The following is a 43,254-nucleotide window of genomic DNA, read 5'->3' on the forward strand; positions in this document are numbered from 1 at the left end:
AGAGAGTATATGCCATAACAGATAAGGGAAAAGCAGAACTTAGCAATTGGCTGTCCTTGCCTGAATCAGATATTGCCGATGCAATGCGTGTCAGGAGTGCGTTTCTCATGCGCGTATTTTTTGCTGGAGAAACCAGTACCGAACAATCACTGGAATTGCTTCGCGCATATCGGGAAAAATGTCTGGAAAGCAGTAAAGGAATGAACGCTGCCCATGATGCGATCGCTGAATATGAGGCGGTTGTTAGCGATGATGAAAAATCAAAATACTGGAAAATAGCTGCGCTTTACGGGGACGCATTTTTCCATGCAGGACTTACCTGGGCGGATAAAGCAATCGCAATTTTAGAGGAGAGGTGAAATGATGAAGGTCTTGGTTTTGAACGGTTCTCCTAAAAATGAACATAGTAATACAATGTGCCTTACCCGTGCTTTTTTGGATGGGACTGATTGGGCGGACACAGAAATTATAGATGTGGCTGCAGCCAACGTAAAGGGCTGTCTGGGCTGCTTCGCCTGTTGGAATAAGACACCGGGAAAGTGTGTCATAAACGATGGAATGGGTGAAATTCTAGACAAGATGATTGCCGCCGATGTTGTCATTTGGTCTTTTCCGCTGTATTACTTTGGCGTTCCCGGCGGATTGAAAAACCTCATCGACCGACAGCTTCCCCTTAACCTGCCGTTTATGGCGGAGGGGACGGAGAGCGGAGAGCATCCGCCGCGCTATGATTTAACCCATCAAAAACATATTATTATTTCCACTTGTGGCTTTTGGGCGGCAAAAGATAACTATGACGCCGTGATCCCCATGTTTGACCACTTTTGCGGAAAGGGTAACTATGCCGCAATCCTTTGCGGCCAGGGAGAGTTGTTTCGTGTGCCGGAACTGAAAAGCCGTACGGATCCATATTTGGAACTTGTCCGCGGAGCAGGGGCAGAATATGCTGCAGGAGGGATTCGTGCAGGAACACAGGCGGAGCTTGCAAAGCCCCTATATCCCCGGGATGTGTTTGAAAAAATGGCGGATGCTTCCTGGGGTGTTGCCAAAGATAAGGGGTCGGGCAACCTGGCAGACGACAGCCTTAACTTTACAACGCAGATGGCGGCATTATATAGGCCGGACGGTACAGAACGTGTATTGGAATTTTATTATACCGACATCGATAAAACCTATCAAATATTACTGACAAAGCAAGGGTCTGAAATCCTCACTGACGGTTTCAAACCATATACCACAAGGATTGAAACTCCGTACCCGGTCTGGCGTTCCATTTCCCGGGGCGAAATTTCCGGGCAGGATGCGCTGTTTCAGCGGCTTTATAAAGTCCTCGGTGATTTTAGCCTGATGCTCAAATGGGATGAACTGTTCGGCACATACGTTCCCCCAAAGCCTGCAAATGGATCCCCTCAGCATAAAACCAACATGAAGCTGCTTCTTGTACCATGGATTGTAATCTGGACGGCAATCGCCATAAATCCCACTGTCGGCGGAGTGTTGGGGATTATCACGGCAACGTGCGTTCCGTTGTTATGGCGAAAGTTCCGGCCGGTTGTTTATGAGCAGATCAGCGTTCCGATGGTGGCGTGGCTTTCTCTGGCGGTTTTACTAGGCATGGATGTAAGGCTTATTCTTACCGGCAGTTATTTGATATTTGGGCTTATGTGGCTGATCGGCGCATTTCCTAAAATACCGCTGACCGCTTTTTACAGCGCGGCGGGCTACGGAGAAGAAATCGCCTTTGCAAATCCGCTTTTTATCAGTACAAACCGCATATTGACCGCCGCATGGGGGGGACTATATCTTGTCACGCCCATTTGGACATACATTTTGCTGGGTACTGGTTTTTCAGCTTACACAGGTTTAATCAATTCTGTTTTACCTGCGTTGATGGGTATTTTTACGGTATGGTTCCAGAAATGGTATCCGGCACGATACGCAAGAGGATAAGAGCAGGTGCAGCGGCCAAGGAAAAGAAAAGTTCCATCCTTTGATATGGCTGTTCCGGTCATCCTCCAATAAAGATTAATTACAATTCATCGGCAATCCTTTGGCTCTGTGAGAAGCAGCTGGGATTTTTGTAAAAATCTTTATTGGAGGAATGCTAATTCAGGTTTTAGCTTCAAGCTGCTTTATGATAACCGGCAGGTAAATAGGCAGTAACTCCCATTCTAAAGGACGGCTGTTAAAAAAAGTGCTTGACAAACAGGACAGCGGCAGGTATTGTAACATACAGTTAGCTAGTGCTAACTATATGCTTTGGCCCATTGGTTCCCTTCTGCCAATGGAATACATAAAGTGGGGAGCCTGATGTCTGATTTCCTATATAAATCGAATTTATGATATACATGAAGTAAAGCGGAAGGTAATAATTAAGGAATGGGAAGTGTTTCTCAGGGTATGAAATTATGAGCGCGACACAGCAGGAAAAAGAAATATACGGTGAACATGTGCAGGTTGTTTCCCGTTTAAGCGACTGCGTGATTTACCGCATTGCCGATGGAAGCGGAGATATGGTGGTAACCAGTTATCAGGTGTTTCCAGGAATCCAGTTGGTTTACAACGACGTACATATAGGAAGATGTTCCATTGACTATGGAGTTCTTGGAAACGTGATGGAGATCAATCACTGCCGGGAAGGGCGCATAGAGTGCGGGTACCGGGAGGATTTTTTTTATCTCACCCAGGGCGATCTTGCAGTGAGTAAAAAGGGCGCCGCAGGTCACGACTCCTGTTTTCCTTTAAACCATTATCATGGGATAGCAATCGTCATTGACATTGACAGAGCGCCTGCGTGTATGTCCTGTTTTCTGGATGATGTAAATGTACGGCCCTGCGTCCTGATGGAAAAATTCTGCAGTGGGGACAAATGCTTTGTTGCCCGGTCAAAGCCCTGCCTTGAGCACATTTTTTCAGAACTGTATGCCGTACCTGACAGCATAAAAAAGGGTTATTTCAAAGTCAAGATACTGGAACTTCTGCTGTTCTTAAGCGGCATGGATCTAAGTGAAGACCTGATGGAAAAGCGCTGCTTCACAAAGTCACAGGTTGGCCTTGCCAAGAGTGTGTGCCAGTATCTGGCGGAACACATGGACCACCGGGTGACAATTTCTGAGCTGGCAGATATTTTCCACGTTTCCCAGACAGCCCTTAAGAACAGTTTTAAGGGAGTTTACGGCGTTTCCGTTTATTCTTACATCAGGGAACAGAAAATGCAGGCGGCGGCCCTGATCCTGCGCCAGACAGACCGCTCTGTACTGGAGATCGCGGGGATGTATGGCTATGACAACGGCAGCAAATTTGCGGGAGCTTTCCGGAATGTCATGGGCATGACACCCAACGAATACAGAAATACAAAGGAAGAAGAACAAGTCTGGGCTGATAAGTAAAGGCCGGAAGGCAATGGCTCATTGGGACAAAATGCCCGTTTGGAGCCTTCTTCTTTCCTTTTGGAGTGGAGGCGGCCTCGCTTTTTGTGTAAAATAAGAAACAATCATTGACAGCGCCCTGGAGGCGCATTCACTTTAACATAAAGTTAGCTTGAACTAACTGAAGGATTGGAGGTAATCCCATGAGCGTGGTGATCGTTGGAGGAAACGAATGCATGGTTCGGCAATACAAAGAACTATGTCAGGAATATAGCTGCTGTGCAAAAGTCTTTACAGAGATAAAAGGTGGGCTGAAAAATAAAATCGGCAGACCGGATTTGCTGGTGCTTTTTACCAGCACCATGTCACATAAAATGGTGCGTTGTGCTTTGAGTGAAACAAAAGGGCTGGATACCATAATCGCCCGTTCTCACTCCAGCTCAATGTCAGCCCTGAAAAACATCCTGAGAGAACATGCCGTATAGGAGGGACAACATGTCAGAAGAACTGCTGATCCGGCACTGTGCTCCCACATTGGCTGGAATAAAAACCGGAAATATGTTTTCCTGTCCTTACCAGTCAAAGGAAGAGATACATAATGAGGTGAGGCGGCTGAACCGCATCCTTGCACCAAAAGGGGTCCGGGTTTTGCCTCTGCGTTACTTCAAACAGAGGGCTTTGATCTATCTTTATCGTCCAAGCTGCTTAAGAAGGGATCTGGAAGATGGATATGCCTCATCTTTGCTGAAACAATACGGATATTCCTTTGAAAATCCCCAGCGCTGTGTGGTCCAGTTGGTAAACAGGCTGCGCACCTGCTCCGGATTTCCTCATGAAATCGGTTTGTTTCTTGGCTATCCGCCGGAGGATGTTCAGGGGTTCATCGAAAACAGGGCCTGTCACTGCAAATGCATCGGCTGCTGGAAGGTTTACGGCGATGAGGAAAAGGCAAAAAAGACCTTTAGCCGGTATAAAAAATGCACTGAAGCTTATTTTGCCCAGTGGTCAAAAGGAATCGCTGTTGAACGGCTTACCGTGGCCGTTTGATATAGAATGTTTGATTAGGAAAGGTTGGTTATACATCATGAGTAAAATTGCAGTAGTTTATTGGAGCGGAACTGGAAATACCGAGGCAATGGCAGCAGCCGTGGTGGAGGGAGCAAAGGAAAAGGGCGCAGATGCCGTCATGCTCACCCCCTCTGAATTTGATGCTTCCACAATTGATTCCCTGGATGCAATTGCTTTTGGCTGTCCTGCCATGGGAGGGGAAGTTTTGGAGGAAGATGAATTTGAACCTATGTTTTCTGCCTGCCAGTCAAAGCTTGGCGGAAAAAAGATCGCGCTGTTTGGTTCCTATGGCTGGGGTGACGGCGAATGGATGCGTACATGGGAAGAGACTTGCAAAGGCGCTGGTTTGGAACTTGCCTGTGACAGCGTGATCTGTAATGAAGCGCCTGACGATGAGGCTGTAGCAGCCTGCAAAGCCCTTGGTGCGGCACTGGCGGAATAAATAGGAAAGCAGTTTCAGACGGTCCCAGATTGTGGGATAATTCAGAATTGATCTCATAGCACGGAATATTTGTCCTTTCAATATTCCGTGCTATTTTTTCGTGTATGGATTTGCTATAATGGATTTATGTTTACAGGCCGGAATTATGAGGAGGGGATGGTATGGCATTAAGTGTATTTGGAAAAAAGGAAGAAATGCCCTGTGATAAAAATTTAGGAGAAGTTTTAGAAGATAAGAAGCTGGTTTGGGATAATATTATTAAATCTATGGAAGATACTTATCAGGATATGAGTTATGAATGGAAATTTTACAGCAAACAGGCCGGCTGGTCCTTTGTTATAAAAAGCAGGAAGCGTACCGCTATGTATCTGATTCCCCAGGAAGGGTATTTTAAAGCCGGCTTTGTATATGGGGAAAAGGTCCTCAAAGAAGCAGAAAAGGCGGATATTCCCGAAAACCTCATAAATATTATAAAAGAAGCCCAGTGCTACGCAGAGGGACGTTCCTTTATGATAGATGTGAAAAGGGAAGAAGAACAAGGCCTCATTGAAACATTAGTCAAAATTAAATTGAATAATTAGCAGCAGCCTGACTCATTAAAAAAATCTAAATTGCCGGTCCGCACTTGTAACAGCCTTTTAAATGCTTTATAATAATCTGGTATCGGTGCATAATTACAGATAGAAGGAGATTACAGCTTGAACGAGAAGGATTTTCCTGAGGAAAAGATGGAAGATACAGTTGCCGGCGGCTCTGACGCCGGCAAAAAGAAAAAAGAGGAAGATGAGTATGAAAAAATCTGCTATGTCTGCCGCAGGCCGGAGAATGTGACAGGGCCTATGGTTTCTATGCCAGGCGGTATGAATCTGTGCCATGACTGTATGCAGAAGGCATTTGATTCCGTAACTCAGGGCGGATTTGATATAACAAAGATTCAGAATATGCCTTATATGAATTTGAATCTCAGCGATCTTGGCAGTATCAACAAAAAGGACCTTGAAATACCCAATAAGCAGAGGGTAAAGAAAAGAGCTGAAAAGGAGCCGGGGCAGGAGCTGAACCTAAAGGATATCCCGGCGCCTCATGTCATCAGGCGGAAGCTGGACGAATACGTGATCGGCCAGGAGCAGGCAAAAAAGGTGATTTCTGTAGCGGTTTATAATCATTATAAAAGGGTTTATTTAACGGATTCTAAAAAGAAAGATGAAGAAGAGAATGTGCAGATTGAAAAATCCAACATTTTAATGATCGGCCCTACGGGAAGCGGGAAGACTTACCTGGTAAAGACCCTGGCCAGGCTTCTTGATGTTCCCCTTGCCATTGCCGACGCTACCTCCCTTACAGAGGCCGGTTACATTGGCGATGATATAGAGAGCGTGGTTTCCAAGCTGCTGGCAGCGGCTGACAATGACGTGGACAAGGCGGAACGGGGCATTATCTTCATTGACGAGATCGATAAGATCGCAAAAAAGAAGAGCACCAGCAGCAGAGATGTAAGCGGGGAGTCTGTCCAGCAGGAGCTTTTAAAGCTTTTAGAGGGAAGTTCGGTGGAGGTTCCTGTAGGCTCTAACCAGAAGAATGCCCTCACTCCAATGACTTCGGTCAGCACAGAGAATATCCTCTTTATCTGCGGTGGAGCGTTCCCGGATATGGAAGATATTATAAAGGAGCGGCTGAAGGAGAAATCGTCCATTGGCTTTTCCGCAGAATTAAAGGACCGGTATGAGAAGGATCCAAATATCCTGTCTCATGTGGCAAATGAGGATTTACGAAAATTTGGCATGATCCCGGAATTTCTAGGCCGTCTGCCCATTACGGTGACCCTGGAGTCCTTGGATAAGGACCTGCTGGTCCGGGTTTTAAAGGAACCCAAGAATGCCATTTTAAAGCAGTATAAAAAGCTTTTGGAGCTTGATGAGGTGAAGCTTGTATTTGAGGATGAGGCATTGGAATGGATCGCAGAAGAAGCTCTTAAGAAAAAGACCGGAGCAAGGGCGTTAAGAGCCATCATAGAAAATTTCATGCTTGATATTATGTATGAGGTTCCCAAGGACCCCAACATCGGATCCGTAGTTATTACAAGAGCTTACCTGGATAAAAACGGCGGCCCGCTCATTCAGATGAGGTGCTGATGAAACGGAAATTCCTGGGCAAAGGATAAAAAGCACAAAAGTGTGGAGATAATAAGGACGGAAGGAGTGTGGGTCATGGTATTTATCAGTATCATCGTATTATTAGCTTCCCTGGATCTTCTTATAAAAAGTGCCATTGAGGATCAGGAAGAAGCCGGATTTCCCAAGGAACTGGAGGGAAGCGGCGGAAAGATTTTGCTGCATAAGAATCATAATGCCGGTTTTTCCTTCGGCTATTTTAAGGATCACCGGTCCATGGTGCAGATGATCCCCCTTGCAGTGGCGTCCTTTATCAGTGGAATGCTGGTATGCCTTCTTCAGAAAAAGGGGAATGTTTGGGAAAAACTGGCCCTGTCCGTTGCCCTGGGAGGCGCGGTCAGCAATCTGTATGACAGGCTGGTCCGTCATTATGTGGTGGATTATTTCAGCATTCAGTATGGAAGGCTTAAAAAGGTAGTATTTAATCTGGGGGATATATTTATCTTTCTGGGAGCGGGAATTATGCTTATTATAGAAATAATAAAGGCCTTTAAAGAGCGGTGAAAGGGAAAAAAGCGGCTGTCTTCTTGACATTGCCGCTTTTCTATTGTAGAATCAATGACAAAGTTGAAAGAAAAACATCTTTTAACCTTGAGTTTGTGAACCGCGTGTCCTGCTTCACCGGACACCGTGTGCCCCGCTTCATGGGGCGTCAACTGAATATGCAAACATATCCGCTTGATTCATTAGTGTGCAAAATATAAAAAACAGGAGTTGATTTTTTTGGATTCGAGTGACTATATACAGTTGCTTACGTTGGTTTTTTTAGTTGGATTGTCGGCATTTTTCTCATCGGCTGAGACTGCCCTTACTACGGTGAACAAGATCAGAGTCCGGAATTTAGCGGAAGCAGGCAATAAGAATGCGGCTACGCTGATTAAGATTTTAGAGAACCAGGGTAAGATGCTCAGCGCAATTCTGGTCGGTAACAATGTGGTAAACTTAACTGCTTCTTCCATGTCCACCACCCTGGTCATGAGCATTTGGGGCAGTAAGGCCATAGGCATTGGAACCGGTGTCCTTACTCTGGTCATTCTGGTATTCGGCGAAATTTCCCCGAAAACCATTTCTACCTTGTATTCCGAGACAATATCTTTAAAATATGCGAAAATAATCTATGGTTTTATGATCGTCATGACTCCGGTCATTTATATCATTCAGATACTTTCTTCAGGCTTTTTGCGCTTTATTCATGTGAATCCCAACCGGAAGCAGGATGCAATTACAGAGGATGAGCTGCGGACCATCGTGGATGTGAGCCACGAGGAAGGCGTGATTGAGTCGGAAGAAAGAAAAATAATTAATAATGTGTTTGATTTTGGCGATTCTGTGGCACGGGACATTATGATCCCCCGCATTGACATGACCCTGGTGGAGGTAAATGCCGCCTATGATGAGCTGATCGATATTTTCCGGCAGGAAATGTACACCAGGATTCCGGTATATGAGGAAACCAGTGACAATGTGATCGGAATCATCAACATGAAGGATCTGCTTCTGGTTGACAGGACGGATGACTTTCAGGTCAGGAATTTTTTAAGAGAGCCTCTCTATACATACGAGTATAAAAAGACTGCTGAGCTTATGTTGGAGATGCGCCAGACATGCAATAATGTTGTCATCGTTCTGGATGAATACGGGGCAACGGCAGGAATGATAACTCTGGAGGATTTACTGGAAGAAATCGTTGGAGAGATCAGGGATGAGTATGACGAGGATGAAGAAAATGAGCTGGTAGAGGTAGCGCCCTTTGAATATCTGGTAGAAGGCTCTATGAAACTTGATGATTTAAATGACCGGCTGGATCTGGAACTGGAATCTGAGGATTATGATTCTATCGGCGGCCTGATCATCGGACAGCTTGACCGGCTTCCGGAGCAGGGGGAAGAGGTTGTCTATAGCGGAATCCGCCTTGTTGTGGAGGCCCTGGACAAAAACAGGATCGGTACGGTGCGGATGTATTTGCCTCACTAGGTCTTTCCTTAACAGGCGGCTGCCCAGGCTTTTGACGGAAGGGCGGGAAAAGAGGGAGAGGAAAGCGGATGGCTTTTTCTCTCCCTCTTGCTTCTTTCAGGGCCCCACCCGTCAACTGAGCATTCCCCCCGCAGTCCCGCTGACTGCACAGATGGCCATGGTGGTGAGGAGCTGGTTCATGGAGCCGTTTAATCCCTTGTTTAAGAAAAAGGATACGGCTAACAGCACCAGGAAATATAGAAGCCCCAGCAAAAGGCCCCAGAAGAATCTTCGGTTCCGTATGCTCTTTCCCATTAAGACCCCGCCAAAGAGACAGGCGATAATATAAACCGCGTTGACACCAAGGCGTATCTGTCCTTCTTTCAGCCGGAATTTATAGAGTGCTAAGGCCAGGACTACCAGCAGGATTCCGGTCAGTATGTAGGTGATGAGAAGGTTTCTTAGTGTGACCTGAAGCTTTGATTTTTCCATTTGACTACTCCTTATGTCTTGTCTTATGGTTCAGTATATTCTAGGGGTATGGCGGATATTCTTGGATGTCCTAACAATAAAATCCTTACGGCCTGTTCTCCCTGGGGGAATTAATCTTGCACTCACTTAAAACATGTGGTATAATCTCAAAGAATTAGGCAAATACAGGAGGTGTAAGTATATGAAACACGTGAAAACATTAAATTCCAGTACATTAAAAGAGTCCATGAAGAAAGGCGGCTGCGGTGAGTGCCAGACTTCCTGCCAGTCAGCCTGTAAGACATCCTGTACAGTAGGAAATCAGAGCTGTGAGAACAGCAACCGTTAGTTTGTTCAAACTGTATAGAGCAGCCATAAGGCAGATAAGCTGATGCCCCTACGGTCGTTACGACGGTAGGGGTTCCTTCGCTTGTCTGCCCAAAACCGATTATAGGTCAAATTTTTCAATTAAGGAGAATACAAGTGATTCATCAATATATCAACAATGGCTTCCATATTATTATGGATGTCAACAGCGGTTCCGTTCATTCTGTGGATCCGGTCATGTATGAGGCTGTAGGGATCGCCGCAGGTATGGTGCCGGAAATGGAAGAACCTCAGGCCTTTCCAAAAGAGGTGGGAGAAGAAATCAGCCGCTGTCTTTCTGAGAAGTACGGAGAAACAGAAGTAAAGGAAGCTCTGGAGGAGATCCAGTATCTGATCGACAGGGGAGAGTTGTTTACAAAGGATCTGTATCACGATTATGTGGTGGATTTTAAAAAGCGGAGTACAGTGGTAAAGGCTCTCTGCTTACATATTGCCCATGATTGCAACTTAGCCTGTAAATATTGCTTTGCGGAAGAGGGGGAATACCATGGCCGGAGGGCGCTGATGTCCTTTGAAGTGGGAAAAAAGGCCCTGGACTTTCTTATTGCCAATTCCGGCAGCCGGAGGAACTTGGAAGTAGACTTTTTTGGCGGCGAGCCGCTGATGAACTGGGACGTGGTAAAACAGCTTGTTGAATACGGACGGAAAAAAGAGAAAGAATATAATAAGAACTTCCGCTTTACCATGACCACTAACGGCGTTTTGTTAAACGATGAGATCATGGAATTTTGCAACCGGGAGATGAGCAATGTGGTTTTAAGCCTTGACGGGCGTAAAGAGGTCAATGACGTGATGCGTCCTTTCCGCAACGGTAAGGGGAGTTATGACCTGATCGTTCCTAAATTCCAGAAGTTCGCTCAGCTTAGAGGAACCAGGGATTATTACATCAGGGGCACTTTTACCCGCCATAATATAGACTTTGCAAAGGATGTCCTGGAATTTGCCGATCTTGGTTTTACAAGCATGTCCATAGAACCTGTAGTTGCACAGCCAGAAGAGGAATATGCCATCAGGGAGGAAGATCTTCCCCAGATCCTTGAGGAGTATGACAGGCTTGCAGTGAAATATATTAACAGGCAAAAGGAAGGGAAAGGGTTTAATTTCTTCCATTTCAATATTGACTTGAATCAGGGGCCCTGTGTGGCCAAGCGTTTGTCCGGCTGTGGTTCGGGGACGGAGTATCTGGCAGTGACTCCCTGGGGAGATCTTTATCCATGCCATCAGTTTGTGGGTGAGGAAAAATTCCTTCTCGGCAATGTAGATACAGGTGTGACAAATTTACAGATCCGTGATGAATTCAAGCTTTGCAATGTCTATGCCAAGGATAAATGCCGGGATTGCTTTGCAAGGTTTTACTGCAGCGGAGGCTGTGCAGCCAATTCCAGTAACTTCCATGGAAGTATCACGGATGTTTATGAGATCGGATGCGAAATGCAGAAGAAACGGATTGAATGTGCCATTATGATCAAGGCGGCTTTGGCAGAAGATTAAGGAAGAGGAAATACCTTCCAGGTATCCCTCTATGCCCAGAAAGCATGGGCGAGGAAAAGGAAAGGAGAAGAGTGATGAAAAGTAACAAAGGCAAGGGCCTGTTAGGGCTGATTGTTTCACTGGCAATGGTTGGACTGTTCGCTTATTTGGGCTACGCAACCATGAAAGACATTAAGCTTGGTTTGGATCTGGCAGGGGGTGTCAGCATTACTTACCAGGCAAAGGAAGAAAACCCCAGCGCTGAAAACATGAAAGATACCATCTATAAGCTGCAGCAAAGGGTTCAGAATTACAGCACAGAGGCAGAGGTTTACCAGGAAGGAAACAACCGGATTAATGTTGATATTCCCGGCGTATCAGATGCCAATGCAATACTGGAAGAGCTTGGTAAGCCAGGTTCCCTGATTTTTACAGACGAATCCGGTAAAACCATATTAAACGGAAACCAGGTGGCTACGGCCAAACCGGTGATCACCGAAAATAACGGCATCAAGGAATATATGGTGGATCTGACCTTTACAGAGGAAGGAAAGAAGATATTCGCAGATGTTACCACCAATAATGTTGGAAAACGGATTGCCATTATTTACGATGGCAAAATATATTCCAATCCGGTGGTGAGAGAGGCTATTACCCAGGGACAGTGCCAGATCAGCGGTATGACCTCCTATGAGGAAGCAGAAACCCTGGCTTCCACCATCCGCATCGGTTCCCTTTCCCTGGAGCTGGAAGAGCTTCGTTCCAATGTAGTAGGCGCTAAGCTGGGACAGGAGGCCATTACCACCAGTTTAAAAGCAGGTGCCATCGGCTTTGCTATTCTGGCAGTATTCATGATAGTGGTTTACTTGATCCCCGGACTGGCTTCCGTGATCGCATTGTCCATTTATGTGGGAATCATTTTGATCCTGCTGGCTGCATTTGAAGTGACCCTGACCCTTCCGGGCGTAGCGGGAATCGTTCTTTCCGTGGGCATGGCTGTGGATGCGAATGTTATTATTTTCACACGTATCAAAGAAGAAATCGGTTATGGCAAGGCAGTGAAGTCTGCTATCCAGTCTGGATTTCATAAGGCGTTGTCCGCGATTATCGATGGAAACGTGACCACCCTCATCGCTGCAGGTGTCCTGTTCTGGAGAGGTTCCGGCACTGTTAAGGGCTTTGCTTCCACCCTGGCCATCGGTATCATATTGTCCATGGTGACGGCTCTCTTTATTACGAAATTCATATTAAACATGCTGTTCCTCTTAGGATTTGAGGACCCCAAATACTATGGCACTAAGAAAGACGGGAAGGTGATCCATTTCCTTTCCAAAAAGAAGCTGTGGTTTGCAGGCTCTCTTCTTGTGATCTGTGTGGGTCTTGTATGGCTGGGAGTCAATAAATCCCAGACAGGAAGCATCTTAAACTACAGCATGGAGTTTAAGGGAGGTACTTCCACCAACGTGACCTTTAATGAGGACATGACCCTGGAAAAAATATCCTCTGAAGTAGTGCCTGTAGTGGAAGGCATAACAAAGGATACAGATGTTCAGACCCAGAAGGTTACAGGAACCAATGAAGTGATCATTAAGACCAGAACATTAACTGTGGAAGAGCGTGAGACGCTGAACAAGGCCATGGTTGATAATTTCGGCGTGGAGTCGGAAAAGATCACGGCGGAAAGCATTTCCGGAGCCATCAGCCAGGAGATGAAGCGTGATGCCATTGTAGCCGTTTTCATCGCCACGATCTGTATGCTTTTCTATATCTGGTTCCGTTTCAAGGATATCCGGTTTGCAGGAAGCGCTGTGCTTGCCCTGGTTCATGACGTTCTGGTAGTGCTGACCTTTTACGCTCTGTTAAAGTGGTCCGTAGGATCTACCTTTATCGCATGTATGCTGACCATCGTAGGTTATTCCATCAATGCCACGATCGTTATTTTTGACCGTATCCGGGAGAACTTAAAGACCCAGAGCAAGATAGGGCTGGAAGCGATTGTAGATTTAAGCATCACCCAGACTCTTACAAGAAGCATCAATACGTCCCTGACTACCTTTATTATGGTGTTCGTTCTGTATATCCTGGGCGTATCCTCCATCCGTGAGTTTGCATTGCCGCTGATGGTAGGTATTGTATGCGGTACGTATTCTTCCGTGTGCATTACAGGTTCCCTGTGGTATATGATGACCGTTCATAAAAAGGCAAATAAAGGGACTGCAAAAGTAACTGCTGACCGTGGGAAGAAATCTAAGTAAAGGGACACCCTGGGTATCCCTCTATGCCCAGAGAGCGTGGGCAGGAAAAGGAAACATAGATGAATTATAAGATTATTGCAAGGGATGGGCGTGCGAAGCGGTCGGAGGTAACCACCGTCCACGGCACGATCCAGACCCCGGTGTTCATGAATGTGGGCACAGTGGGAGCCATTAAGGGGGCTGTTTCCACGGATGACCTTCGTGAGATCAAAACCCAGGTGGAGCTGTCAAACACCTATCATCTTCATGTCCGCACCGGCGATAAATTAATCAGGGAATTTGGCGGTCTCCACCGGTTTATGAATTGGGACCGCCCCATTCTCACTGACTCCGGCGGCTTTCAGGTGTTTTCCCTTACCGGCTTAAGGAAAATAAAGGAGGAAGGCGTTTACTTCCAGTCCCATATCGACGGACACAGGATATTCATGGGTCCGGAAGAGAGTATGCAGATCCAGTCCAATCTGGCGTCTACCATAGCCATGGCCTTTGACGAATGCCCTCCCCATCCAGCCACCAGGGAATATATGCAAAACAGCGTGGATCGTACCACCAGATGGCTGGAACGGTGCCGGACCGAGATGGCAAGGCTTAATTCCCTGCCGGATGCCTTAAATAAGGAGCAGTTATTATTCGGCATCAATCAGGGCGGGACCTTTGAAGACATCCGGATCGCCCATGCCAAAACCATTTCAGCCATGGACTTAGATGGCTATGCCTTAGGGGGCCTGGCTGTGGGAGAAAGTCATGAAGAGATGTACCGGATCTTAGACGAGACGGTTCCTTACCTTCCGGAGAATAAGCCGACTTATCTCATGGGAGTGGGAACCCCTGCCAACATTTTAGAAGCCGTGGACAGGGGCGTGGACTTTTTTGACTGTGTATATCCGTCAAGAAACGGCCGTCACGGTCATGTGTACACCAATCAGGGAAAAATGAATTTATTCAATACCAAACATGAACTGGATCATAGACCCATTGAAGAAGGCTGCGGGTGTCCGGCCTGCCGTTCCTACAGCAGAGCCTATATCAGACATCTTTTGAAGGCAAAAGAAATGCTTGGCATGAGATTATGTGTCTTGCATAATTTGTACTTTTATAATACAATGATGGAAGAGATCCGAGACGCAATCGAGAACCACCGTTATGGGGAATACAAGGAGCAGAAGCTTGACCGTATGATGGCGGGGCAGACTTCCTGAAAAAGAGGGATAAGCAGGCGGCGGATCGTTATATAAGGAGGAATTGGTTATGTTTTCAGCAACAGGCGGTACCATGGGTATTGGTTTTTGGGTCATTTACATCGCAGTGATCTTTGGTTTCATGTATTTTATCGCAATCAGACCGCAGAAGAGAGAGAAAAAGAAACAGCAGGAGATGTTTGCAAACATTGCAATCGGAGACAGCGTTCTGACCTCGAGCGGTTTTTATGGTGTCATCATTGATATGACCGATGATACGGTGATCGTAGAGTTTGGCAATAATAAGAACTGCAGGATTCCCATGCAGAAGACTGCTATTGTTCAGGTTGAAAAGGCACAGGCTTAAAAGTCAGGGCACCCGGAAAAAAAGTTTACTTTTTCCGGGTGCTTTTTTTGATTTCAATGACCTGAAAAAATATTTCGTTATTTTAAACCGTCACAGAAGTGGCGGCTTTTTTATTCATGTGAAAGTCCTCCAAACTCCCCCATAAGTTAAATGGCCCTTTATTCTTTATGACCTTTGTGAAAATAAATTTCTTTAAATAATCCTTAATATAATAAAAAAGAGGAGATATGTATAATTAATACAAAAAAATAGATGATAAATCCAGGATATTGAGTGATGATTAGCAATAGTACCGAAAAGAAATATTATTACATTAATGTATTGACATGAAATAAAAATTCATATACAATTCAAAATGTAAACATAAAATGTATTCAGCAATGAATGCGAATCATGTATTTGGAGGGCTACATAATGAAAGTGAGCATGTTTATGGAAAAAAGTCTGGCTGCTATTCTGGCAGCAGGTCTGGCGGTCAGTCTGATTGGCTGCGGAAGCCAGCCAACAAAAACCACACAGTCAGAAACAGTACAGTCAACGAAAAGTACACAGGAAACGTCATCAGAAAGCGCAGCAAGCGGGGGAGAGATTACACTGGAATTTCAACAATGGTGGGGCGTGGAATTACCAGACGGTGTCCTTAAGGAGATCTGCGATGGATTTACAGAACAATCAGGGGTCAAAATCCAATTATTAAGCAATCCTTATGCAGATACCAAGACACAGATCGCGGCTGGTGCAGCCGCAGGAACTATGGCAGATGTAGTAGGTCTTGACGGATCATGGGTTTATGATTTTGCAAAACAGGGTTCCATTACAAATATGACCGAGCTGATGTCATCAGACGGTTATGATGATAAACAATTATCGGATCAGATTAAGGTAGAGGGAAATACGTACATGATTCCGGTTGTTAACTTTGCATATCCCATGTATGTCAATAAAGATCTGCTGGCATCAGCAGGTGTTTCAAACGTTCCTAAGACATGGGGGGAATTTACGGAAGCCTGTAAAAAGGTTGCGGCAGCAAATAAAGGAGTTGCCGGATGGGCAATCCCCTTGTCAACAGAATCACCCAGCGGGATTCAGAATAATTTCATGAGCTGGCTATGGGCTTCAGGCGGAACAATGCTGAAAGATGGAAAACCGGCTTTGACAGATAATCCCCTTATGGCAGATACCGTAGATTTTGTAAAAGGATTATTTGATGCAGGTGTGGTTGCACCAGGTGCTTATTCCATGAAAGAAGCAGATATGGTGGAAGAGTTTACAAATGGCCGTGTTGCATTTATGACAGATTCACTTGCGCATTTAACCACAATTAAGAAAGAAGCACCTGACTTGAACTTTGAATTCATGCCTGTTCCCGTAAAAGAAGGCTATACAGGAAAGAGCGGTATGGATGTGGCCAACTGGGGGATTGGTATTGCAGAAAACTGTGAACATAAAGCAGAAGCCATGAAGTTTGTGGAATATTTAATGAGTCCGGAGGTAAATGCAAAACTTGCAGTATATGCAAATGCCTTCCCTGGAAATGTAAATGCCAAACCGGATTATTCCAAAACCGATGAGTTATTTGTAAAAGCATATGAATTATATCAGCAGTGCTATGCAATCAATGAATTTACCGGTCTTCCGACCTCAGAAGAATTAATGAGACAGTTTGATGAGCAATTACAGTTGTACATTGACGGGGATACGGCTTCAACAGCCGATATGTTGTCCACAACACAAGAGATCTGGGCGGAAGCATTCCAATAATGACAAGGCAGGCTGCATGATTAAAAAGTGCAGCCTGATATTAAGAAGGAGGGAATGAGTGAGTTGGCGAAGGAAAGAGAAACAACGACTAAGGAAAGCAGCGGTAAGATGTCACCGGCAATGAAAAAGAAGAGTGAACCTTACCTTTATCTCCTGCCAACAATTGTGCTGATGTTTTTATTGTTGATTATCCCTATTGGTATGGTGGTCCGATATTCATTTTTTGATAATGTAATTATTAAAAAAGATCCTGTATTCGTTGGATTAAAGAATTATGGCATGATATTATCTGACAAAACATTTTTTGTTGCAGTTAAAAATTCGTTGTTTTTTGTGGGTGTCAGTGTGGTTATGCATATGCTTTTAGGAATGCTGTTTGCATTGCTTCTCAATACAGGTTATATAGGAATTAATTTAAAATCATTTTTCAGAGTGATCTATGTATTGCCCTGGATGTTTACGGCATCGGTAATTGCAATATTATGGAAAATGATGATGAATCCCAATGGGATCATTAACTATCTATTGCAAATCACGAATCTGAGGTCTTCCCACATCCAATGGCTGGGCTCCCGGAATTTCGCATTATTCTCAGTGACATTAATCAATATATGGGCAGGTTATCCATTTTATATGGTTAGTATCCTGGCAGGACTTCAGGGAATATCCACAGATCTTTATGAGGCATCGGCAATTGACGGGGCAAATGCAGTACACCAATTTTTCCGCATTACCATTCCCCAATTAAAACCAATTATCATTAGCTTGTTGATGTTGGATTTTGTGTGGACCATACAGCAATTTGCCTTGATTTGGATGACCACAGGCGGGGGGCCCATCAATGCAACAGAAATGATAAGTACTTTTATTTATAAAAGAGGATTCAGTAAATATCAATATTCCCAGGCTTCTGCATCGGCAGTGATCTTACTGGTTGTTTGCTCTGTCGTAGCAATTTTTTATGTGCGGCATCAGAGAGAGAGGGACTGATTATGGTAGGGAAGAAAAAGTGGTACATAAAAATATTGGTTATGATCCTTCTCATAGCCGGAGCGCTGTTTTCAGGATTTCCTATATTGTGGATGCTGTTGAGTTCATTGAAACCAAATGCAGAAATCTTTGCCTGGCCCCCCACGTGGATATCAGAGAATTTTAGTTTGAAAGCATATAGTTCCATCTTTCATAATCCGGAAAAAGTCAGATTTTTTATTAATAGCTATTGCATTGCAATTATTGTAGTGATTTTCACATTGATTATTGGGATACTTGCATCTTACAGCTTCAGCCGTTTCAATTTTCCGGGAAAAAGTGTTATCAATACCCTCATTGTCAGCGTGCAGGCAGTACCTCCCATCACCCTTCTGATCCCATATTTAAGCCTGATTGTCAGCTTGAAACTGTATAATACCTTTGGCGCATTGATCCTTACGTATATGCTGTTTACCTTGCCCTATGCCATCCTAATGATTACCGGATATATGAATACTCTGCCTAAAGATTTAGATGAAGCCGTAATGATTGACGGCGGTTCAAGGTTTATGGCTCTTTGGACGGTATTGGTTCCGGTATCAATCCCTGGCCTGGTTTCGGTGGGAATGTATACGTTCATGCAGGCCTGGAACGAGTATTTGTTTGCATTGGCATTGACGAAAACAAATGAAATGCGGACCGTACCGGTGGGCATCAGCCTGCTCATGGGACAGCATGCCTATGAGTGGAATCAAATGATGTCAATGAGTGTATTAGGTTCATTACCTGTATTGATTCTCTTTTTGTTTTTCCAACGGTATTTTATTGCCGGTATGACAGCGGGAGCTGTAAAAAATTAATAGGTACGATGATCCGAAAACGGAAATCTAATAAAAAAATTGGAGGAAAAAACTATGCTGTTAAATATGAAAGAACTGTTAGCGGTTGCAAATGAAAACAATTTTGCGGTGCCTGCATTTAACATCAGCTCCTATGCGATGTTCAATGGAATTATGGAGGTCTCAGAAGAAGAAAATGCACCGGTTATTATTTCGATCCATCCCGATGAATTGAGCCACATTGGAGTAGATGTTATTCAGGCAATCAGGCAGAGAGCTTATAAATCAAATATACCGGTATGCATTCATCTGGATCACGGCGCCTCCTTTGAACAGGTCATGGTTGCGATTCAGACAGGATATACCTCTGTTATGATTGACGGCTCCAGTCTTTCTTTTGAAGAAAATATTGCTCTTTGCAAAAAGGTATGCGAAGCAGCACATGCAGCAAATGTATCCGTAGAGGGCGAACTTGGCACAATCGGAACAACCGATTCCACAGAAACGGAAAATCAGGTGATTATTTATACGAAGCCGGATGATGCCGTAAAGTTTGTAGAGGAAACAGGTGTTGACACTCTGGCAATTGCAATAGGAACATGCCACGGATTATATCCTGCAGGAATGAAGCCGGAATTAAAATTGGATTTATTAAAAGAGATCAAGTCCAAAGTATCCATTCCCCTGGTACTTCATGGAGGATCTAATAATCCGGATAAGGAAATTGGGGAATCAGTCACATTGGGTGTAAATAAAATCAATATCTCCAGCGATATTAAAGTGGCGTATTATATTAAAATGAGAGAAGTTTTAAAAGACGACGGCCTTAGAGAACCTAATATAATTGAACCGCCATGCATGGAATCCATGAAGGAAGTGGCATATCACAAGATCCGGCTTTTCAAAGCTGAAGGAAAGGCTGAACTTTACTGATCAAACATCACATTTTTATTTTATGGGGCAGATTTGTTTATTGGAAAATAGGATATATCCCATAAGAAGGTGGAGGGGATAGAGTGAAGATAGAAGAAAAATATATTGAGACATACGAAAAAATGGAAGAATTGATCAGGTCCAGAATTGATAACAATGCTTTTACGGCACTGGGCTACACCAGCAATCTGGATGTATTGTGTGATTTTCAAATAGAACTATTCAATCAGCTTCTGAACAAATATCTTCCCAATGGAGATTTAGCCGGAATGAAAGCGGCAAAAGAGATTACCACCATGGAGGAATTTTTGGAAACCATTGTGTATTTTAGCATCCATGGAATGGGTGGAGAAGTTGATATTTCGGATTTCCATATGATTAAAGATACTTTTGCAACAAAAAAGGGCATGGGCGGAACTGCAACCCAGGGGGCTATGGCTTTGGCAGCAGTAGAATGTCCTTCCATCGTTCATCTGACGGATGATTCCAAAGAGGTATGTGATATTTTAAATTCTCCCTATATTTATACGGTTTCCAGAGAAGGAGAAATCGTTCATACAGACCAGATCCATCAAACAGCGGAACAGGAAATACACTATATCATCCAATTTAAAAAAGGGGATGTGATTTGTCTTGGCACCAGGAAGATTGCAATTCCAACATCAAACAGACTGATCATAACCAAAATTACGGTAAATGAGACCCTTCCTTTCTTTGATTCCTATTTTTCCTACGTAGAAGCCCATGCCGCTGATATTAAAAGCAATGTCCTTTCAAGCTTTAATGCAATTCAGGATAAAGATATTTTACAACAAAGACTGACTTATGTAAAAGAACATATCAAAAAATATAAAGCAAATAATAAGGATGGAATTATATATTTTGAGGATGCACACTACCATAATAAAGAGGTTCGGCAGCTATGCCTGGAGACCCTTTGTCCATACATTGATATTTTGAGTTTAAATGAAGAAGAATTGGAGTACACCCTTCATATGTATGATTTCCCAATAGAAATCGATGACATATACTCCTGTATTAAGGGAGCCTCCTATATCAAAGAACGGTTTCTGGTGAAAAAAGGGGTTGTTGTACATACCAGGAATTATTCCATGTATCTTGGAGAAACATTAAATGGGGATATTGAAAAAGGCTTAATGCTGGGCAACATCCTGGCAACTGCAAAGGCAATCAATGGGTGGTATGGAACAAAGGAACAGATTGGAGAGGTCATAAAGCTGCCCTTAAGTGAAACCGGAATCAGAAACAGGGAATTAATAGCAAAAGAGCATTTTTCCAGCCAGGTCATTTTAGTACCGTCTAAATACATTGACAAACCAAAGTATACCATTGGATTAGGGGATTCCTTTGTTGCCGGTGTACAGATGTGTTTTGAATAAAAAGCTTGAAAAAGGGTGTGATTTACGGCAATATATATAGATAAGAAGGGAGGCACATGATGTTAGACAAACCTGTATTAGATGTGATAAGGGATAATTATGAAAAGATATTCTCAGCGGAGAAGAAAGTAGCGGATTTTGTTTTGGAACACCCTCAGGAAGCAGTGGACGCAAACGTTTCTGAATTGGCAAAGGCCAGCGGAGTCAGTGATGCAACGGTTGTGCGTATGTGCCATCATCTGGGATACAAGGGATATTATCAGTTTCGGCTAATGCTGGCAAAAGATGTTGGAAGAGATGAAGGAGAAGAAATTGAAGAACTGCAGAACACTCCCAATCCAGTGATGAAAATTTTCCAAAAATATGTGAATTCATTAACAGACATAGCAGAAAGCATTAATGAAGAAGATATGCGGTCTTGTGTAAACTTGATTAAGACATGTAAGCAGGCCCATATTTTAGCAGTGGGAAATACAACTCCCCTGGCCCTTTATTTGGGCTTCCGATTAGGAAGACTGGGTGTGAAATGTACCAATGATATTTCTCCGGAATATTTTTTAAATCATGTGAACCTTGCTGATAAAGAAGATATTATTATAGCAATTTCCCAATCGGGCAGTTCCCGACAAGTGATTCAGGGGATGGAGCTGGCCAAAGAAAAAGGTCTTAAGATAATGGCCATTACCGGATACAGACAATCCCCGGTATCGGAGCTGGCTGATTATGTATTGATCTCAAATGGAAGAAAAGAAGCATTTGATTATTATAAAAATTATGCACACCTAAAAGAGACGGCATTAATCGACGCTTTGCTGGAGCTGTTGATAAACTGGAAAAAAATTGAGGAAACGGACGCGGATAAACCAGAGGTTATTTTATCTGAATATAAGTATTGACACAGGTGGATCAAACGTTGCGCTGGAGAGGAGCGGCTGATGAAAAGATCGGAGATCAATCAAGTAATCCAAGATATGGAACAGCTTATCAGGGAGCATAGATTTGAAATTCCCCCTTTTGCAAAATGGACTGCAAGGGAATGGACGGATAAGGGACATGAGTGTGATGAAATAAGGGATAACAAATTGGGCTGGGATATTACAGACTTTGGTCTGGGAAGATTCGGCCAGGTTGGTTTCGCCCTTCTTACCATCCGGAATGGTAATCTGAAAATGAAACAGTATAAAAAAACCTATGCAGAAAAACTATTGATGCTGTATGAAGGGCAAACAGCTTCCATGCACTTTCATTGGAATAAAATGGAGGACATTATTAACAGAGGCGGGAATGATGTGTATATTACGGTGTATAACGGCGGGGAGGATGGAAGCATTCTCGGCACTGATGTGACTGTTGCCATGGATGGAAAGTTAAGCGTAGTAACTGCCGGAACAAAAGTAAAAGTATCACCGGGAGAAAGCATTACCATTACCCCATATATGTACCATGATTTTTGTGTCCCTTCTACAGGCGGAAGCGTATTGCTGGGAGAAGTCTCCATGTGCAATGATGATGAAAATGACAACCGGTTCGCTGATGCAGCGGTAGGAAGATTTCCCGAAATAGAAGAAGATGAACCGCCTTACAGGCTGCTTTGCAATGAATATCAGGAAGCAGGGGAGGGAATTCTGCAATGATGTACCGCTTGCCCCATGGTGTCAGTATACACCATGGGGTTTTCAACATATGATTTAGTAAGGGGTGTTATATCTTAAAGCCAGCCTCCGTCAAGGCCGATGACCTGTCCGGTCAAATAGGAATTTTTATAGCCCAGGTGGTATACCAAGTCGGCGACTTCCTCGGCATTTCCCAGACGCCCGGCAGGGATCCCGTCGATGAGAGCGATTAATTCATCCTCCTCCAGAAACTGATTCATTTCCGTATCAATGGCGCCGCAGGCAACGGCGTTGACCTGGATATTGCTTGGAGCCAGTTCCTTGGCTAAAGCTTTTGTAAAAGCGTTGATGCCGCCTTTTGTGGCGGAATAAGCGACTTCGCAGGAGGCACCGGATATTCCCCATACAGAAGAGATGTTAATGATCTTTCCTTGCTTTTTTTCCACCATTCCGGGAATGGCAAGCTTGCAGCAGTTAAATACTGAGGTTAAGTTGGTGCGGATAATCCGGTCCCAGGCATCTGTGGTCATATCCTGCAACAGGCCGATGTAGGAGATGCCTGCGTTATTGACTAGGACATCCAGTGTGCCGAACTGCCTGCGCACCTGTTCAAAGAGTGCCTGGCACTGGTTTTCGTCTCCCATGTCCCCCATGCAGGAAAGACAAGATACCTGATAGGCTTCCAGCTCCTTTTTGACTTGCAAAAGGCGGTCTTCATTGTGGAGGCAGTTGATGACCACGTTGTATCCCTTTTTTGCAAACTTAACGGCAACGGCTTTTCCGATTCCCCGGGAAGCTCCGGTTATGAGTACTGTTTTTTTAGCCATAAAATCACCCTTTCTGTCAGTTTATGATACGTTTATTTTATCAAATTGTCAGGCAGAATGCAACGTGGCCGGATCAGTGGCTGTTATAATTTGTGATTTTGTTACGGACCAGGCATTGCATACTTAAGGGCTGGTGAGATATAATGAAGAAAGATAATCTAATATCAGATAGAATAGAGAAAGCAGGTAGATAAATATGAATGAGATTTATGATGTGGTGATCATCGGATCCGGGCCCGCAGGGCTTTCAGCCGCAGTTTATGGTAAAAGGGCTGAGCTTAAGATGGTTGTCATAGAAAAGGAAATTGCCAGCGGCGGGCAGGTCCTTAATACCTATGAAGTGGATAACTATCCGGGATTGCCCGGAATCAACGGCTATGACCTTGGAATGAAGTTCCGGGAACATGCAGAAAAGCTGGGGGCAGAGTTTTCAACAGATGAAGTGCTTCGGATCGAAGCGTCTGACGGAGAGTTTACCGTGGTTGGAGAAGAGAGGACCTATGAGACAAAGTCGGTCATCATCGCTACCGGAGCACAGCACCGGAAGCTGAGCGTGATCGGAGAAGAGGAGCTTGCGGGTATGGGAGTTTCCTACTGCGCTACCTGTGATGGAGCATTTTTCCGCAATAAGGTGGCGGCAGTGGTAGGCGGCGGCGATGTTGCTATTGAGGATGCCATTTTCCTGGCCAGAATGTGCAAAAAGGTATACTTAATTCATAGGAGGAACAAGCTTAGAGGGGCCAAAACCCTGCAGACCCAGCTCTTTAACCAGAAAAATGTGGAAATTATTTGGGATACTGTGGTAGAGGAGATAGAAGGCGGAGATCAGGTGGAATCCCTGACCATAAAGAACGCCAAAACCGAGGAGAGCCAAAAGCTTTCCGTAGATGGAGTATTCATCGCGGTAGGAATCAATCCCCAGAGCGAAGCCTTTAACAACCTGGTGGAAATGGACCATGGCTATATAAAGGCCGCTGAAGACTGTGAAACCAATGTTCCCGGAATTTTTGCAGCAGGGGATGTCCGCACCAAGCAGCTCCGGCAGGTTTCCACAGCAGTATCCGATGGGGCAAATGCCATTACCAGCGTAGAACGGTATCTGACACGGATTTAAAGCAAACCATAAGAAACCCGCAAAGCGGGTTTCTTATGGTTATTGCGGCAGTCGCCGAATGAACATGCGGGCATGTTCGCCCGGCTCGTTGCCCGCATAAAAAAAGCAGCCGGACAACTGTCCAGGCTGCTTTTTGCAGGTTTTAGAATTCCGGTTCAATAAGGCCGTAGGAGCCGCCCTTTCTTTTATAAACCACATTGACCTCTTCTGTATCCGCATTTAAGAATACGTAGAAGCTGTGGCCAAGAAGTTCCATCTGGACACAGGCTTCTTCCGGGTCCATGGGCTTTACTGCAAATTTCTTTGTCTTGACGATCTCTATATAATCGTCGGTCTGAGTTTCTTCTTCCATAAAAGCTGTGGAGAAGGAAGGGGTATTCAGTTTTTTATCGATTAGTTTGTTCTTATATTTTTTCAACTGGCGTTCCAGGATCTCTTCTACAAGATCGATGGAAACATACATGTCTGTACTGGATTCTTCAGCCCTGATTATATGTCCTTTCACTGGAATAGTCACTTCAATTTTCTGTATTTCTTTCTGCACGCTGAGTCTTACTGTTGCTTCTGTCGCAGGAGCGAAGAAACGGTCCAGCTTTCCAAGCTTGTCCTCGACTGCCTCCCGTAACCCTGGTGTGACCTCAATATTTCTCCCTGTAATTGTAAAACGCATAAGTCATCAGCTCCTTTTTCTTGAGATGGTTATAGTATACCACATTTTTGAGAACAGTTCAATTGCATTGTAAAATTATAAGATAATTAACGATAATTTTTTGTAAAATGTCTCTACTTATATTTTATCGGTTTATTGAAAAACTATAGATGTACTTGGGGAAAAGTCAAGGGAAAAAGAGAAGTTTTCGTCGAAAAAGGAAAGTTTATGACATATATACAAAAAGAGGGGAGTCTGATGGTAAGATGAGAAATATGGGAATATGTGGAGAATAAATGTGGATAATGTGGACAACTTGGTGTATAACTGTTTTTCTCCCTAATTATGGGATTTCATGGTGGGGATAAAACTGGGGGAAAAATACACAATGGAATGTGGATAATGTGGAAAAGTGGAGAATCGAACAAGTTTTTTGTGCAATCTGTCAGATCGACATAATTTTTTCCAGATTTGCCGTTGTTTGCTGTGGAAAAAGGAAGGACCTGGGAAAAATTGAGCCGGATTATTACCAGAATGTTAATTTTTTATGAATTCGTTGAATTAAAGAGGAGATAGTGCTACAATATACGAGATTGTAACGTGTATATCGTTAAGAAGAGTAGGAGAATGAATCATGAACCTCGTTCAAAAAATATTTGGAACTCATAGTGAAAGAGAATTAAAATTAATAGAGCCCATTGTGGATAAGATAGAAGCTATGCGCCCATCCATGGTAGCACTTACGGATGAGGAGCTGAGGAACAATACAAAGCTTTTCAAAGAGAGACTTTCCGCAGGTGAGACTCTTGATGATATTTTACCGGAAGCGTTTGCAACGGTGAGAGAGGCCGCACGAAGAGTTCTTAATATGGAACATTTCCGTGTACAGCTCATTGGAGGGCTCGTTCTTCACCAGGGACGTATTTCTGAAATGAAGACAGGTGAAGGTAAGACCCTGGTATCCACCTGCCCTGCTTATTTAAATGCCCTTGCAGGCGATGGGGTCCAGATCGTAACGGTCAACGATTACCTGGCAAAACGAGATGCAGAGTGGATGGGAAGAGTCCATGAATTTCTGGGAATGACCGTTGGTGTGGTGCTTAACTCCATGAATTCTGACGAAAGACGCACCGCATATAACTGCGATATTACCTATGTAACCAACAACGAGCTTGGTTTCGATTATCTGAGAGATAACATGGCCATCTATAAGGAACAGATGGTTTTAAGAAATTTAGACTTTTGTATCATTGATGAGGTGGACTCCGTATTGATTGATGAGGCAAGAACACCTCTTATCATTTCTGGACAGAGCGGAAAATCCACAAAGCTGTATGAGGTTTGTGACATCCTGTCCCACCAGTTAGAGCGGGGCGAGGCTTCCGGGGAATTCTCCAAGATGGCAGCCATCATGGGAGAGGAAATCGTAGAAACCGGCGATTTCGTTGTGGATGAAAAGGACAAGGTAGTGAACTTGACCGAACAGGGTGTGGATAAGGTAGAGCAGTTCTTCCATATAGAGAACTTATCCGATCCGCAGAACTTAGAGATCCAGCATAACATCATTCTGGCCCTTCGTGCCAATTATCTCATGTTCCGGGATAAGGATTATGTGGTAAAGGATGACGAGGTCCTGATCGTTGATGAATTTACGGGACGTATCATGCCCGGCAGACGTTATTCTGACGGACTCCATCAGGCCATTGAAGCCAAGGAACATGTGAATGTGCGCAGAGAGAGTAAGACCCTTGCCACCATCACCTTCCAGAACTTCTTTAATAAGTACAACAAAAAGGCCGGTATGACCGGTACCGCCCTTACAGAGGAAAAAGAATTCCGTAACACCTACGGCATGGATGCCATTTCTATCCCGACCAACCGTCCGGTATCCCGTATCGACCAGGAGGATGCCGTTTATAAAACAAAGAAAGAAAAATTTGAAGCGGTATGCGATGAGGTGGAAATCGCTTACGGGAAGGGACAGCCTGTCCTGGTAGGTACCATTACCATTGAAACCTCTGAAATGTTAAGCGGCATGCTAAAGCGCCGGGGAATTCCCCATAAGGTGCTCAATGCAAAATATCATGAGCTGGAAGCTGAGATCGTGGCAGATGCAGGTGTGCATAAGGCTGTGACCATTGCCACCAACATGGCAGGCCGTGGTACGGATATCAAGCTTGACGACGAATCAAAGGCAGCAGGCGGTTTAAAGATCATCGGTACGGAGCGCCATGAATCCCGCCGTATTGATAACCAGCTTCGCGGCCGTTCCGGACGTCAGGGTGACCCGGGAGAATCCAGATTTTATATCTCCCTTGAAGATGATTTAATGCGTCTGTTTGGTTCCGAGCGTCTGGTAGGCATGTTCAATGCCCTGGGTGTGCCGGAAGGAGAGCAGATCGAGCACAAGATGCTCTCAAACGCCATTGAAAAGGCTCAGATGAAGATCGAGACAAACAACTACGGCATCCGTGAGAACCTTCTTAAATACGACGAGGTCATGAACGAACAGCGTGAAGTGATCTATTCGGAGAGAAGAAAAGTACTGGATGGAGACAATATGCGGGATGTCATCTTAAAGATGGTGACCGATATCGTGGAAAATGCGGTGGATCTTTCCGTCAGCGAGGAACAGGCACCGGAGGATTGGGATTTAAACGAGCTTAACACCCTCCTTCTTCCCATCATTCCCTTACAGCCCATCACTCTTCCCGAGGATAAGAAGATCAGGAAGAATGAACTGAAGCATATGCTGAAGGAAGAAGCCATTAAGCTTTATGAAACAAAGGAAGCAGAATTTCCTGAGGGAGAGCAGATCCGTGAGATCGAGCGTGTCATTCTCTTAAAGGTGATCGATAATAAATGGATGTCCCATATTGACGACATGGATCAGCTTCGCCAGGGCATCGGCCTGCAGGCTTACGGACAGAGAGATCCGCTGGTGGAATACAAGATGAGCGGATATCAGATGTTTGATGAGATGGCAGCGGCCATCCGTGAGGATACCGTAAGGATCCTGTTCCACATCCGGGTGGAGCAGAAGGTGGAGAGAGAACCGGCTGCCAAGGTGACGGGAACCAATAAGGATGAAAGCGGCCCGAAAGCGCCGGTGAAAAAGATAGAATCCAAGGTTTACCCCAATGATCCGTGTCCATGCGGTTCCGGTAAGAAATATAAGCAGTGCTGCGGACGTAAATTAGTATAGTATTTTTATAAAATTGGAGTTCGCACCCTTTTTAAGGACAGAACTCCAATTTTGTATTTATAAATTAAAAATAAATTAAAAACAGAAAGCGGGTGACACAGTGGTAGAGTTAGACCAGTACAAATACGAATTATCAACGTTTCAAAAACCATTAGTGGAAGTGAGGGATTCACTTTGACTTAGATAATAAGTTAAAGAGGATCGATGAGCTGGACAAGTCCATGGAAGAGCCGAGTTTTTGGGAGGATCCGGAAAAGTCGGCAAAGATTGTACAGCTTGCAAAGAATTTAAAGGACACGGTCCAGAGTTATAAGGAACTGGAGCGGCAGTATGAAGACATCGGTGTGATGATTGAAATGGGAAATGAGGAGAATGATCATTCCCTGGTCCCGGAAGTGGAAGAGATGCTGAGCGAATTCAAGGAAAAACTGGAATTCATGCGCATCAATACCCTTCTGTCAGGAGAGTATGACGGAGACAACGCCATATTAAGGCTTAACGCCGGGGCAGGAGGAACCGAATCCTGTGACTGGTGCGGCATGCTGTACCGCATGTTCTGCCGTTGGGCGGAGAAAAAAGGCTTTTCTCTGGAGGTCCTGGATTACCTTGACGGGGAAGAAGCGGGCATCAAGTCTGTTACGGTGCAGATCAACGGGCCTAATGCCTATGGGTATTTAAAGTCGGAAAAAGGCGTTCACCGTCTGGTGCGCATCTCCCCCTTTAATGCTGCAGGCAAACGCCAGACCTCCTTTGTATCCTGCGATGTCATGCCGGATATTGAAGAGGACTTAGATGTGGATATCAACGAAGAGGACCTTCGCATTGATACCTACCGTTCCAGCGGTGCCGGTGGGCAGCATATCAACAAGACCTCCTCAGCCATCCGTATTACCCACCTTCCTACTGGAACTGTGGTCCAGTGCCAGAATGAGCGTTCCCAGTTCCAGAACAAGGACAAGGCCATGCAGATGTTAAAAGCAAAGCTTTATATGTTAAAGCAGCAGGAAAATGCGGAAAAACTGTCTGGTATCAGAGGAGACGTGACAGAGATCGGCTGGGGAAACCAGATCCGTTCTTATGTCCTTCAGCCTTATACCATGGTCAAGGATCACAGGACCAATGCGGAAACCGGCAATGTAGGAAGCGTTCTGGACGGTTCTCTGGATCAGTTCATGTACGCCTATTTACGCTGGATAAGTACCGGGGCAAAGGCCGGAGACAGCAGCGGGGAATAAAGGCTTTCCCTGTATTTTTTTAAGAACCGAAGAAAATAAATAGAAAAATAGTTGCATACCCTGCATAAATATGATAATATCTTCCCTATGAGCACAGATGTATTTCCGTTGCGGACACAGAAGGGAAGATATTTTTTTATGGAAGAAAAAAGTAAATATTTTGTGGTAAAGCAAAAGGCTGTACCTGAAGTATTACTGAAAGTAGTTGAGGCAAAAAAGCTGTTGGAATCGGAGCGCGTCATTACTGTTCAGGAGGCGACTGACCGGGTGGGGATCAGCCGCAGTTCTTTTTATAAGTATAAGGATGACATCTTTCCTTTTTACGATAATACGAAAGGTAAAACCATTACTCTTGTGATGCAGATGGATGACGAACCGGGTTTGCTGTCTGACCTGCTTCATGTAGTAGCTGTGTACCGTGCCAATATTCTCACCATACATCAGAGCATTCCGGTTAACGGAGTGGCTACCTTGACATTAAGCGTGGAAGTCCTTGAGACCACCGGCAATGTTTCAAAAATGCTGGAGGATATAGAAGAAAAAGATGGGATCCACTACGTTAAAATTTTAGCCAGGGAGTAGAGGCATGATTTTCTTAATGAAGGCAGGCAAGGCCGCCTGAGTGTTCCCCTGAAGGGCACTTAGAAAATCAGCCGTTGGATGAGCCGAATGGCGAATCGGATTTCCTTGAAAAAATAATGCGAAATCGAATTGCTGGAGGAGACAGAATATGAGACATATTGCAATTATGGGCTATGGCACCATTGGATCAGGTGTGGCAGAGGTATTGGAAAGAAACAAAGAGATGATTGCCAAAAAGGCAGGCGACAGGGTTGGTGTGAAGTATGTTCTGGATTTAAGGGAATTTCCAGGGGACCCTATGGAGGATAAGATCGTTCACGATTTTTCCGTCATTGAGAAGGATCCTGAAGTCTCTATGGTGATCGAGACCATGGGAGGATTAAATCCGGCTTATCCCTTTGTAAAGGCAAGCCTGGAAGCAGGAAAGCATGTGGCAACCTCCAACAAGGCCCTGGTGGCGGCGTACGGCACCGAGCTTTTGGAAATTGCCAGAGCGCACAATGTGAATTTCTTTTTTGAGGCCAGCGTAGGCGGAGGCATCCCCATCATACGCCCTCTTTACACTTCCCTTGCAGGCGAGGAGATGGAAGAGATCACCGGTATTTTAAATGGAACCACAAACTACATATTGACAAAAATGGCAAAAGCCGGAGAGTCCTTTGAGACGGCCTTAAGAGAGGCCCAGGACCTTGGCTATGCGGAGCGGAACCCGGAAGCTGATGTGGAGGGACACGATACCTGTCGAAAGATTGCCATCTTGACGGCAATGGCTACGGGACACGAGGTCAATTATGAGCATATTTATACAGAAGGGATTACAAAAATAACGGATGTGGATTTCCGCTATGCCGATGCTATGGGAACCTCTGTAAAGCTGTTCGGCTCAAGCAGGATCCAGGGAGGAACCGTCCATGCATTTGTAGCCCCGGTCATGATCGGAAAGGATCACCCCTTATATTCGGTAAACGATGTATATAACGGAATCCTTGTAAAGGGAAATATGGTAGGCACTTCCATGTTCTACGGAAGCGGTGCAGGAAAGCTTCCCACAGCCAGCGCTGTGGTAGCGGATATTATAGAGGCCCTTAAATGCCATGATCATCATGTGGAAATGGGATGGGACAGGGAAAGCCTTACCATTTCAGCCATAGACAGCTTTTCCTTCCGTTACTTTGTGAGGGTCAAGGGGATCGCTGAAAAGCGCATGAAAGAAGTGGAGGAAGTATTTGGCAAGGTGGAAGTGGTAGAACTGGACCATATGGATGAATTTGCGGTCCTTACGGAGACCATGACCGAAGAGGAATACGGGTTGAAAGCGAAAAAGCTGCCGGGGATCAGGCAGCGGATCCGTGCAGAATTTGAATGCAAATAAGCGGCTTGCGTTTATGAGCATGGAGTGAAGCGGAATGGGAATGTCCGCTTTACAAGGTGTAACAGGTTTATGAGCATACAGCAAGGCGGATGAGAATATCCGCTTGACTTTTCGCCAGGAGGCATCAATGTTAGTAGTGAAAAAATTTGGCGGTAGCTCCGTCGCAGACAAGGAAAGAATATTTAATGTGGCAAAGCGCTGCATTGAGGAGTATGAAAAAGGCAATCAGGTAGTGGTGGTCCTGTCCGCTATGGGAAAGACCACGGACGGTCTCATTGCAAAGGCCCATGAGATAAATCCAAACCCTCCCAAGAGGGAGCTGGATATGCTCTTAGCCACAGGAGAGCAGATCAGCGTGGCTCTTATGGCTATGGCAATGAATTCTCTGGGAGTTCCGGCCGTTTCTTTAAACGCGGCCCAGGTGGCCATGCACACCACCTCTGCCTACGGGATGGCCAAATTAAAGCGGATCGATACAGAACGCATACGGCATGAACTGGATGCCAGGAAAATTGTGATCATCACAGGTTTTCAGGGGCTTAACAAATATGACGACTTAACAACACTTGGCCGTGGAGGCTCCGATACAACAGCCGTGGCCCTTGCTGCTGCCCTTCATGCGGACGCATGTGAGATATATACGGATGTGGATGGCGTATATACGGCAGACCCTCACATTGTTCCAAATGCCAGAAAGCTTCCTGAGGTTTCTTATGATGAAATGCTGGAATTCGCTTCTCTGGGAGCAAAGGTGCTCCATAACCGGTCTGTGGAGATGGCAAAGCGTTATGGAGTTCAGTTGGTTGTTCTGTCAAGCCTGACCAGGGCAGAAGGTACAGTTGTCAAGGAGGAAACAAAATTGGAAAGAATGCTGGTTAGCGGCGTGGCCGCGGATAAAAATGTAGCCCGTATTTCAGTAATCGGGGTCAAAAATACGCCTGGGATTGCTTTTAAAATCTTTAATCTCCTAGCAAAGAACAACATTAACGTGGATATCATCATCCAGTCCATCGGACGGGAAGAGAGAAAAGACATTTCCTTTACGGTGGCAAAGACGGACTTAATGGATACCATGGAACTTTTAAAGAAAAATATGGATTCCATCACCGCCCAGGATGTGACCAGCGAGGAAGGCGTAGCCAAGATTTCCATCATCGGTGCAGGGATGACCGGCAATCCCGGAGTGGCTGCAAAGATGTTCGAGGCCCTTTCCAGCGCCAATGTAAACATCAAGATGATTGCAACCTCTGAGATACGGATAACGGTCCTGATCGATGAAGCAGATGTAAACCGTGCCATGAGGACGGTTCATGATGCCTTTGACCTGGCAGATTAAGGGTCGGCAGAGAAATGAACTGGTTAAAAAAAATATTTGGCCTGGGGCTGCCCTGCCTGTTTCATTCCCTGACAGGACTTTATTGTCCGGGTTGCGGCGGGACCCGGGCCATCCGGTCATTGTTACGTGGGGACCTGCGGATGAGTTTTCAGTATCATCCGCTGGTCCTTTATGCTGTTTTCGTATTTTTTTTGGAATTGATCTTAAGGACTGCCATTAAAGGGCCAATGACTCCTATGGATCATAGAAAAAGAGACAGGATATTGATCCTGGCAGGGACCGCTGTTGCGGCGGCCAATTGGATTTTCAAGAATTATATGCTGGTTTTTAAGGGGGTGGATCTGCTCCCTCTTATGAGGTAGGCCTTAGTCTCCGGAAGGAGAAGTGGCTGTAAGGGCCTGGGAGGCAGTCTCGAAAACCTGTCGGAAATACTGGCCCAAAGCTGTGTTGGTATCCATGGTGTCGTATACAAAAATAATAAACAATGCCATCATAAGGCCGCATACTGCGGAGATAACAGACAGGATCAGACCGAGCTGGGCCTGCTGGGTAAAGGGTTTTCCTTGTCTGGAAAGGACGGCGCATGCGATGCCCATCAGACCGAGAAAAAGGCCGGCAGGCAGGCTCCAGATGCTGAAAAAGGGAAGGCAGTCGCTGGCCAGTCCAATGCCGCCCAGAAGAACGGACCAGAAGGCCAGAAAAGAACCTGTGGGACGGATCTGGGGCAGCATCCCGTTGTTGCTGTTATGATTTTCTTCCATTCGTAATTTACCTCGTTTACATATTGTGAAAACAGAAAAGCGTTTTCATAAACCACACTATTGTATGATTGTAGCATGAAAAGGGCCCCGTGTCCAGACGGGTCTTGCATAAGCCCGGCTGATGAATTATAATAGTAAATTGAATGAAGGTTGTAAGAAAAACGTCTTTCAACCCCCGGTTTGTGAACCAACCGGGTATGCTTGCATATCCGTCTGATTCATCAGGATTCAAATTATGAAAAATAAGGGGATCGCCATGGATATTATAAAAGCATTACAAGAAGAGCTTTCCATTGCCCGCGGACAGGTGGAAGCAGCAGTAAAGCTCATTGATGAAGGAAACACCATTCCGTTTATTGCAAGATACCGGAAGGAGGTCACCGGTTCCTTAAACGATGAGGTCCTGCGGAACCTGGATGAGCGGCTCCGCTATCTGCGGAACTTGGAAGAACGGAAGGACCAGGTCCTTTCCTCCATCAGGGAACAGGAAAAGCTGACGCCGGAGCTGGAAAAAAAGATTTTAGAAGCCCAGACCCTGGTGGCAGTGGAGGATTTATACCGTCCTTATAAACCTAAAAGAAGGACAAGGGCCACCATTGCAAAGGAAAAGGGGCTGGAGCCTCTTGCGGACTTAATCCAGCTTCAGATGATAAAGACTCCATTGACAGAGGCTGCGGTCCGGTACGTTTCCGAAGAAAAAGGGGTTTCTTCCCCGGAAGAGGCCATAAGCGGAGCAAAGGACATTCTTGCAGAGCGGATTTCCGACAATGCGGAATACCGTACCTATATCAGGAATGCTACCGTGAACCAGGGAAGCATTCAGTCGGCGGCAAAGGATGAAGAGGCGGAATCCGTATATGAAATGTATTACAATTATGAGGAAACCATAAAGAAGTCTGCAGGTCACAGGGTCCTGGCCTTAAACCGGGGGGAAAAGGAGAAGATCCTTACGGTGAAAATCCTTGCGCCTGTGGAACAGATTCTGCGGTTTTTGGAAAAACAGGTGATTGAAAGGGACAACCCATATACAGCTCCCGTCTTAAAAGAGGTAATAGGAGACAGCTATGAACGTCTTATAGCTCCGGCCATTGAGCGGGAGGTAAGAAGCACTTTGACGGAGCAGGCAGAGGACGGCGCCATCCGGGTCTTTGGAAAGAATTTAGAGCAGCTATTAATGCAGCCTCCCATTGCAGGACGGGTGGTCATGGGCTGGGATCCGGCATTCCGGACCGGCTGCAAGCTGGCTGTTGTAGATGAAACCGGAAAAGTCCTTGATACCATAGTTATCCATCCTACGGCACCTCAGAACAAAGTGGAGGAGGCAAAGGCCGTTTTAAGGAAGCTGATCAAGAAATACCAGGTTTCCCTGATTTCTGTTGGAAATGGAACTGCATCCAGGGAATCGGAAGTAGTGATCGTGGAATTGTTAAAGGAAATACCAGAGCAGGTTCAGTATATCATCGTAAACGAGGCAGGAGCCTCCGTTTATTCCGCCAGCAAGCTTGCCACGGAGGAGTTCCCCAATTTTGACGTTGGCCAAAGGAGTGCAGCCTCCATTGCAAGAAGGCTCCAGGATCCTCTGGCAGAGCTGGTTAAGATCGACCCTAAATCCATTGGAGTGGGCCAGTACCAGCATGATATGAATCAAAAACATTTAAGCGAGGCTCTTCAGGGCGTGGTGGAAGACTGTGTGAACAAGGTGGGCGTGGACTTAAATACGGCCTCCGCTTCCCTTCTGGAATACATATCCGGAATTTCAAAGCCCATTGCAAAGAACATCGTGATCTACCGGGAAGAGAACGGGGCATTTACCGGCAGAAGCCAGCTTCTTAAGGTGCCGAAGCTGGGACCAAAGGCCTACGAACAGTGCGCCGGCTTTATGAGGATCCAGGGAGGAAAAAATCCCCTGGACGGAACCAGCGTTCATCCTGAAACCTATGGGGCGGCAAAAAAGCTTTTGGATAAGCTGGGCTATGAGTTGACAGAGCTGGCTCGCGGCGGCTTAAGCGGGATCGGCAAAAAGATCCTGGATTATAAGACCCTGGCAGCCCAGTTGGAAATCGGAGAAATCACCCTGCGGGATATTGTAAAGGAACTGGAAAAACCGGCAAGGGATCCCAGGGACCATATGCCCGCTCCCATCCTCCGGACCGATGTAATGGAAATGAAGGATCTGCAGCCAGGCATGGTTTTAAAAGGAACCGTGAGAAATGTCATTGATTTCGGTGCTTTTGTGGATATCGGCGTTCACCAGGATGGCCTTGTTCACATTTCGCAGATGTCGGATAAATTCATCAAACATCCCCTGGAAGCAGTCAGCGTGGGAGACATTGTTGAAGTCAAGGTCATAAGCGTGGATGCACAGAAAAAAAGGATCGCCCTGACCATGAAATTATAAAAGGAAGTGCTTTCCTTGTCTTTATTAAAAAATATGCTGGGAAATGCTGTGCCTAAGGCACAGGAAGGAGAAATGAGTGGAAGAGAAACAGCCGATTGTAATAGAAGTAAAATTGACGGCAAAGGATCTGTGGAAGTTTTCCATGTATCATTCCTATCGGGGGATGCAGGGGCTTTTTAATATTATTTTCAGCGCTGCTGCGGTGTTTCTCCTGATCACCACATGGAGCTCCAATTCTACATCATACCGGGTGCTGTTAGTCGTCTGCGCCCTGATGTTTACGGTCTGGCAGCCGGGCATTCTTTATTTAAAGGCTCTTAAGCAGGCAAAGACTCCCATGTTCCAGAACATCATGACCCTTTCCTTTGATGAGGAAGGGATCCTGGTTTCCCAGGGAGAGGAAAGCCTTCCAATTGCCTGGGAGAACGTTTCAAAGGTGGACCGTGTGAGGGATATGATGATCCTGTATATGGATCGGGTGCACGCCTATTTGCTGCCTGATTCCGTTGTGGGAGAAAAAAAGGCGGCAGTCCGTGGGCTTATTAAAGAAAAACTGCCTCCTGAAAGGCGAAAGAGGATATAAATGATGGTTATAGAAAGCTGGAAGCCAGAAGAGACCTATGAACTTGGGAAAAAAATGGGAGAGGAAGCCAGGCCTTCCTCTGTGTACTGCTTAAATGGGGATTTGGGTGTTGGGAAGACCGTATTTACCCAGGGGTTTGCGTCAGGCCTTGGGATCGTGGAACCGGTGAACAGTCCTACGTTCACCATTGTCAACCAGTATGAGGAGGGACGCCTGCCTTTCTATCATTTTGACGTATACCGGATCGGCGATATCAGCGAGATGGATGAGATCGGTTATGAGGACTGTTTTTACGGGGAAGGCGTGAGCCTTATTGAGTGGTCCAACCTGATCAGGGAGCTTCTTCCTGACCATGTAATAACTATAACCATAGAAAAGGATATGGAAAAAGGGTTTGATTACAGGAAAATAACCGTGGAGGGAATGTAAATGAGGATACTTGGAATTGAGAGCTCGTCTTTGGTGGCTTCCGTTGCCCTGGTGGAGGACGAGGTAACGACTGCGGAATATACGGTAAATTTTAAGAGGACCCATTCTCAGACCCTTCTTCCCATGTTGGATGAAATTGTAAAAATGGTGGATCTGGACTTAAAAACCATTGATGCCATCGCTGTTTCCGGAGGACCGGGTTCTTTTACCGGGCTGCGGATCGGCTCTGCTACAGGCAAAGGCCTTGGCCTTGCATTAAAGAAGCCCTTAATTTCCGTGCCCACCGTGGATGCCATGGCTTATAACCTCTACGGCAGTGCCTATAGTGTCTGCCCCATCATGGATGCCAGAAGAAATCAGGTATACACGGGCATTTATGACAACAGGGACGGATTTTCCGTGATTAAGGAACAATGCGCCATGGACATTGAAGAATTGGTGGAAGAATTGAATACATCCGGACAAAAGGTGATTTTCTTAGGAGACGGAGTTCCTGTATACAGAAAGCAGATACAAGAAAAGATGACCGTTCCCTTCCTGTTTGCCCCGGCTCATTTGAACCGGCAGCGGGCGGCAGCGGTGGCGGCCCTGGGCTGCCGGTATTATGAGGAAGGGAAGACCCTTGGGGCAGAAGATCATGCCCCTGTTTATTTAAGAAAGCCTCAGGCGGAACGGGAGCGGGAAGCACATTTTTCTGAATGAAAGCAAGGGTGAGCGTGGCTTGAATTTTAGAAAATAGCCGTTAGGTGAATGGAACTTTCGTAAAAGGAGGAGAAGCCCATGGTTCATGAAATGGGGCCGGAGGATGTGTTTGGAGTTTCTGAAATAGAACAGATCTGTTTTTCCGATCCATGGTCTTTGGAATCCGTCAAAGAGGGGCTGGAAAGCAGCCTTGATACCTGGCTGGTGTTAGAAGAGGGGGGGGGCCTTTTTGGGTACTGCGTCTTCCGGATCATTGCCGGGGAAGGAGAATTGCTCCGGATCGCCGTTCTCCCAGAGTACAGGGGGAGGGGACTATCAAAGAAACTTATGGACCGGCTGGTGGAATATTCCATAAAAAAGGGAGTAAAGTCCATGTCTTTAGAGGTCCGTGAAAGCAATAAAAAAGCCAGAAACCTTTATAGATCCTATGGTTTTGAAGAGGAAACCATCCGGAAAAATTATTACCTGAATCCTCAAGAAAATGCCGTCATTATGTGGAACCGCCGGATATGAAACATTTACCACTAAAAATAGGGGGAAACACCGTTTATAATGTAGGGGTATCCAGTAAGGATGCCCTTTTTCCTATTTTCAGATTATGCAAAACGGAAACAGGGCTTAGCTGGTAAGTGCGAAAAAGGAAAGGTGAGAGGAAGATGAGAAAGTACAAAAACGGTGGTCAACTTGAAACAGTTGTGTGCAACTGCTGTGGCAAAAAAATTATCGTGTCAGAAGGTGTTGCCAGGGAGGGGGTATTAAGCATTAATCATACCTGGGACTTTTTCTCCGAGAAGGATGGGGAAATCCATCATCTAGATCTGTGCGAGGACTGTTACGATGCCATTATTCAGGAGTTCAAGATTCCTGTGGAGGTAGAAGAACAGTTGGAATATTTATAGTTGCTAATTGCCTCTGCTTTGTGATATGATTTTATGAGGCGGTTTTTTAACCGCTGTTCATTGATAGAAACCAAAGCGAGGAAATTTTATGTTGGATATATGTTTGCTGGGAACCGGAGGAATGATGCCTCTGCCATACCGGTGGCTGACAGCCATGATGGCCAGATGCGACGGCAGTGATCTTCTCATTGACTGCGGGGAAGGAACCCAGATTGCGTTAAAGGAAAAGGGCTGGAGCCCGAAACCCATTGACATCATTTGTTTTACCCATTATCACGCCGACCATATAAGCGGTCTTCCGGGGCTTCTCCTGACCATGGGCAATGCGGAAAGGAAGGAACCCCTGACTCTTATGGGGCCAAAGGGCTTAGAGCGTGTGGTAGGAGCTCTTCGGATCATTGCGCCGGAGCTGCCATTTGAACTGAAATTCATCGAGCTTTCCGAAAACCGGGAGCAGGTGACCATCGGGCCATATGTGATCGATGCTTACCGGGTGAATCACAACGTGGTTTGTTATGGTTATTCCATTTCCATTCCAAGGAAGGGCCGTTTTGATGTAGAACGGGCCAATGCCGCAGGAATACCCCAGAAATTCTGGAGCCGTCTGCAAAAGGGGGAAACGATTGCAGACGGTGAAAGGACTTTAACTCCTGACATGGTTTTGGGCTCGGCAAGGCGGGGGCTTAAGGTCACCTATTGTACGGATACAAGACCGGTTCCTGTGATTGCGGAATATGCAAAGGAGGCGGATCTTTTTATCTGCGAGGGCATGTACGGAGAGGAAGGAAAGGAAACAAAGGCCAGGGAATATAAGCATATGACCTTTTATGAAGCTGCCAGACTGGCAAAGGAAGCCCAGCCAAGGCAGATGTGGCTGACTCATTACAGCCCCTCCCTCACCAGGCCAGAGGAATATATGGAGAAAGTCCGGGAAATCTTTCCCCGCGCCAAAGCGGCAAAAGATGCCTGGACCTTGGAGCTGGAATTTGATGAGGAGTGAGGAAGAGGCAATGAAGAAAAACCATACAGAGGAAGATGTCTATATACTTGCGATTGAAAGTTCCTGTGATGAGACGGCGGCAGCCGTAGTAAAGAACGGAAGAGAGATCCTTTCCAATGTGATCTCCTCTCAGATCGCCCTGCATACATTATACGGGGGCGTTGTGCCGGAAATCGCATCCAGAAAGCATATTGAAAAAATGAACCAGGTCATAGAAGCCGCTCTTCTGGAGGCAGGGCTGTGCCTGGAGGATATGGACGCCATAGGCGTCACTTATGGCCCTGGCCTGGTGGGAGCGCTTCTTGTGGGCGTTGCCGAGGCAAAGGCCATTGCCTATGCGGAGGGGAAGCCGTTGGTGGGAGTGCACCATATTGAAGGACATGTATCAGCTAATTTTATTGAACATCCCGACCTGGAACCGCCATTTTTATGTCTGATCGTCTCCGGGGGCCATACCCATCTTGTGGTTGTAAAGGATTACGGAGAATTTGAGATTCTGGGCCGCACCAGAGATGATGCGGCAGGAGAGGCCTTTGACAAGGTGGCAAGAGCGGTTGGCCTTGGATATCCGGGAGGTCCGAAGATTGACCAGGCGGCAAAGGAAGGAAATCCCCATGCCATCAAATTTCCCCGGGCAAAGGTAGAGGGAAGCGTTTACGATTTCAGCTTCAGCGGCTTAAAGTCAGCAGTATTAAACCATATTAACCACGCCAACATGATAGGAGAGGAAATCAATGTGGCCGATCTGGCTGCATCCTTTCAGAATGCGGTTGTGGATGTGCTGGTAAGCCATACAGTGGATGCTGCAAAAGAATATGGATTTAAAAAGGTAGCCATCGCCGGAGGCGTGGCTTCCAACTCTGCCCTTCGGAAAGAGATGAGCCTTGCCTGTGAAAAAGAAGGAATTGCCTTTTTCTATCCGTCACCCGTTTACTGCACCGATAATGCGGCCATGATCGGTACGGCAGCTTATTATGAGTATATCAACGGAGCCAGATCCGGTTGGGATTTAAATGCAATTCCTAATTTAAAGCTTGGGGAGAGATAGTGCGCCGGGAGGAGATTTTTATGTCTCAGAAGGTGTGGAAAGGATAGAGTATCCTTTTATCCCTCAAGAACTGGGCAGGAAAGAGGTAATGATCCTATGGAGGACAGGATGAGAACGGCAGCAGTCATATTGGCAGCAGGAAAGGGAACCCGTATGGGCGGCCAGGTACATAAGCAGTACATGGAGCTCTTGGGGAAACCGCTGCTGTATTATGCACTTCTTGCCTTTGAAAACAGTTCGGTAGATGAGATCGTCCTGGTGACCGGCCCGGGAGAGGCCAGGCATTGCCGGGAGGAGATTATAGAGAAATACGGATTCAGCAAAGTGACAGCGGTTACAGAAGGGGGAAAGGAACGGTATCATTCCGTATACCAAGGCCTAAAGGCAGTTAAAAACTGTGATTACGTCCTGATCCATGACGGGGCCAGACCCTGTGTAACCGAAAAGATCATAGAAGCAGCTTCCCGTGGAGTCAGAAAGTACAGGGCCTGTGTAGTTGGGATGCCTGTAAAAGACACCATTAAGATGTCTGATGAAAATGAATTTGCCGCCATGACTCCGGACAGGAGCCGGCTTTGGCTGATCCAGACCCCTCAGGCCTTTGAATATGAGCTGGTACTTCGGGCTTATGAAAAGCTTATGTCATCGGAAAAGTATCAGGGGGGAGTAACGGATGATGCAATGGTAGTGGAAACCATGACTCAGGAAAAGGTGAAATTGATTCGTGGCGATTATGCCAACATAAAGATTACAACACCGGAGGATATGGAAATTGCTTCAGTGCTGATAAAAAGAAACCACTGGGAAAAATAAAAGGAATGCTGTAAGCGCAGCTTCCTTTTTATTTTTTCCCTCCTGATTTTAAAAGATCCTTTACAATCAGGTGAAGGTGGTCAAGCTGCTCCCGGTTTAAATGCTGGGCATCCTCCATCAGCTCTCTTACTTTTGACGGGCTGCTGATGCCGTGGGAGAAAAATTCTGATGGTTCAATGTCCAGATACTCGCATATATAAAAGAAGCCCATCATGGACGGAAGAGCAAGTCCGTTTTCGATTTTATGGATATATGTGGGGTTCTGTCCAAGGGACAGACTCATATCACGTGCGGATACGCCCTTTTGGGCTCTAAGCTCTGAAAGGCGTTTTGAAAAATTGAAATCTATATACATAGGTAGCTCCTCCTGATTCCATAGTATTGCATTTAATGAAATATATGTAGTAAATAATGCAATCCATCACTTGACATGTTGCATTCATTACAATATTATTAGTTATATAAAGTATTTAATGTATGATCATACAGAAAAGTCCGCCATGCGGACTGGGGGGCTGTCAGATCCTGTCTACGTCAGTATCAAAGGAAGCACCCTGTGGGTATAACTTTATGCCCAGAAAGCATGGGCGGGAAAGACGAAAGAAGGTACGGTAGATGAAAACTGAAGAAAACAGGATAGATAAGGACAAAAACGCCAAGGTTGGGCTTTTGGACCGTATAGCGGCGGAGTCGGGCTGCATGTACCTGTCAGATTTAAGAAACTGTATTTCTAAAAGACGCTATCGCAACGTTGTTGCCAAAATACCGGCAACGGATTATCCTGTAAAAGTATGGGAAGATGCGGTCCGTTATATGACGGGGACAGAAGAAGATTTTAAGACACCTGAAGCAGCAAAACAACGACTTTTGGAGCTTTTATAGAGCTTTGAAATATAATTTGAAAAAAATGTAAAAATGTGTTGACAGAATAAACAAACAATGATAAACTATCCAAGTTGCAGCCGATGAGCGCAGCAAACAAGCAGTATTAGTCTCCAAGAGATTTGGGAAAAATAGAAAAAGTGCTTGACAAAAGCATGGACTTCTATTAGAATATAAAAGCACATTTGGAGAGGTATCGAAGTGGTCATAACGAGGCGGTCTTGAAAACCGTTTGTCCGCAAGGGCGCGTGGGTTCGAATCCCACCCTCTCCGTTGGCAGGTTTTTAGCCGCTAATAACATAAAAGAATCAGCTAACTGCAGAAGTACCCAAGTGGCTGAAGGGGCTCCCCTGGAAAGGGAGTAGGCCGTTAGTAGCGGCGCGAGGGTTCAAATCCCTCCTTCTGCGTCAGCATCGGGGAAATGAAAACTTCCAGCAGATGCAAAGCACCTTGAAAACTGAAGATTGAACAGTATGTAAAACCCTGAAAATTCTAATAAAACAAGCCATGTTTGATGGCTTTGAATGAGAACAATTCAGAACAAATACAAGCAATTGTATACGAACCAAACAACAAGTAAAACGGGAAAAAAATTAGCTAGTTAGTTGATTTTGACCCCGGATTGAACCGAATGGCAAGTCCAAGCGGTACGCTCATGAAGCTTTGCTTCATTCGCTACCATTTGCTTCGCAAATGTTCGGAGATTTGCAAAAAAGTCCTTATGAAAGCTCGCTTTCAACAGACTTTTTCACCAATCACCGACCGCTTTCAAAG

At 45.5% G+C, this 43,254-nt stretch carries 44 protein-coding genes and 2 tRNA genes (1 of these 46 running past the window's edge); 41 read left to right on the top strand and 5 right to left on the bottom strand.

Going from position 1 to position 43,254, the window contains the following annotated elements:
* The 10 genes from ACYVD3_RS23390 to ACYVD3_RS23435 form a co-directional block, all read left to right on the top strand.
* Positions 1–359 carry the 3' portion of a PadR family transcriptional regulator gene (locus tag ACYVD3_RS23390; RefSeq protein ID WP_460644909.1) on the top strand. 196 nt of this gene lie to the left of the window's left edge, so the window shows 359 of its 555 coding nt (coding positions 197–555); its start codon lies off the left edge, out of view; it ends in the stop codon at positions 357–359.
* Between the two features lies 1 nt (position 360).
* Positions 361–1,950, top strand: a complete 1,590-nt coding sequence (locus ACYVD3_RS23395) for an NAD(P)H-dependent oxidoreductase (RefSeq protein WP_460644910.1) — start codon at positions 361–363, stop codon at positions 1,948–1,950.
* Positions 1,951–2,408: 458 nt separating this feature from the next.
* Positions 2,409–3,389, top strand: a complete 981-nt coding sequence (locus tag ACYVD3_RS23400) for a helix-turn-helix transcriptional regulator (RefSeq protein WP_460644911.1) — start codon at positions 2,409–2,411, stop codon at positions 3,387–3,389.
* 182 nt (positions 3,390–3,571) lie between these two features.
* Positions 3,572–3,853 (top strand): DUF2325 domain-containing protein, encoded by a 282-nt coding sequence (locus ACYVD3_RS23405; protein WP_024293426.1) that lies wholly within the window; start codon positions 3,572–3,574, stop codon positions 3,851–3,853.
* A gap of 10 nt (positions 3,854–3,863) precedes the next feature.
* Complete coding sequence (locus ACYVD3_RS23410) at positions 3,864–4,415, top strand: DUF3793 family protein (protein ID WP_460644912.1); 552 nt, start codon at positions 3,864–3,866, stop codon at positions 4,413–4,415.
* Between the two features lie 37 nt (positions 4,416–4,452).
* Positions 4,453–4,878, top strand: a complete 426-nt coding sequence (locus tag ACYVD3_RS23415; protein WP_460644913.1) for a flavodoxin — start codon at positions 4,453–4,455, stop codon at positions 4,876–4,878.
* A 161-nt stretch (positions 4,879–5,039) separates the two neighbouring features.
* Positions 5,040–5,459 carry a DUF3788 family protein gene (locus ACYVD3_RS23420; protein WP_460644914.1) on the top strand — a complete coding sequence of 140 codons (420 nt, stop codon included), beginning with the start codon at positions 5,040–5,042 and terminating at the stop codon, positions 5,457–5,459.
* 147 nt (positions 5,460–5,606) lie between these two features.
* Positions 5,607–7,010, top strand: coding sequence for an ATP-dependent Clp protease ATP-binding subunit ClpX (gene clpX / locus ACYVD3_RS23425; protein WP_460644956.1), 1,404 nt, complete (start codon positions 5,607–5,609; stop codon positions 7,008–7,010).
* 75 nt (positions 7,011–7,085) lie between these two features.
* Positions 7,086–7,553: a signal peptidase II gene (locus ACYVD3_RS23430; protein WP_460644915.1), complete on the top strand. Its 468-nt coding sequence runs from the start codon at positions 7,086–7,088 to the stop codon at positions 7,551–7,553.
* Between the two features lie 219 nt (positions 7,554–7,772).
* Positions 7,773–9,023: an HlyC/CorC family transporter gene (locus ACYVD3_RS23435; RefSeq protein ID WP_460644916.1), complete on the top strand. Its 1,251-nt coding sequence runs from the start codon at positions 7,773–7,775 to the stop codon at positions 9,021–9,023.
* 111 nt (positions 9,024–9,134) lie between these two features.
* Here ACYVD3_RS23435 and ACYVD3_RS23440 read toward each other — a convergent pair whose 3' ends face one another.
* Positions 9,135–9,494: a TIGR04086 family membrane protein gene (locus ACYVD3_RS23440; RefSeq protein ID WP_460644917.1), complete on the bottom strand. Its 360-nt coding sequence runs from the start codon at positions 9,492–9,494 to the stop codon at positions 9,135–9,137.
* A 181-nt stretch (positions 9,495–9,675) separates the two neighbouring features.
* Here ACYVD3_RS23440 and scfA point away from each other — a divergent pair, with 181 nt between their 5' ends.
* The 12 genes from scfA (at position 9,676) to ACYVD3_RS23500 (ending at position 22,666) form a co-directional block, all read left to right on the top strand.
* Positions 9,676–9,822, top strand: a complete 147-nt coding sequence (scfA, locus tag ACYVD3_RS23445) for a six-cysteine ranthipeptide SCIFF (RefSeq protein ID WP_002601553.1) — start codon at positions 9,676–9,678, stop codon at positions 9,820–9,822.
* 134 nt (positions 9,823–9,956) lie between these two features.
* Positions 9,957–11,351 (top strand): thioether cross-link-forming SCIFF peptide maturase, encoded by a 1,395-nt coding sequence (gene scfB, locus ACYVD3_RS23450; protein WP_460644918.1) that lies wholly within the window; start codon positions 9,957–9,959, stop codon positions 11,349–11,351.
* Between the two features lie 74 nt (positions 11,352–11,425).
* A complete protein-coding gene (secD, locus tag ACYVD3_RS23455) occupies positions 11,426–13,585 on the top strand; it encodes a protein translocase subunit SecD (protein WP_460644919.1) in 2,160 nt (719 codons plus the stop codon).
* Positions 13,586–13,644: 59 nt separating this feature from the next.
* Positions 13,645–14,784 carry a tRNA guanosine(34) transglycosylase Tgt gene (gene tgt / locus ACYVD3_RS23460; RefSeq protein WP_460644920.1) on the top strand — a complete coding sequence of 380 codons (1,140 nt, stop codon included), beginning with the start codon at positions 13,645–13,647 and terminating at the stop codon, positions 14,782–14,784.
* A 49-nt stretch (positions 14,785–14,833) separates the two neighbouring features.
* A complete protein-coding gene (yajC, locus tag ACYVD3_RS23465; RefSeq protein ID WP_460644921.1) occupies positions 14,834–15,130 on the top strand; it encodes a preprotein translocase subunit YajC in 297 nt (98 codons plus the stop codon).
* A gap of 414 nt (positions 15,131–15,544) precedes the next feature.
* Positions 15,545–16,891 carry an ABC transporter substrate-binding protein gene (locus ACYVD3_RS23470; protein ID WP_460644922.1) on the top strand — a complete coding sequence of 449 codons (1,347 nt, stop codon included), beginning with the start codon at positions 15,545–15,547 and terminating at the stop codon, positions 16,889–16,891.
* Between the two features lie 54 nt (positions 16,892–16,945).
* Positions 16,946–17,881 carry a carbohydrate ABC transporter permease gene (locus ACYVD3_RS23475; RefSeq protein WP_460644923.1) on the top strand — a complete coding sequence of 312 codons (936 nt, stop codon included), beginning with the start codon at positions 16,946–16,948 and terminating at the stop codon, positions 17,879–17,881.
* Positions 17,882–17,883: 2 nt separating this feature from the next.
* A complete protein-coding gene (locus tag ACYVD3_RS23480) occupies positions 17,884–18,720 on the top strand; it encodes a carbohydrate ABC transporter permease (protein WP_460644924.1) in 837 nt (278 codons plus the stop codon).
* A 54-nt stretch (positions 18,721–18,774) separates the two neighbouring features.
* Positions 18,775–19,632, top strand: a complete 858-nt coding sequence (locus tag ACYVD3_RS23485; protein ID WP_460644925.1) for a ketose-bisphosphate aldolase — start codon at positions 18,775–18,777, stop codon at positions 19,630–19,632.
* An 83-nt stretch (positions 19,633–19,715) separates the two neighbouring features.
* On the top strand, positions 19,716–21,032 hold the full coding sequence (locus ACYVD3_RS23490) for an ADP-dependent glucokinase/phosphofructokinase (protein ID WP_460644926.1): 1,317 nt from the start codon (positions 19,716–19,718) through the stop codon (positions 21,030–21,032).
* A 56-nt stretch (positions 21,033–21,088) separates the two neighbouring features.
* Positions 21,089–21,928, top strand: coding sequence for a MurR/RpiR family transcriptional regulator (locus ACYVD3_RS23495; RefSeq protein WP_460644927.1), 840 nt, complete (start codon positions 21,089–21,091; stop codon positions 21,926–21,928).
* A 39-nt stretch (positions 21,929–21,967) separates the two neighbouring features.
* On the top strand, positions 21,968–22,666 hold the full coding sequence (locus ACYVD3_RS23500; RefSeq protein ID WP_460644928.1) for a D-lyxose/D-mannose family sugar isomerase: 699 nt from the start codon (positions 21,968–21,970) through the stop codon (positions 22,664–22,666).
* Between the two features lie 74 nt (positions 22,667–22,740).
* Here ACYVD3_RS23500 and ymfI read toward each other — a convergent pair whose 3' ends face one another.
* Complete coding sequence (gene ymfI / locus ACYVD3_RS23505) at positions 22,741–23,472, bottom strand: elongation factor P 5-aminopentanone reductase (protein WP_460644929.1); 732 nt, start codon at positions 23,470–23,472, stop codon at positions 22,741–22,743.
* Between the two features lie 196 nt (positions 23,473–23,668).
* Between ymfI and trxB the strand changes: the two genes are divergently transcribed.
* Positions 23,669–24,586 carry a thioredoxin-disulfide reductase gene (trxB, locus tag ACYVD3_RS23510; RefSeq protein WP_460644930.1) on the top strand — a complete coding sequence of 306 codons (918 nt, stop codon included), beginning with the start codon at positions 23,669–23,671 and terminating at the stop codon, positions 24,584–24,586.
* 142 nt (positions 24,587–24,728) lie between these two features.
* On the opposite strand, the gene hpf is transcribed toward trxB, so the two are convergent.
* On the bottom strand, positions 24,729–25,256 hold the full coding sequence (gene hpf / locus ACYVD3_RS23515) for a ribosome hibernation-promoting factor, HPF/YfiA family (RefSeq protein WP_460644931.1): 528 nt from the start codon (positions 25,254–25,256) through the stop codon (positions 24,729–24,731).
* A 613-nt stretch (positions 25,257–25,869) separates the two neighbouring features.
* Here hpf and secA point away from each other — a divergent pair.
* The 6 genes from secA to ACYVD3_RS23545 all read left to right on the top strand — a co-directional run bounded on the left by secA (position 25,870) and on the right by ACYVD3_RS23545 (position 33,327).
* Complete coding sequence (gene secA, locus ACYVD3_RS23520; protein ID WP_460644932.1) at positions 25,870–28,440, top strand: preprotein translocase subunit SecA; 2,571 nt, start codon at positions 25,870–25,872, stop codon at positions 28,438–28,440.
* Between the two features lie 100 nt (positions 28,441–28,540).
* A protein-coding gene (prfB, locus tag ACYVD3_RS23525; RefSeq protein ID WP_460644933.1) for a peptide chain release factor 2 occupies positions 28,541–29,675 on the top strand; the annotation gives its coding sequence in 2 pieces (ribosomal slippage) (positions 28,541–28,615 and positions 28,617–29,675; 1,134 coding nt in all).
* Positions 29,676–29,813: 138 nt separating this feature from the next.
* Positions 29,814–30,257 (top strand): ACT domain-containing protein, encoded by a 444-nt coding sequence (locus tag ACYVD3_RS23530; protein WP_460644934.1) that lies wholly within the window; start codon positions 29,814–29,816, stop codon positions 30,255–30,257.
* 148 nt (positions 30,258–30,405) lie between these two features.
* Positions 30,406–31,629 carry a homoserine dehydrogenase gene (locus tag ACYVD3_RS23535; RefSeq protein WP_460644935.1) on the top strand — a complete coding sequence of 408 codons (1,224 nt, stop codon included), beginning with the start codon at positions 30,406–30,408 and terminating at the stop codon, positions 31,627–31,629.
* Positions 31,630–31,756: 127 nt separating this feature from the next.
* Positions 31,757–32,965 (top strand): aspartate kinase, encoded by a 1,209-nt coding sequence (locus ACYVD3_RS23540; protein ID WP_460644936.1) that lies wholly within the window; start codon positions 31,757–31,759, stop codon positions 32,963–32,965.
* Positions 32,966–32,979: 14 nt separating this feature from the next.
* Positions 32,980–33,327 (top strand): DUF2752 domain-containing protein, encoded by a 348-nt coding sequence (locus tag ACYVD3_RS23545; protein WP_460644937.1) that lies wholly within the window; start codon positions 32,980–32,982, stop codon positions 33,325–33,327.
* A gap of 3 nt (positions 33,328–33,330) precedes the next feature.
* Here ACYVD3_RS23545 and ACYVD3_RS23550 read toward each other — a convergent pair whose 3' ends face one another.
* Positions 33,331–33,726, bottom strand: coding sequence for a sodium:solute symporter (locus tag ACYVD3_RS23550; RefSeq protein ID WP_460644938.1), 396 nt, complete (start codon positions 33,724–33,726; stop codon positions 33,331–33,333).
* 256 nt (positions 33,727–33,982) lie between these two features.
* Between ACYVD3_RS23550 and ACYVD3_RS23555 the strand changes: the two genes are divergently transcribed.
* From ACYVD3_RS23555 to ispD, 9 genes are all read left to right on the top strand, one after another.
* The gene (locus ACYVD3_RS23555; RefSeq protein WP_460644957.1) at positions 33,983–36,124 is read left to right on the top strand and encodes a Tex family protein; all 2,142 of its coding nucleotides are present in this window, start codon (positions 33,983–33,985) and stop codon (positions 36,122–36,124) included.
* 76 nt (positions 36,125–36,200) lie between these two features.
* Positions 36,201–36,707: a YcxB family protein gene (locus ACYVD3_RS23560; RefSeq protein WP_460644939.1), complete on the top strand. Its 507-nt coding sequence runs from the start codon at positions 36,201–36,203 to the stop codon at positions 36,705–36,707.
* Between the two features lie 3 nt (positions 36,708–36,710).
* Complete coding sequence (gene tsaE, locus ACYVD3_RS23565) at positions 36,711–37,136, top strand: tRNA (adenosine(37)-N6)-threonylcarbamoyltransferase complex ATPase subunit type 1 TsaE (protein ID WP_460644958.1); 426 nt, start codon at positions 36,711–36,713, stop codon at positions 37,134–37,136.
* Positions 37,137–37,838: a tRNA (adenosine(37)-N6)-threonylcarbamoyltransferase complex dimerization subunit type 1 TsaB gene (tsaB, locus tag ACYVD3_RS23570; protein ID WP_460644940.1), complete on the top strand. Its 702-nt coding sequence runs from the start codon at positions 37,137–37,139 to the stop codon at positions 37,836–37,838.
* Between the two features lie 78 nt (positions 37,839–37,916).
* Positions 37,917–38,351 (top strand): ribosomal protein S18-alanine N-acetyltransferase, encoded by a 435-nt coding sequence (rimI, locus tag ACYVD3_RS23575; protein ID WP_460644941.1) that lies wholly within the window; start codon positions 37,917–37,919, stop codon positions 38,349–38,351.
* Positions 38,352–38,494: 143 nt separating this feature from the next.
* Positions 38,495–38,737, top strand: a complete 243-nt coding sequence (locus ACYVD3_RS23580; RefSeq protein ID WP_460644942.1) for a hypothetical protein — start codon at positions 38,495–38,497, stop codon at positions 38,735–38,737.
* 88 nt (positions 38,738–38,825) lie between these two features.
* On the top strand, positions 38,826–39,737 hold the full coding sequence (locus ACYVD3_RS23585; protein WP_460644943.1) for a ribonuclease Z: 912 nt from the start codon (positions 38,826–38,828) through the stop codon (positions 39,735–39,737).
* Between the two features lie 10 nt (positions 39,738–39,747).
* Positions 39,748–40,785, top strand: coding sequence for a tRNA (adenosine(37)-N6)-threonylcarbamoyltransferase complex transferase subunit TsaD (tsaD, locus tag ACYVD3_RS23590; RefSeq protein ID WP_460644944.1), 1,038 nt, complete (start codon positions 39,748–39,750; stop codon positions 40,783–40,785).
* A gap of 96 nt (positions 40,786–40,881) precedes the next feature.
* A complete protein-coding gene (gene ispD / locus ACYVD3_RS23595; RefSeq protein ID WP_460644945.1) occupies positions 40,882–41,598 on the top strand; it encodes a 2-C-methyl-D-erythritol 4-phosphate cytidylyltransferase in 717 nt (238 codons plus the stop codon).
* Positions 41,599–41,626: 28 nt separating this feature from the next.
* Here ispD and ACYVD3_RS23600 read toward each other — a convergent pair whose 3' ends face one another.
* Positions 41,627–41,953, bottom strand: a complete 327-nt coding sequence (locus tag ACYVD3_RS23600; RefSeq protein WP_460644946.1) for a helix-turn-helix domain-containing protein — start codon at positions 41,951–41,953, stop codon at positions 41,627–41,629.
* A 260-nt stretch (positions 41,954–42,213) separates the two neighbouring features.
* Here ACYVD3_RS23600 and ACYVD3_RS23605 point away from each other — a divergent pair, with 260 nt between their 5' ends.
* The 3 genes from ACYVD3_RS23605 to ACYVD3_RS23615 all read left to right on the top strand — a co-directional run bounded on the left by ACYVD3_RS23605 (position 42,214) and on the right by ACYVD3_RS23615 (position 42,887).
* The gene (locus ACYVD3_RS23605) at positions 42,214–42,480 is read left to right on the top strand and encodes a hypothetical protein (protein ID WP_460644947.1); all 267 of its coding nucleotides are present in this window, start codon (positions 42,214–42,216) and stop codon (positions 42,478–42,480) included.
* A 187-nt stretch (positions 42,481–42,667) separates the two neighbouring features.
* Positions 42,668–42,753 (top strand) — tRNA-Ser (locus ACYVD3_RS23610).
* A 45-nt stretch (positions 42,754–42,798) separates the two neighbouring features.
* A tRNA-Ser gene (locus tag ACYVD3_RS23615) sits at positions 42,799–42,887 on the top strand.
* Positions 42,888–43,254 lie beyond the last annotated feature (367 nt).

This window comes from Lacrimispora brassicae (assembly GCF_054772055.1).

Bases quoted from the DNA above. Each gene is read 5' to 3' on its own strand.
- ispD (WP_460644945.1), top strand. From the start codon at position 40,882: ATGGAGGACAGGATGAGAACGGCAGCAGTCATATTGGCAGCAGGAAAG.
- ACYVD3_RS23395 (WP_460644910.1), top strand. From the start codon at position 361: ATGATGAAGGTCTTGGTTTTGAACGGTTCTCCTAAAAATGAACATAGT.
- secA (WP_460644932.1), top strand. From the start codon at position 25,870: ATGAACCTCGTTCAAAAAATATTTGGAACTCATAGTGAAAGAGAATTA.
- ACYVD3_RS23410 (WP_460644912.1), top strand. From the start codon at position 3,864: ATGTCAGAAGAACTGCTGATCCGGCACTGTGCTCCCACATTGGCTGGA.
- rimI (WP_460644941.1), top strand. From the start codon at position 37,917: ATGGTTCATGAAATGGGGCCGGAGGATGTGTTTGGAGTTTCTGAAATA.
- tgt (WP_460644920.1), top strand. From the start codon at position 13,645: ATGAATTATAAGATTATTGCAAGGGATGGGCGTGCGAAGCGGTCGGAG.
- secD (WP_460644919.1), top strand. From the start codon at position 11,426: ATGAAAAGTAACAAAGGCAAGGGCCTGTTAGGGCTGATTGTTTCACTG.
- ACYVD3_RS23500 (WP_460644928.1), top strand. From the start codon at position 21,968: ATGAAAAGATCGGAGATCAATCAAGTAATCCAAGATATGGAACAGCTT.
- tsaE (WP_460644958.1), top strand. From the start codon at position 36,711: ATGGTTATAGAAAGCTGGAAGCCAGAAGAGACCTATGAACTTGGGAAA.
- ACYVD3_RS23405 (WP_024293426.1), top strand. From the start codon at position 3,572: ATGAGCGTGGTGATCGTTGGAGGAAACGAATGCATGGTTCGGCAATAC.
- ACYVD3_RS23540 (WP_460644936.1), top strand. From the start codon at position 31,757: ATGTTAGTAGTGAAAAAATTTGGCGGTAGCTCCGTCGCAGACAAGGAA.
- ACYVD3_RS23580 (WP_460644942.1), top strand. From the start codon at position 38,495: ATGAGAAAGTACAAAAACGGTGGTCAACTTGAAACAGTTGTGTGCAAC.
- ACYVD3_RS23585 (WP_460644943.1), top strand. From the start codon at position 38,826: ATGTTGGATATATGTTTGCTGGGAACCGGAGGAATGATGCCTCTGCCA.
- ACYVD3_RS23550 (WP_460644938.1), bottom strand. From the start codon at position 33,726: ATGGAAGAAAATCATAACAGCAACAACGGGATGCTGCCCCAGATCCGT.
- scfA (WP_002601553.1), top strand. From the start codon at position 9,676: ATGAAACACGTGAAAACATTAAATTCCAGTACATTAAAAGAGTCCATG.
- yajC (WP_460644921.1), top strand. From the start codon at position 14,834: ATGTTTTCAGCAACAGGCGGTACCATGGGTATTGGTTTTTGGGTCATT.
- ACYVD3_RS23440 (WP_460644917.1), bottom strand. From the start codon at position 9,494: ATGGAAAAATCAAAGCTTCAGGTCACACTAAGAAACCTTCTCATCACC.
- ymfI (WP_460644929.1), bottom strand. From the start codon at position 23,472: ATGGCTAAAAAAACAGTACTCATAACCGGAGCTTCCCGGGGAATCGGA.
- ACYVD3_RS23420 (WP_460644914.1), top strand. From the start codon at position 5,040: ATGGCATTAAGTGTATTTGGAAAAAAGGAAGAAATGCCCTGTGATAAA.
- ACYVD3_RS23545 (WP_460644937.1), top strand. From the start codon at position 32,980: ATGAACTGGTTAAAAAAAATATTTGGCCTGGGGCTGCCCTGCCTGTTT.
- clpX (WP_460644956.1), top strand. From the start codon at position 5,607: ATGGAAGATACAGTTGCCGGCGGCTCTGACGCCGGCAAAAAGAAAAAA.
- ACYVD3_RS23555 (WP_460644957.1), top strand. From the start codon at position 33,983: ATGGATATTATAAAAGCATTACAAGAAGAGCTTTCCATTGCCCGCGGA.
- ACYVD3_RS23605 (WP_460644947.1), top strand. From the start codon at position 42,214: ATGAAAACTGAAGAAAACAGGATAGATAAGGACAAAAACGCCAAGGTT.
- ACYVD3_RS23480 (WP_460644924.1), top strand. From the start codon at position 17,884: ATGGTAGGGAAGAAAAAGTGGTACATAAAAATATTGGTTATGATCCTT.
- ACYVD3_RS23400 (WP_460644911.1), top strand. From the start codon at position 2,409: ATGAGCGCGACACAGCAGGAAAAAGAAATATACGGTGAACATGTGCAG.
- ACYVD3_RS23495 (WP_460644927.1), top strand. From the start codon at position 21,089: ATGATGTTAGACAAACCTGTATTAGATGTGATAAGGGATAATTATGAA.
- tsaB (WP_460644940.1), top strand. From the start codon at position 37,137: ATGAGGATACTTGGAATTGAGAGCTCGTCTTTGGTGGCTTCCGTTGCC.
- ACYVD3_RS23470 (WP_460644922.1), top strand. From the start codon at position 15,545: ATGAAAGTGAGCATGTTTATGGAAAAAAGTCTGGCTGCTATTCTGGCA.
- tsaD (WP_460644944.1), top strand. From the start codon at position 39,748: ATGAAGAAAAACCATACAGAGGAAGATGTCTATATACTTGCGATTGAA.
- trxB (WP_460644930.1), top strand. From the start codon at position 23,669: ATGAATGAGATTTATGATGTGGTGATCATCGGATCCGGGCCCGCAGGG.
- ACYVD3_RS23415 (WP_460644913.1), top strand. From the start codon at position 4,453: ATGAGTAAAATTGCAGTAGTTTATTGGAGCGGAACTGGAAATACCGAG.
- ACYVD3_RS23600 (WP_460644946.1), bottom strand. From the start codon at position 41,953: ATGTATATAGATTTCAATTTTTCAAAACGCCTTTCAGAGCTTAGAGCC.
- ACYVD3_RS23430 (WP_460644915.1), top strand. From the start codon at position 7,086: ATGGTATTTATCAGTATCATCGTATTATTAGCTTCCCTGGATCTTCTT.
- ACYVD3_RS23535 (WP_460644935.1), top strand. From the start codon at position 30,406: ATGAGACATATTGCAATTATGGGCTATGGCACCATTGGATCAGGTGTG.
- ACYVD3_RS23530 (WP_460644934.1), top strand. From the start codon at position 29,814: ATGGAAGAAAAAAGTAAATATTTTGTGGTAAAGCAAAAGGCTGTACCT.
- hpf (WP_460644931.1), bottom strand. From the start codon at position 25,256: ATGCGTTTTACAATTACAGGGAGAAATATTGAGGTCACACCAGGGTTA.
- ACYVD3_RS23475 (WP_460644923.1), top strand. From the start codon at position 16,946: ATGAGTGAGTTGGCGAAGGAAAGAGAAACAACGACTAAGGAAAGCAGC.
- ACYVD3_RS23485 (WP_460644925.1), top strand. From the start codon at position 18,775: ATGCTGTTAAATATGAAAGAACTGTTAGCGGTTGCAAATGAAAACAAT.